Genomic DNA, 46,080 nt, shown 5'->3' with positions numbered 1-46,080 from the left:
GTCGGTTCAAATCCGGCTCCCGCAACCACTGAAATAACATGTTTTATTAAATCGACACGCCTAAAGCGTGTTTTTTTATGCCTAAAATTCAGTGAAATGGATAGCTCGTCGGTCTCAGCTCTCCATTAGCCAGCAAAGGTTGTCGGTTCAAATCCGGCTCCCGCAACCACTGAAATAACATGTTTTATTAAATCGACACGCCTAAAGCGTGTTTTTTTATGCTTAAAATTCAGTGAAATGGGTAGCTCGTCGGTCTCAGCTCTTCATTAGCCAGCAAAGGTCGTCGGTTCAAATCCGGCTCCCGCAACCACTGAAATAACATGTTTTATTAAATCGACACGCCTAAAGCGTGTTTTTTTATGCTTAAAATTCAGTGAAATGGGTAGCTCGTCGGTCTCAGCTCTTCATTAGCCAGCAAAGGTCGTTGGTTCAAATCCGGCTCCCGCAACCACTGAAATAACATGTTTTATTAAATCGACACGCCTAAAGCGTGTTTTTTTATGTCTAAAATTCATATTCCCTCATGCTATTTTTAACACGTATACCTACTGTTCTTTTCTAATTCTACTTTTTGAAAGTGTTATTGCTGAATATTTAGTATGCTATGCGTTAAACTCTTTAAAACTTTTTGTAAAAAAAATTATGACTGAACTCTATCATTGGTTTGATTTAATTGGCGTAGCGGTATTTGCTATATCGGGCACCTTGGTTGCCTATGAAAAGAAAATGGATGGCTTTGGTGTGGTTGTGCTTGCAACCGTTACGGCTATTGGTGGCGGTACTGTTCGCGATGTGATACTCGATCAACCCGTATTTTGGTTACACGATCAAAGCTACTTCTATGCTATTTTAGCCGCAGTGCTTGTTACAACACGACTGATCAATAAACAAAAATCGATTCCTTATTATGTTTTACAAACAGCCGATGCATTTGGTTTAGCCTTTTTTGCGGTAATGGGAGCACAAAAAGCGCAATTGGCCGGTATGCCTGATATGACGGTTATTATTATGGCGGTGATCACCCCCTGTTTTGGTGGATTGATTCGCGATGTGCTTGCCCGCGATATTCCTATGCTGCTCAAAGGTGAGCTCTATGCTATTACCTGTATTGCTGGTGGTATCGTGTATACGTTAGCTATAAACCTATCTTTAACGGTGGAAGTGGCGATGATCTTGAGTATGTTAATGACCTTATTGCTGCGCTTTTCGGCCATTAAATGGAAGATTATATTACATGTTTTTAAATATCCTGACTAAACTGGTTTAATATAGCAGTTAACTAGGATAAGGAATGTCATTAGCCCGTATATTTTCTCGCGCACAAGTAGGAATTAATGCCCCCGAGGTTATGGTTGAAGTGCATTTAGGGAATGGTTTACCTGCATTTCATATTGTCGGCTTACCCGAAGCATCGGTTAAAGAGGCCAAGGATAGAGTACGCAGCGCCCTTGAAAACTCTCAATTTGGATTTCCCGATCAACGTATCACCGTTAATTTAGCTCCTGCCGATTTACCAAAAGACGGCGGGCGGTTTGACCTTGCGATTGCGGTAGGCATTTTGGTCGCATCGGGGCAAATAGTCTGCCCTGATATTCATAAGTATGAGTTTTATGGTGAGCTTGCACTTAATGGTGAAATACGTGCAGTGAATGCTATTTTACCCTCAGTGCTTGGAGCTAAAGAGCAAAACCGTTGCTGTTTTCTTCCTCTTGAAAACGATAGTTTGGCCAGCCTTGTCAGCGGTGTAAAACGAAAAGCGGTAAGCTCTATACAAGAGGTGTGGGGAGACTTACTCAACCAACAACCTTTACCATTGAATATTACCTACCCTGACTGTACCCAAGCGCCAGACTTTTTACTCGATTTAAGTGATGTAAAAGGCCAACCCGGTGCTAAACGAGTACTAGAAATTGCTGCCGCAGGTGGACATAACCTACTATTTTTAGGACCACCAGGAACCGGTAAATCAATGCTTGCGCAACGAATGTCTACAATAATGCCAACCATGTCAGATGATGAAGCCATTGATACTGCTGCTTTGTATTCCATTATTGGCCACTCAATCGATTTAACCAATTGGCGTCAGCGACCATTTCGAAATCCTCATCACACTTGCTCTGCCGTTGCGCTGGTAGGCGGTTCGTCTAACCCTAAACCCGGTGAAATATCGTTAGCGCACAATGGTGTATTATTTTTAGATGAGCTGCCTGAATTTGAGCGCAAAGTACTGGACTCGTTACGAGAACCAATGGAAACCGGAACCGTGACGATTTCGCGCGCGGCAAGACAAATGGAATTTCCGGCACAGTTTCAGCTTATTGCAGCACTTAATCCCAGCCCGACTGGGTGCCATCATGATAAACGGGCGACCCCTGATCAAGTGATGCGTTATTTATCGCGGGTATCGGGACCGTTTATCGATAGAATTGATTTGCAAATTGAGCTCCCTAGACTAAGCAGCGTGGAGCTACAAAGTACGACTGCAGAAGAAACCAGTGCTGAAGTGAGAGCGCGAGTAGAAGCGGCTTATGCAATACAATTAAAACGCCAAGGTAAAGTGAATGCGCGGCTAAATAACAAAGAAATGAGCTTATACTGCGAGTTACCCGCTGCGGAGCTACAGTTTTTAGCTAGAGCAAGTGAAAAGCTGGCGTTATCGCCGCGCTCTTATCATAGAGTGATAAAAGTAGCGCGTACCATTAGTGATTTAAAAGGCGCGCCACAAATTAGTTTAAATGAGCTTAAAGAAGCACTTAATTATCGAGCATTTGAGCGTTTATTATCGCAGTTAACCCAATACTAAATAGATAGCATATAGCCTTTACCACGCACGGTGACGATGCGTTTTTGATCTTTCTCATCGTTAAGCTTTTTACGTAAACGACCCACTAACACGTCTACAGTACGATCGTTGGGGCTCCAATCAGGCTGGCCAATTTCTTCTGATATTTTTTCACGTGAAGTGGCTTTACCGGCATTGCCGATTAAACAAATAAGCACTTTATGCTCTGCCTCGGTGAGCCGTGATTCAATCCCACTGGCTGTAATGAGTGTGCGGTTATCTGGATGGAGTTTAAAATCTGCGTATTCGATAAACTCTTCACTGTCATCGTCGTGTTGATTGTTTGCAATACGTTTGTATAAAGCGCGCATTCTCAACTCAAGCTCGAGTAAATCGACAGGCTTGCAAATATAGTCATCGGCACCTTGAGCAAGACCAGCAATACGATCAGCTTGTGAGTCACGACTCGATAACAAAATAACACCAATATCGGTGAGCGTATTTAACTCTTTGGCAAGTTGTAAACCATTGCGCTTTGGCAGCACAATATCAATAATTGCCAAGGAAATAGCACTGCGCTGATTTACACGGCTTTTAACCATGCTTAAAGCATCGGCACCCGTTGCGTCAACGTCAATAGAGAACTCGGTATTTATAAAATGATTTTGGATGCGCTTTACTAGCAGCTCGTCATCTTCAACCAATAAAACATTTATTGCCATAGTCTGTTATTTTTTTAATAGTAGCCTTGCATGTTAGCATTATTCGTTACATGCATAACACAGAGTTTAATTTTTTCGGTAACTTTATATTACAAAAAAGAATAATCAAATTACTTTTATATAGCGCACTTTTTATAAATTATTTTAAGTGCGCATTTAAATGATTATTGGCCGTACATTAAATCCCACCATTGTGGTTCATTTTTTAACTCTTTATCAAAGTAAGCCAACATGGTGTTCCACCAATTAAAACGCTTATCGCGTGCAAATATTTGATGATCGGCTCCTTTGTACTCAATCATTTCAACATCTTTATTTAGCAGTTTTAGCGCGGTGTACATAGTTAAGCTTTCACCTACTGGCACATTCGTATCGCTGTCACCATGAATAAGCAGTAATGGCGTGGTCACTTTATCGGCATGAAACACTGGACTATGTTGGCTATAAAGTTCAGAGTTATTCCACGGGAAACTATTTTTAGAGGCTTCGCCTGAGTATAAATACCCCCACCATCCTTCACCCCAGTAAGAAGTTAAGTTTGAAATTCCCGCATGAGCAATAGACGCGCTGAACATATCGGTTTTAGTAGCAAGCAGCATCGTCATAAATCCACCGTAAGATGCTCCTAAATTACCGACTTTATTTCTGTCTACAAAATCATATTTAGCTAAAAATGCCTCTGTGCCTTGCATAATGTCATCGGCGGTATAATCGCCCCATGCATTGACATGTTGCGCTGAAAACGCTTGTCCAAAGCCCGTTGCACCAGTTGGCTGTACAACATAAACCACATAGCCGTTCGCTGCCCATAAATTAAAAGGGTAACGCCCTGTAAATCCACGAGTCACAGGTGAGGTGCCACCATAGTAATAGACCAGAGCAGGGTGCTTTTTAGTTTTATCAATATTACTTGGCAAGTAAACACGACCAGATATTTCTACGCCACGCTTATTGGTAAAGTTAAATTCTTCAAGCTTAGGAATCGTGGTATTGGCATATGCAATCGGGTTTGAATCCCAGATTAACTCCACCTTATTTTTGCTTACGTCAAAGCGCTTGAGTTGTTGGGCGCTTGAAGCATTACTGCCAGAGAGCAGTAGCTGGGTATTGCGAGTATTTGAAAAACTAAACTGTTCTACAATATCAAACCCTGTATCTAACTTTTTAAAGCGTTGTTTACTAAGATCATATAAATACAGTGGTTGGGTGTCTTTTTCTGTCACTTTGATTAATGCATCGCCATTGCTTAGTACTTCCAATGTGCCAATCGCAGGGTCAAATTGTTTACTTAACGCTGTTACTTTTTTAGCGCTATCGGTTAGTAAATACAGCTGGCCATCATAATTATTCGCCAGCATGGTTTGCGGTAGTACTCTGCCTGCGCCATTTTTAAAATCAGGGCCTGCAACAACATAAATATTGTTTTCGGTATATTTCGCTTGATTAAAGGTTTTAAACTTACCTAACGATTTTATGCTGTTGGATTTTAATGTAAGTTCAACCAGCTCAGTCTCTGGATGGGTTGAGGCTTGCATGGCCATTACTGGACGACTCATTAATAGTTTTCCACGGTTGCTATTAGCATCTTCAAGTTGATGGCTTAATACGCCTTCGGTCAGGGCTTTGGTTAAACCACTTTGGGTATCGAGTAAATATAATTGGCTAACCGTACGGGCGTAAGACCAACGGTCTTGCAAGCCTTTATGATGTTTAGTGAGGCGATTGGTTTCTTCAGGTGATTTGGACCAGCTAAAAAGAATACTATTATCGTTGTAATAGCTAAAGTTGCTTGCCCCCTCAAGGCCTGAGGCTAAGGTTTTTATAGCGAAAGTTTTACGGTTTAACTGCTTTAACTCGCCGTTGAGTAAATAGACTAAAAATTGATTATCAGGACTCCAAGTGAATTGGCTAGGCTGCGCTTCTTCAAATCGGTATACCGTTTGGTTATTAGTATTTTTAAGCTCGGTTGTGGTAATGGCGTCGTTGCCTGTTTTATCGCTGTAACGCTTTGTTGTACTTAAGTAATGCTTAGCATCAGGTGACAAAGACAAGCCGCTAATAGTTGGGGCGTCAAACAATTGCTTAGCCGATAAGCGCTTGGTTTTATTGGTGGTTAGGGTGACAACATCAGTGTCTGCTTTTGGTACAAACTCTAAGGTGACATCATTCCAATTAGCAACCTGTTGAGCAATGACAATAACGGTGTGTGAGCCGTTATTTAAAGCAAGCTGATAGCGTTGGTTTTCACCACTTTGTTTCTCACCGTTTATAAAAACCTGGCCTTGCTCTATTCCTTTAATGTTTAAGGAGCCTTGAGTAAATCGGTTAGTTTCAATATTAAATTTAAGTGCTTGTAAACCGCCTAAAGTAAGCGCGTTAATTTTATCAAGTGGTTGCCACTTGTGCTTTTTACCAAACACAACAAAGCTTTCTTTGTTTGATTCAAGTTGTGCAAGCAGATTACTAATAATCACGTCGCTATACGTTGTTTGAAATGGCTTTGCTTGCATGTCTTCTGCAAGAGGCCCGATAAACTGGATTTTTGATTGATCGAGTGGGGCGGCTAAGGTCGTTATACTCAAACTACTTAATGTGAGTAGGGCTGCCAAGTGAGTAAAACGTTTTGCGTAACGATGCCAAGGTGCGCTTAAATTCATTGCTATGCCTATTATTATTGGAGATTTGGCCAAATATAGCATGTATTGTTATGATGCTCATATATCCAATTTAGAGGAAAAAAAGTGACACTATTAATCGTTTACATGGTTACAGCGATTGTGATTTCGTTTTTGTGTTCTGTCATGGAAGCGGTGCTATTGAGCATTTCACCTAGTTATGTTGCGCTGCTTCGTAAAGAGCGGCCAGTACTGGCTAAGCAACTAGAGAAGCTAAAAAGTAATATCGATCAGCCATTAGCGGCTATTTTAACACTTAATACTGTTGCACATACTGCCGGTGCTGCGGGCGTGGGCGCACAGGCTGCCGTGGTGTTTTCAGATGCGGCTGTGGGGATTGCGTCTGCGATTATGACTTTATTGGTACTGGTGTTATCTGAAATTATTCCTAAAACGCTGGGGGCTAATTATTGGCGTGCTTTAACGCCTAGTGTGACTTATGGTTTACGTATTTTGGTACTAGTCCTTAAGCCTTTTGTTTGGGCAGCACAAAAGCTAACTAATTTGATGGGCCAAAAGCATAATGAGGCCTATTATATTCGCCAAGAAATAGAAGCAATGGCCGACATTGGCAGTGAGTCTGGGGCGCTTCATGCTGATGAATCAGAAATCATTCGTAATTTGCTGCACTTTAGGCATGCAAAACTAACCGATTTAATGACACCGCGTACGGTCATTTTTAAAATTCATAAAGACCTTACCGTTAATCAATACTTGAGTGAACACGGTTCGTCGTCATTCTCTCGAGTGCTAATTTATGACAAAGACGCTGACGATATCATAGGCTTTGTACATAAAAACGATATTATGTTGGCATATCATCGGTTAGGCACAGATTACAAAATTAGTAAGTTAGTTAAACCTATCTATACGGTACCGAGCACCCAAAACGTATCGTCGTTATTACAAACATTGCTCACCCAACGTACCCACATTTGCTTAGTGATTGACGAATACGGTGATGTGCAAGGAATTGTAACGCTCGAGGATATGATAGAAGCGTTAATGGGCTTAGAAATAGTGGATGAGCGAGATCAATCAACCAATATGCGCGCCGTAGCAAAGCAGCGTTGGCACCAGCGTTTAGCTGATAGTGAGCATATAGTCAGCGCCGACGATAATGAATCTCGTTAGCTGTTTTTTGTTTTAGCAGCTGTTTTTATCCAGTGTTGTGCCCACGAGATAAATTCAGTTTTTGCCTTTGGGCAACTAAATAAAAAGCCCTGTATAGCTAAATTTGTTTGATAATGCTTAAGGTAGGCCAGCTCTTCGGGGCGTTCAACGCCTTCGGCCACTAGCTCAAGCTGCTCTTGGGTTGTCATATTAATTAGTGAACTGACTACCACTTGAGAAAACTTATCGGTTTCTATGTGGCTAATAAAAGAGCGATCTATTTTTACTTCTGTAAATGGCAGCTGTTTCAGTTGGTTAATATTAGTAAAACCAATGCCAAAGTCATCGAGTGAAATACCAAAGCCGAATATTCTTAATCTATTTAAGGTTTCGAGTTGAGTGTAGCTTGAAAGGGCATGCTGCTCGGTTATTTCAAGCACCACATCACTGGGTAAAACATCATGTTTTTGTAGAAGCTGTAATAACTTATTGGGGCTGTTTAAATCATCTAACTGACACGGCGATAAGTTAAATGACAATTTCAAATTTGTACCCAGCTGCTCTTTTAGTTGCTTGATGTCCCCACAGGCTTTTTCAAATAGGGTAAACGTAATGTCATTGATTAAATCGCATTGCTCAGCCAGGCTGATAAAACGGCTTGGTAAAATAACTCGCTCGTCTTTACTTGAAACAATGCGAGCCAGCACTTCAACACTTTGTATTTGATTGGTGTTTATATTTATTTTAGGTTGATAGTAAGGTGTTATTTCATTATTTTTTAATGCTTTAATTAGTTTTTCTTTAGTGATTGGGCGCTCTTTTACAAGTGTGTGGCTGTTTAACTGCGCTATTTTGGTAAGTAACGTATTTACCTGATTGAGTTGCACAGGCTTAGACAGGTTGCCAATTAAATGCACATTGTGCTGTTTAGCGAGGTCAGCGGCTAGGCTGATTATTTTAGGGTCCATTTCAGAAATAATAACAATTGCACCGCAATAGCCAATTTCACCTAAGTTACGGATCAGCTCCATGCCATCCATTTCTGGCATATTAAGATCGGTAAATATGGCATCAAAATAGTTTATATCAGCTTTTACTTTTTCAAGTGCTGTAACTGCGCTTAAGCAAGTGGTGACTTCTGGCATTTCGAGCTCATTAAAAATCGCTTTCATAACAATTAAAATGGCTTTTGAGTCATCAACAACGAGTATGTTTGGCAATTGAGTTCGCATTGGTGTCCTTGGTAGTTGTAGCTTACTTCCTGTAATACTAAAAAGAGTCGCTTGAATAGTTTTTGTCAGTATTTCAGGCATTTTTACCTTAAATTATCGCTAATAAAATGATGCTAGCTCACTCGTGTTTTTTTGGTGGAAAGGTATACTAGCGCCATAATTTATAATGGGTATAACAATGATAAAAGTCGATCTTTCTTTGGCAGAGCAACCGTTTACGCTGATGATAGCCGATCAGCAAGTTGTAAAAATATTTCATGATCAGCAAGCGATAGCATTTGAAAACCCACGTGAAAATTATGTCGAGTTTATGCTTGATGAGCAGTTAATTGGTATTGATAGCAGCGAAGTAAGCCAGCAAAGCTTGGTGCTATATGTAAATAATCAGTTTGCAACTCAGTTAGCTTTACCTGCAGCAGCACAAGGCGAACCTAAAAAAGGGTTTTTAGGGCTCGCGGCGCTTGGCTTTAAATTATTTAAAAGCGCTAAGGTTGTTAAGGTGGCGCTTGCCAGTGCATCGGTAGCGGGTTATGCATGGCTGTTTACCATTGAGTTTGCGTTAATGCTGATTGCTTGCTTGGTGGTACACGAGTATGGCCATGTACGTGCAATGAAGTATTTTGGCATTAAAACCAAAGGTATTTATTTAATTCCCTTTGTTGGTGGTCTTGCTGTGAGCGACGATAAAATAACTACGCGCTGGCAAGATGTGGTTATATCACTTATGGGGCCTGCCTTTGGCTTGTTTACCTCAGTGCTAGGCGTGGTGCTTTATTACGCCACAGAAATGGAAATATTTGCAGGTGTTGCGGTACTTAGTGCGCTGCTTAATTTATTTAACTTACTGCCTATTTTACCGCTAGATGGTGGGCATGTACTAAAAAGTATTAGCTTTTCAATGCGCTCATGGGTTGGTTTAAGTGTGTGCTTACTAGGTGTGCTATTTGGTTTATGGCTTAGCTATACGTTTGGCTTGATGTTGCTGGTGTTCTTTTTGTTTGTTGGCGCACTGGAAATTGTATTTGAATGGCGGGGCCGACATTATTCCCATTTAATACCACTAGATAAATACGGCCAAGGCTTTTCAGCGGTCATGTATGCGCTGGTGGTTGCTGGCCATGTAGCAGTGATGATGCACTTTGCTGACTCTGAAAACGCGATATTAAGCTTGCCCATGAAGATTTTATCGAGCTAAATAAGTGCGGGCTGTAATATGAGTTACAGCCCGATTATATTAGTAAAAGATTAATACCAACGAAATAAACACCCCAGTAATAATCAGCTGTACCACGCAAAAGCCCATAATGTCTTTAGCTTTTAACCCTGCAATGGCTAATACCGGTAATGCCCAAAAGGGTTGAATTAAATTAGTCCACGCATCTCCCCACGCCACAGCCATAGCAACCCGCGATATATCGGCACCAAGCTCTTGTGCTGCAGGGATAACAATAGGCGCTTGTACTGCCCATTGGCCGCCACCTGAGGGGACAAACATATTAACGAGTCCTGCACTTATAAAGCTGTAAAATGGCAAGCTATCGGCATCTGCAATGGCGATAAAACCTTTTGATATTTGTTGTGCTAACCCTGTATCGACCATCACCGCCATAATGCCAGCATAAAAAGGGAACTGAATTACAATTCCTGCGCCACTCGGAATCGCTTGTTGCAAGCTATTAAGTACATTATGGGGTGTTTGATGCAGAGTGATTGCCATAAACAAAAACAGGGCAATTACGCTATTGAGGTTTAAGCCGCCACCTGCGATAAAAAAGTAATAGCCTAAGTAGGCAAGTCCGAGTAAACCAATACCCATACCTAACAGCTTACTTTGCTCTAAATGTTGCGCAGGGCGTGTTATTGTTACTTTATCGGCTAAAGTGTTCTTAAGCAGTAATGGGTCAATATAAACACTGTCTTTTTCATTCGGTAGCATATAGCGGTTAACCAGCGGCATAATGATAAATAAGCCAATCAGAATCGCAATGTTAAAGCCTGCGAATAAGGTTTGCTCGGTGCCAATAATACCCATAGTTGCCTGTGAAAAATGCCCGTCGCTGGCAATGGTTAGTGGTACGGAGCCTGCTAATCCGCCGTGCCATACTACAAAGCCTGAGTAAGCACTCGCTACTAATAGCCGGTAATCCACTCGAGTCTGTTTGGCAATCGCTTTAGCAAATAAAGCCCCAATCACTAAACCAAACCCCCAATTAAGCCAGCTTGCTAAAAGCGAAATAAAAGTCACTAAAATAATGGCTTTTGGGGCCGTATTAGCAAACGTTGCTAATTTTGTTAGTAAAATACTTATTAACGAGGTACTGGCAAGCATGTAGCCTGTTACTAATACCAACAGCATTTGCATGGCAAAGCTCAGTAAGTTCCAAAACCCGCTACCCCATGATGTTATTACCTCAAGTGTGGTTGCAGGAGTCGCTAAATTCGCAATGACTAAAGTAATAATGGTGAGCAAAATAACAAATATAAATGGGTCGGGTAAGTAGCGCTCGACGAGCTTGGTAAATGGACTGGCAACTTTATTAAGCATAATTAATAACGAGTTAGTGAAAACTTATTTGTTAATTAATCATGAAATCTTAGGATTAGCAAACACCGCTTTGAATAAACGCTCAGCAAGGCAGACTTTTTAAAGGTTGTTGATGAGGGAATGTCGCTAGCAAATACTTACCTTGGTCGGTATTTGCTAGTTATGCTCAATTAAGAATCACCAAGCACTTGCTTTAAGCGATTTTGTACTTCTTGAACGAGTAAGTCGGGCTGAAATTTTGATAAAAATGCATTACAGCCTACTTTTTCCACCATGGCTTGGTTAAAGCTACCACTCAGGGACGTGTTAAGCACCACATGTAAGTTTTTTAAGCGGTTGTCGTTACGTATTTCATAGGTTAAGCGATAGCCATCCATCGAAGGCATTTCGGCATCGGTAATCACCATTAGCAGCTCTTTTTCAACATCGCGTCCTTCATCAGCCCAGCTTTTGAGCATTTGTAGGGCTTCTAGACCGTTACTGGCAGGAATAATTTCGATGCCAAGCTGCGATAACGTATCGCTAACTTGTTTACGTGCTGTTGGCGAATCATCAGCGTGTAGTATTTTTCGCCCAGAGAATTCATTGACTATGGTTTGATCTAACACCCCTTCAGAAATATTGACCTCGTACTCAACTATTTCAGCGAGTACTTTTTCAACATCAATAATTTCTACTAAGTGCTCTATGCCGTCACGCTGCACTTTAGTCAGTGCGGTAATGTAATGATTTTTACCCACTGAGCTGGGTGGCGGCATAATGTCAGACCAGGTCATATTCATGATTTGATCAACCTTGCCAATTAAAAAACCTTGTGTGGTACGGTTATATTCAGTTATGACCAGGTTACAATCTTCACCATATTCTTTTTTAGCCATAGAAATGGCTTGGCGAAGGTCAATCACCGGAATAGATTCACCGCGTATATTGGCTACACCGGTTACCTTAGGGTGAGAGTGCGGTATTTTGCTTAAACGGGGAAGCTTTACCACTTCTTTTATTTTAAATACATTGAGTGCAAATAAATGGCGGCTATGCAAATAAAAAAGTAGCAACTCTAAGCGATTTTCGCCTACAAGCTGAGTACGCTGATCAACTGACGCTAAAACACCTGACATAATAGACCCATGTTTTTCCTCATAACTTTATAACTATAGTTTACTCTTATTTTTCTTCATAACGAACCGTGAATATTTCGATTACAGTAAAACGTTGCTTAAGTGTTATCATTTACAGTATCGTGTTACTAAATGATTTAAATAATCAATCGATTAACAAAAATTATGCATCATATTTTTAAACGTATTGTTGTGCTGTTGCGCAGCCATATTGATCAGGTAAGTTGGCAGTCAGTTGTAATAGCAACGTCTTTACATATGCTGCTTACTTGGTGCTTATTATTTATGGCAAATGAGCAGGCACTGCTTTCCCCGAGTACTTTTTTTTACTACTACACGGTAACCACTTCAACGGTAGGGTATGGGGATTTAAGTCCATCAACTGACTTAGGTCGATGGATTGTCGCATTAATACAAATACCCTTTGGTTTGGCTTTATTTGGTGTCTTGTTGGGTAAAACAGGACAAACAGTAACTTACTTAATTAGGCGCGCTATGACTGGTGATAAAAACTTTGCTCACAGTAGCAATCATATTATTATTTTTGGTTGGCATAATGCTCGTACCAAAAAAATGATCGACTACATTTTGGCTGATACTAAGCGGACAGATCGCCGTATTTTATTAGCGGTTACTGAACAAATAGAGCATCCGTTTTTAAGTAATGAGAATGTTGATTTTGCTCGCCTAACCAGTTTCACCGATTTGGATGAATTAGAACGCGTTGCCATTCGCCACGCCGATAAAGTGATTATTGATGGCCAAGATGACGACCAAACATTTACCACCGCACTGCGTATTAGTCGTTTAGTTAAAGAAGATTGTCACATAAGTGCACACTTTTTTGATGAAACGAAAGTGGAAATGTTATTAGAGCATTGCCACAACGTAGAGTGTAGCAGTACTAAATCGGCAGAGATTTTAGTGCGCTCAATGCAAGACCCAGGCTCAAGTCGTGTACAAGAGGAACTATTATCAACCTTGCATGGTGATACGCAGTTTAGTTTACAAATCCCTAGTAATGTAAAAACCATGGAGTTTGGTAAATTATTTCATCATTTTAAGTACGATCATGATGCAATATTATTAGGGGTGGCTCATAATTTAAGTGCAAAAAATATGGATTTAAATCCACCTTTAGATTACGCAGTGAATGCGGGTGATATACTGCATTATATCGCGCAAGAGCGAGTATTGAGTAATGAAGTTGACTGGCCTAGCTTGGAAAAATAATGACTGAAATTGCTTTTTTAATTATTGTTTTATGTGCTTACATTTTCCCTATTATGATAATTCTTAACAGTAAGCGTAGCCAAGGCCATGAAAAAAATGGCTGGCTAGTAGGCGCTATCTTCTTTTCGTGGATAGCGCTGATTCTTTACTTTTCAATTGTGCCCAAGCAAGGGCACGCCAAGAAAAAGTAAAGAATGAGTACCTTTTGTTACTTATTCTAATTGTCTCAGTTTATGCTCAACCAGCGGGTCGTCTGGCGCTAGCTGTTGAGCCACTTCTAATAGTTTAATGGCATCATTTGGATTTTCATCTTGATGCTTAATGGCTACGTCTATTAAAGGTTGAATATCAATTTTTTCTTGGTGCTCTTGCACGTGCGCTGCTTTTTCGTCGATTAAAATAGTGTGAGCGGTACTTAATAACGCTTGACGATGCGGCGAATTAGCATTGGCTTTATTAAGTTTTTTATAATAATCCTCTTTTAAACGCAGTGTTTTTGTTTGTAACCTAAATTGTGCAATGTCGATTTGTTGATTAGCAATAAAATCAACAGCCACTTGTTTATAAAACCCAAACTTATTTAAATAGGTGGTATGGGTGCCGTGCCCCATCCCAAACACGCGTAAGTGAGTGAGCTGCTTATAGCGTTTAGCATGTTGGCGGTCAATGCGGTTGGTTGGGTCGTAAATAATGTAGCCCTCTGCATCCCCTAAATCTAAATCATGGTAGTCACCTTGCCAGTCATATTGCTGGGCAATGTCGGTACTTGAGCGGTCATCCCAAGGGGCGATAAGTTTGTTTTTAGTGCTAACAGGATGGAAAAGCAGCACTTTGTCGAGTTTGAGTAATTTAGCAAATGCACCCACAGCAAAGCCGCCACGACTAAGTCCATAACCTAGCTTGGTTTCAAAAGGAGAGAGTAGGGTTGATAGTTGCTCAATAAAAAAGATTAAATTGCGGTTACGAAACCAATTACTTTTACCCAAATGCTGAAACGCAATAATATTAACGTTTTGCTTTTGTGCTAAATGATAGCCCCAAGGTGCAAAGTCTTCGTTCAAATCACGCTCTTGTACATCAGTACCGGCAGGTGAAAAAGTAAAAAGCAGGGGTTTGTTGAGATCAACAAAGTGATATTTTACATACACATCACCGAGTAAATCCCCACTAGAGGTAGGTAGTTTTGCTTGCTTCTCATTATCGCTGAGAGTTAACCATTCATCTAACCAGTATAGTAATTTCATTTTTCCTCCAGTGCGCACAAGCTGCAGATCATAGCAAATCTGAGGGCATAAGAGAAATTGAGCCAAGCTATGCTGCGCTGGTGGAGTGCCTTTTTAATGGTAAAATGTATGTTACCTTTGCGACTACTAAGCCATGTTCAAAATTTCATTCCAGTCATTTTCGGTCACTGGCATGACTGATAAACGCCCCCCTTTTTTAAGAGCAATGTCTGTCACTGACTCATTTGCCTTAATTGCTTGCAAGCTCACTATGCTACTGAGATGAGAATGGTAGGTTACTTCCACCACAAACCAACGGGGGGTCTCAACGGTTGCTTTGGCATCATAATAATCGCTACTTAAATCAAACTGAGTTGGATCAGGGTAAGCGGCTTTAGTGACAATTCCTATTCCCGCAACACCAACCTGTTTACAGCTAGAATGATAAATCATCACTAAATCACCTTGTTTAACATCATCGCGGATAAAGTTACGCGCTTGGTAGTTTCGCACGCCTTCCCATAACGTGGTTTGTTCAGGGGCATACTTTAAGTCATCAATTGAAAAGGCGTCGGGTTCGGTTTTAAATAGCCAAAAAGCCATATTAGTTTTCCTCACTCAGTGTGTTGGTATTTTTCCAGTATTGTATAGTATCATTTAGAAATTAGGGGATTGAGGAAGAAATAATGAGCCAAGTATTAGATGATTTATTGTCGTTGTTATCACTTGAAGAAATTGAACAAGGTTTATACCGCGGACAAAGCCAAGACTTAGGTTTTAGAGCGGTGTTTGGCGGTCAAGTTATGGGGCAAGCGCTTTCAGCAGCCAAAGAAACACTGCCAGCGGGGCGAATTGTTCACTCATTACATTCTTACTTTTTACGCCCTGGCGACGCTGCAAAACCGATTGTGTACGATGTAGAAGCTATACGTGATGGTAAAAGTTTTAGCACTCGACGTGTCAGTGCGATTCAGTACGGTAAACCAATTTTTTACATGACGGCGTCGTTTCAAGGTGAAGAGCAAGGGTTATCGCATCAAGCGACCATGCCAGATGTTCCAGCTCCTGAAGAGTTACGTTCTTCATTAGAGTTTTATCAAGAAAATGCACAGCATATTCCAGAAGCTATCCGTAATAAATTTATTCGTGAAATGCCGATTGAAATGCGCCCAGTGAATTTTCATAACCCCTTTAAACCAGAAGCCATTGAACCAGTAAAACATATTTGGTTTAAAGCCAATGGCGATATGCCTGACGATCAACGTATTCATAACTATTTATTAGCGTATGCGTCCGACTTTGAATTTTTACCAACCGCATTACAACCACATGGCGTGTCGTTTATGCAGCCGAATATGCAAGTGGCGACGATTGACCATGCTATGTGGTTTCATCGTCCGTTTAGAATGGATGATTGGATTTTATATACTATTGATAGCCCAAGCGCGAGCTCAGGAAGAGGGCTGGTACGTGGGCAGTTTTTTGACCGCCAAGGAAACTTGGTAGCCTCTACTATTCAAGAAGGGGTAATGCGCCAGCGCTAATCCTAATACCCACTATATTGAATACCTTCAATATAGTGGGTATGGTTTTTTTACTTGCATTGAGCGTGCACAATATCTGTTATTGACTGCCAAATACGTGCCGGTAATAGCGTTTGTAGTTGCTTGTAAGTCTCGCACAACGCTGGGCTGCCTTGTAAGCCACTGTCTGATTCACTAATCAGCTTTTGTTCGCGTAGGTTTGAAATAAAGCTACTGAGTACCTTCTTATCAAAAAACTCTGGCGTTTTAATGCCATGTAACGTACCCAAGCGCTGCGCCAGCACATAGCTTTCACGTTCAAGCTCTGCTTTTTCAATCCCTTGGCTGGTTTGAATAAAGCCAATCACAATCGCATAACGTTGCAAAGTAAAGCTCAATGCACGACCGAGCATTTCGAGTTTGGCAAAGCTATCGTTATTTTGAGTCACTTTAATGTTATCACCATCAAGCGCAATTAAGCCTTGATCACTAAAGTTAGTTAAAATACGAGTAACGTAGCTCTCATCTAACTCTTGCAAGTACCACTCTTTAGCAAACAATGGATAAAAAGATTTCACCAGCTGATGGCACTGAGTTACGGTGCTTTGATGTTGCTTAAATAAATGCAGCGCCACTAAACTAGGCACCGCAAAAATATGCAAAATGTTATTACGGTAATAGTTGAATAAGGTTTTTTCTTTATCGCTTATCGCAATTATTTCGCCAAACTCATCACTGATCACGTCAAACTTGTTAAGTTTTAAGGCATGTTCAAGTAGCTGCTCTGGTGTTTCATCTGGTGCGGTTATTTTACTGCTATAGCTTGCTTCACGTTGCAATCGTAAGTAAAACTCAAGCTGAGCTAACAGCTTTGGCTTACTCAATGCCTGCTTATCGTTTACCAGCAGTATCATCGCCAGTAGGTTAACAGAGTTAAGTGCGGCGGCATTGTTAATTTTAACCATAACCTGATCAGCAAGGTTAGCCACCTGCGGCCCTAACCATTGTGGTTTTTGCACATCGGTTGCATGAATTGATTCACGCCAGTCAGGCTGGTTATCATTTAAATACTGATTGATAGAAATAGGGTCGCCAAAGTTTAAATAACCACGACCATAGTTTTTTAAATTTTTAATTGCTTTAAAAATACCTAATATCGACTCGCCTTTTTTATCGTTCCCAGCCAGCTCTTTTAAATAGGTATTGATTTCCATGACGTGCTCGTAACCAATATATACCGGCACAATAGATATCGGTCTGTCTATACCGCGTAACATGGCTTGCATTGTCATTGCGAGCATGCCGGTTTTAGGGGGTAGTAAACGTCCCGTTCTGCTGCGCCCACCCTCGGTATAAAACTTTACCGAGTAACCTTTGATAAATAACTGGCTTAAGTATTCTTTAAATACCGCTGAGTAAAGTTTGTTACCAGCAAACGAGCGGCGAATAAAAAACGCGCCACTGCGGCGGAATATGCCACCGGCTGGGAAAAAGTTTAAGTTAATACCCGCTGCAATATGCGGTGGAACAAGCCCTTGATGGTAAATAGAGTAGGTCAGTAGCAAGTAATCCATGTGACTACGATGACACGGCATGTAGATTATTTCATGGCCTTTGTTGGTTAGGTCATGGATTTGCTCGGTGTACTTTATATCAATCCCATTATACAGCTTGTTCCAAAGCCAGGTTAATATGCGATCGGCAACGCGAATGGTGGCGTCGCTGTAATTAGCAGCAATTTCATCAAGAAGCTTTAATGCGTTTTGTCGCGCTTGGGCTTGGCTAATATTTTTTTCAGACGCTTCAGTTTGAATCGCTTTTTTTATCGTTGGGGATGCCAGTAGTGAGCTAAATAATTGATCTCGTGATGGGATTTTAGGCCCTGTGGCAGCCAGCTTCTGGCGCTTAAAGTGTACTCTAGCTACGCGAAGTAGTTTATGCGGAAGCTCATTTACATCGGCTTTTTCGTTCACCAATAGTGATAAATCGAGTGGTTGGCTAAAACGAATAAAGTTGTCTCTCCCTGAAAAAAGTACAACAAATATTTTTCTAAACCAGCTGGGCGTAAGTGAGTGCGAAAGTAAAGTACTCAGTCCTGGCTTCTCTTTACCCGGCGCTCTGCCCCATAAAATAGTCACAGGCACAACCTGCACATTTTTTTGGCCACTATATAATAAATGTTCAATGATTTGCTTGCCCTGATCTAATGCGTTGGTAGGCTTTTCTTTATTACCAAATAACGGTGGTGGGTTTTTAATGCCAATAAAACGATCTAACGCTTGGTCACCTAACACTTGCTGCTCGGTAGGGTCGGGCAAGCCATTTCGTTTACATACGCGTGCGAGTGCCGCTAAATCAAAGCGTGAATTTAAACGCACTATATAAAAGGTCGGGTTTTTAGGGTTTAACTCAAATTGCTCTAACGGCTTCTCCGGCAGTACTTTGCTTTTAACAAACAAGCGGCTAATACCACCAGAGATAAGATTTAAACCATAATTTAAAATACGCATTGACTCACCATAAGAGAGTAGTTACCCAAATCAATATGGGTATATAACAGCAAAATTAGCGCATAGGATAACATATTATCTAAAAAATCCTCTGCAGATTAATCGACAAGCTATGACATTATAGTGACATCATCACTTCCATTACGTTCACTATTGATAAACTTGACTGTTATTTAAACGACAATTACAAGGCAATTATGTCTAAATAGTTGTTGCATTTATCACCAGCATCATTATAATACGCAGGCTTTCAAAATTCCCTCGGGAACAAGAAAGAATAAATTAAGCTTGGATTTCAAGCTAATAAACAGGAGTTCCGATTTGGAACTCAACGTAGATATAATCTAACAACCGGCATCTTAATTATTAAGATTGTTTCGGTCGTTTTTTTATGCTCTTTAAATGCTCTTTATATTGAGGTTTAAGAATGTCAAATCAACGCATTCGTATTCGCCTAAAAGCTTTTGACCACCGTTTGATTGACCAATCAACGGCGGAAATCGTGGAAACTGCGAAACGCACTGGCGCACAAGTACGTGGTCCAATTCCACTACCTACACGCTTTGAACGTTTTACTGTACTTACATCACCGCACGTTAATAAAGACGCGCGTGATCAGTACGAGATCCGCACCCATAAACGTCTGATCGACATCGTAGAACCAACTGACAAGACTGTAGACGCACTTATGCGTTTAGACCTTGCTGCTGGTGTTGATGTTCAAATCAGCCTGGGTTAATCGGAAGATTAGAGAGGTTTTAGGAAAATGGCATTAGGTCTAGTCGGTCGTAAAGTGGGTATGACACGTATCTTCACTGAAGATGGTGTATCTATCCCTGTGACAGTTATTGAAGCGACTCCTAACCGCATTGCTCAGATCAAATCTGACGCAACAGACGGTTATAACGCGCTTCAAGTAACCGCAGGCACTAAAAAAGCAAGCCGTGTAAACAAAGCAACAGCGGGTCACTTCGCTAAAGCTGGTGTTGAAGCGGGTCGCGGTCTGTGGGAATTCCGCCTAAATGGTGGTGAAGGCGATTTTGAAGTAGGCGCAGAGCTTACGGTTGAATTATTCAACGAAATCAACAAAGTTGACGTAACCGGTACTTCTAAAGGTAAAGGTTTCCAAGGTGGTGTTAAGCGCTGGAATTTCAGCATGCAAGACGCTACACATGGTAACTCTCTATCTCACCGTGCTCCTGGTTCAATCGGTCAAAACCAATCACCTGGTAAGGTGTTTAAAGGTAAGAAAATGGCCGGTCAAATGGGTAATGAGCAAGTAACAACTCAGAACCTTGAACTAGTTCGCGTTGACGCTGAGCGTAACCTGCTTTTAGTTAAAGGTGCAGTACCTGGCGCTATCGGCGGTGACGTTATCGTTAAACCAGCTGTTAAAGCATAAGTCCTGGAGATTTAGTGATGGAATTAGCAATTAAAGACGCTTCTGGCGCTCTTGAAGTTTCTGAAGCTACTTTTGGACGTGAGTTTAACGAAGCATTAGTACACCAAGTAGTTGTTGCATACGCAGCAGGTGCTCGTCAAGGTACTCGTGCTCAGAAGACACGTTCTGAAGTAAGCGGTGGTGGTAAAAAACCATGGGCTCAAAAAGGTACTGGCCGTGCACGTGCTGGTACAATCCGTAGTCCAATTTGGCGTTCAGGTGGCGTTAGCTTCGCAGCTAAACCACAAGACCACAGCCAAAAAGTAAACCGTAAAATGTACCGCGGTGCGATCAAAAGCATCTTATCTGAATTAGTTCGTCAAGAGCGTTTAATCGTTGTTGAAAGTTTTGGTCTTGAAGCACCAAAAACTAAAGAACTAGTTGCTAAGCTTAAAGAACTTGAGCTTAAAGATGTTCTTATCGTGACTGAAGAAGTAGATGAAAATCTTTTCTTATCGGCACGTAACCTGTACAAGGTTGACACACGTGATGTAGCTGGTATCGATCCTGTAAGCTTAATTGCTTTCGATAAGGTACTAATTACAGCTGCTGCTGTTAAGCAACTTGAGGAGGCGCTAGCATGATCCGTGAAGAACGTCTTTTAAAAGTGATCCTTGCTCCACATATCTCTGAAAAAAGCACAATTGCTGCTGAAGAAAACAACACAATTGTTTTCAAAGTAGTAAATGATGCAACTAAAGCTGAAATTAAAGCGGCAGTTGAGAAGCTTTTTGAAGTAGAAGTAACTGGTGTTCGCACACTTAACGTTAAGGGTAAAACAAAACGTACTGGCATGCGTTTCGGTCGTCGTAGCGACTGGAAGAAAGCTTACGTTACTCTTAAAGAAGGTAGCGAGCTGGACTTTGTCGGCGGCGCCGAGTAATAAGGGGAGTTAGAATTATGGCACTTCAAAAGTGTAAGCCAACTTCTGCGGGTCGTCGTCACCTAGTTAAAGTGGTTAACCCAGATTTACATAAGGGTAAACCTTACGCACCACTATTAGAGAAAAACTCTAAATCAGGTGGTCGTAATAACAATGGTCGTATTACGGTTCGTCATATCGGTGGTGGTCATAAGCAGCATTACCGTTTAATCGATTTTAAACGTACTAAAGATGGCATTCCAGCCACTGTTGAGCGTTTAGAATATGATCCAAATCGTAGCGCAAACATCGCTCTTGTATTATATGCAGACGGTGAGCGTCGTTACATTATCGCACCAAAAGGCTTAAAAGCTGGCGATGCAATCCAGTCTGGTGTTGATGCACCAATCAAACCTGGTAATGCATTACCAATGCGTAATATGCCTGTAGGTTCGACTGTTCACAACGTAGAACTTAAACCAGGTAAAGGTGCTCAAATTGCACGTTCTGCTGGTGCATACGTTCAAATCCTTGCACGTGATGGTCAATATGTAACATTACGTCTTCGTTCAGGCGAAGTTCGTAAAGTTGAATCTGATTGTCGTGCGACACTAGGTGAAGTAGGCAATGCTGAGCATATGCTTCGTTCACTTGGTAAAGCAGGTGCAAATCGCTGGCGTGGTATTCGTCCGACAGTTCGTGGTGTTGCCATGAACCCGGTTGATCACCCACACGGTGGTGGTGAAGGTCGTACATCTGGTGGTCGTCATCCTGTGTCTCCATGGGGTAAGCCGACTAAAGGTGCTAAGACGCGTAAGAACAAGCGTACGGATAAATTTATAGTACGTCGTCGTACTAAGTAATATTGAGGAATAGCCATGCCACGCTCTCTCAAGAAGGGTCCTTTTATAGACCTACACTTGCTGAAGAAGGTAGAGAAAGCTTTGGAAAGCGGTGAAAAGAAGCCAATTAAAACTTGGAGCCGTCGTTCAATGATCATACCTAACATGATCGGATTGACCATTGCTGTCCATAATGGTCGCCAGCATGTACCAGTTTTCGTTTCTGACGAAATGATCGGTCACAAACTAGGTGAATTTGCACCAACTCGCACTTACCGTGGCCATGCTGCGGATAAGAAAGCGAAGAAACGTTAAGAGGGGAAGATAAATGCAAGCATTAGCTAAACATAAATTCGCCTCTGGTTCGGCGCAAAAAGCACGTCTAGTTGCAGATCAGATCCGCGGGTTACCTGTCGATCGCGCACTAGAAATCCTGGCGTACAGCCCGAAAAAAGCGGCTGTATTAGTTAAGAAAGTACTTGAGTCTGCTATTGCTAACGCAGAGCATAACGAAGGTGCTGACATTGATGAGCTACGTGTAACAACGATTTTTGTGGACGATGGTCCAACAATGAAACGTATTATGCCACGTGCTAAAGGACGCGCAGACCGCATCCTTAAGCGTACAAGCCACATCACTGTTGTGGTTTCAGATAGCTAGGAGATATAAGTAATGGGACAAAAAGTTCATCCTACTGGTATTCGCCTAGGTATATCTAAACCTTGGGTTTCTACCTGGTACGCGAATTCAAAAGATTTCTCTGCACAGCTTTTTGGCGATCACAAAGTACGTACATTCCTTACTAAGGAATTAAAAGCGGCTTCTGTGTCTAAAATCGTTATTGAGCGTCCAGCAAAATCTATCCGAGTAACTATTCACACGGCTCGTCCGGGTGTTGTTATCGGTAAAAAAGGCGAAGACGTAGAAAAATTACGTCAAGCGGTAACTAAAATCGCTGGTGTACCTGCTCAGATTAATATTTCTGAAGTACGTAAACCAGAACTAGATGCACAACTAGTAGCAGACGGTATTGCCTCTCAGCTAGAGCGTCGTGTTATGTTCCGCCGCGCTATGAAGCGTTCGGTACAAAATGCAATGCGCATCGGTTCTAAAGGGATTAAAGTTGAAGTTAGCGGTCGTCTTGGCGGCGCAGAAATCGCACGTTCAGAATGGTATCGTGAAGGTCGTGTACCTCTACATACTCTTCGTGCTGATATCGACTACGCAACTTCTGAAGCCTTAACCACTTACGGTATCATTGGTGTTAAAGTTTGGATCTTCAAAGGCGAAGTTATTGGTGGTTTACCACTAGTACAAGAGCAAGAGAAGCCAGCTAAACGCGCGCCAAAGAAAGCCAAAAAAAGTGCTAAGTAGAGGTAGCGAGTAATGTTACAGCCAAAACGTACAAAATTCCGTAAAATGCACAAAGGCCGCAACCGCGGTTTAGCGCAAAACGGTAACAAAGTAAGCTTCGGTACTTTCGGTTTGAAAGCTACTGGTCGTGGCCGCATGACTGCTCGTCAAATCGAAGCAGCTCGTCGTGCTATGACGCGTCACGTGAAACGTCAAGGTAAAATCTGGATCCGTGTCTTCCCTGACAAGCCGATCACAGAAAAGCCTCTTGAAGTTCGTATGGGTAAAGGTAAAGGTTCTGTTGAATATTGGGTTGCTGAAATTCAGCCTGGTAAAGTACTTTACGAAATGGAAGGTGTTTCAGAAGAGCTTGCTCGTGAAGCGTTTAACCTTGCTGCTCGTAAACTGCCATTCAAAACAACTTTCGTAACTCGGACGGTAATGTGATGAAAGCAAGCGAACTAAAAGATAAAAGCGTAGAAGAGCTAAATGCTGAACTTCTAGGTCTTCTTCGTGAGCAGTTTAACCTGCGCATGCAAGCAAGCACTGGTCAGTTAGCTCAGACACACACGCTAAGAACAGTACGTCGCGATATCGCGCGTGTAAAAACAATTATTAACCAGAAGGCAGGTCAATAATGAGCGATAAAATTCGTACTCTTCAAGGCCGTGTAATCAGCGACAAGATGGAAAAATCTTTCACTGTTGCTATCGCACGTTACGTGAAGCACCCAATTTATGGGAAATTCATCAAACGTACGACTAAGTTACACGTACATGACGAAAATAACACTGCAAAAGCGGGTGACACTGTCACTATCCGTGAATGCGCTCCAATCTCTAAGAACAAATCTTGGACTTTGGTAGATGTTGTTGAACGTCCAAAACAAGCTTAATTTTTAATTAAGTCTGTTTTATGAAAAGCCCCGGCATTAGCTGGGGCTTTTTACGTTTAGAGCAGTTTTTAGCGGTAAACTTTCAGCCTTTAGCTGGCAGAAGTAAATTATAGCGCCGTAGTTTGGGCTGAGTGTTACGAACCTAAGTGCAAAAATAATATTATAAAATGGGCGTAAGAAAAGTCTTTGCAAGTGCAAAGGCATATGCTTATCTGCGAAGCCAGAAGCCAGAAGCCAGAAGCCAGAAGCCAGAAGCCAGAAGCCAGAAGCCAGAAGCCAGAAGCCAGAAGCCAGAAGCCTTTTACCAAATCATCTCTACAAATTCAGGGTGATCGATATACGGGTTTCGGTTACCTTGAAACTCAAACGCTGCTTGATTGCGGTCTAATTCTATTTGGCTAACGGGGTCGTTGTTATGCCATTTTAACAACATAGCCACGACCCAATTTTCAAATACTTGGTTACTAGAGTCGTTAAGTACGGCATTACTAGCCGTAGTGTTATTTTGCCAAGAGCGATTACGTTTTGATAGCGTGTAGCCAGTTAAGCCTTGAGTTGTAACATAGTAGCCGGTTGGCGTCGGTGTTGGCTGAGTAGCACCTAACGAGAATGCGGTAGACTCACTTGCTTGAAAGCTTGATCCACTGGCAAGCAAATTGGCTTCATTATTCAAGGCGTAGCTGCCATTGCCATATGAACAGCAAATACCATCGCCATAGCTGTCATTAATAGTAAATGTATAGTCGCCATTGGTTAAACATAATTGTTCGGTATATTGGGTGTTGGCAGCATATCCACTGCCGCTTGCAACCATACCAGCTTGGTTGTGTGTTATTTGCCAACTGGTTTCTTCGCCATAGTTATCTGTGGTTAGGTTAAAAGTAAGGCTGTTATCTGCGCAGCTTGGAGAACCGCCGCCGCTGTCATTATTAGGTAGAAGTTATCAACATAAACTAACTCACTACCATCAAAGCCGCTTGTATCGTAAAAGCGTAAACCGACATCAATCGTTTTACTACTATCAGCGGTATAGCTGTAAGTTATGGTTTGCCACTGGTTTGTTAAAGCAGGGTTTGAGTAGCCTTGATAACCATCTATAAATAAACGCGCCTTAAGATGACCTTCGGTATGATACACATCCACTGAGAACTCATAAGTTTTGCCCATTTCAACTGCGACTTGCTGTAAAAAGTCAGTGTTACTTTGTGTGCCAGTATTAACGCTAATCGCTGCTGCTTGTAAGCCTGTACTCACGACTGCGCTGTTGGCAGATACGTTAATACCACTATCAATGACTGTCCATGCTTGTGGAGTGTTGCCTGTCCATTGTTCAAAGTTGCCATTAACCACATTAGCCATCGCAGGCAAAGAGCTCAATAACAACGCGCTCAAAAGTAATTTGTTTTTATATATACCGTGTAACATAGGTGTTTCTATTTTATAGTTTGCGTAATATACCTTAGATTATAAAGGTTACAAAATTGTTAAATTAAAATTTCATAAAAGGCAATAAAAACCCTTTAGGTTAATTTCACTGGTTTTTAACTAGGTTAATAACTAAATGGAATATCAAAGCAGATTCTATTCTTTTTTTATCTATGCTTAGACGGCTATCCTGCATACTCAATTAACCTCAACAGAACCTTCTGAATGAGGTGGCACTCATTTTAAACAATGTGAACAAGCATTGTGTTTAACGTTCAGGGTTATGAGGAAAAATTCATGTTGTTAGGTCAACTCAATGCGCTAGCAAGTCCGCTTTCGCAAGAGCAAGTTCAAAAGCTACAAGGTTTAGTGGCTGAGCTTAATCCAATTCAGCAAGCGTGGGTTAGCGGCTATTTGGCTGCTAATGCTAATTCAGCAGCGCTAGGTGCGCCAATTGCAGGTACACCGGCAAGCTCTGAGGCAGCCGTACTTACTATTTTGTATGGTTCACAAACAGGTAACGCTAAAGCGGTGGCGACTAAGCTTAAAGAGCAAGCTGAATCTCGTGGGCTAGCTGCAAAGCTGGTTAGCATGTCAGATTACAAACCGACCGCATTGAAAAAAGAAAAGTTTTTAACCGTTGTTGTATCAACTTATGGTGAAGGTGAGCCACCAGAAGACGCCGAAACACTGTATGAATTTTTAATTACCAAAAAAGCGCCAAAGCTTGATGGTGTTAAAGTCGCGGTATTAGGTTTAGGTGATTCTAGCTATGAATTTTTCTGTCAAACCGCTAAAGACTTTGAAGAGCGTTTAACTAATCTCGGTGCAGACGTTATTTATCAACGTGCCGACCTAGACGTTGATTACGATGACGAAGCCGCCACTTGGATTGAGGGCGCATTAAATGCGTTTGAGCCAGATTTAAAAGCTCAGCAAGATGCCACAGGCGGCCAAGTTGTATCAATGTCATTTGGCACGCCCACAACAGCGGCTAGCCAATACACTAAGCAAAACCCGTTTGCGGCAGAGCTAAGCTTAGTGCAAAAAATTACCAGTCGTGACTCAACCAAAGATGTACGCCATATTGAAATTTCACTTGAAGGGTCTGACATTACCTATACGCCGGGTGACTCGTTAGGCATTTACTTTTTAAATGATGAAGCCTGTGTAGATGAGCTACTAGCGCAAACGCAAATTAATCCAACTAGCCGCGTCAAACTTGGCGATGAAGAACTTAGCGTGCGTGATGCCTTAATTGAAAAACTAGAGCTGACACAATCGTACCCTGGTTTTGTAGAAAAATATGCCACGGCTACAGGCACGCCTGGACTTCTTAAGCTTGTGGAAGATAAAGCCGCAATGCGTGAATACATTGAGCCTCGCCAAATTTTTGATGTGGTTGCACAAAACCCAGCTAAATTAGAGGCGCAAACACTGGTTGATTGCCTACGTAAATTACAAGCGCGTTTATATTCAATTGCTTCTAGCCAAAGCGAGGTAGAGGACGAAGTACATTTAACTATTGCACTGGTTGAGTTTGAAGCGTTTGGCACAGAGCATTTAGGTGGCTGTTCAGGCTATTTAGCACGCCGAGCGCAAGAAGGCTGTAAAGTAAAAGTATTTAGTGAACATAATGACAACTTCCGCTTACCAGTAAATGATGACACACCGATCATCATGGTAGGGCCAGGTACAGGTATTGCACCGTTCCGTGCCTTTTTACAAGAGCGTGATGCGCGAGAGGCTACGGGTAAAAATTGGCTGTTTTTTGGTAACCCACACTTCACCCAAGACTTTTTATACCAAGTAGAAATTCAAGGTTACTTAAAATCAGGCTTGTTAAGTAAAGTCGATGTGGCGTTTAGCCGTGATCAAGCAGAAAAAGTTTACGTGCAAGATAAGTTACGTAAAAACTCAAAAGAAGTGTTTGACTGGTTAGAAGCGGGTGCTCATTTTTATGTGTGTGGCGATGCAAACCGCATGGCTAAAGATGTACACAATGCCTTAATTGATATCATTAGCGAAAATACCGGCAAAAGTAATGAAGAGGCCGACCAATATTTAAAAGATTTGCGTAGCGCAAATCGCTATCAGAAAGACGTGTACTAAGTACACGTTGTTTATTTTATTAAAAGCTAACAGCCGTCACTGTAACAAATTTAGGATTTAAAATGAGCGAACAAGATAAAACCGTAAAGCTTTCTGATAACGAACGTTTAAAAAGAGAAAGTAACTTTTTACGCGGCACTATAGCGCAAGATTTAAAAGATGAAATTACCGGTGGTTTTACTGCCGATAATTTCCAGTTAATTCGTTTTCATGGCATGTACCAGCAAGATGACCGCGATATTCGTCCCGAGCGTGCTAAACAAAAGCTAGAACCACTACATAATGTCATGCTGCGTGCGCGTATGCCTGGCGGCATTATTAAGCCCGAGCAATGGTTAGCAATTGATAAGTTTGCTGGGGAGAAAACCAGCTATGGCAGTATTCGTTTAACTACGCGCCAAACATTTCAGTTTCATGGTGTATTAAAACCTGAAATTAAAGGTATGCACCAATTACTTAATAGCGTGGGTATTGATTCTATTGCAACCGCCGGTGACGTGAACCGCAATGTACTTTGTACCACTAACCCTGTTGAGTCTGAGTTACACCAAGAGGCGTATGAGTGGGCGGCAAAGATTTCTGAGCACTTATTACCTAAAACCAAAGCGTATGCAGAGATTTGGCTCAATGGCGAAAAAAGTGAAACCACAGAAGAGCCAATTTTAGGCTCAACTTATTTACCGCGTAAGTTTAAAACCACAGTAACAATTCCACCAAATAATGAAGTGGATGTTCATGCAAACGACTTAAACTTTGTGGCAATTGCTGATAACGGTAAATTAGTTGGTTTTAACGTGCTAGTAGGGGGGGGGCTTGCCATGACCCACGGTGATACTGCAACGTATCCACGTAAAGCCGATGATTTTGGTTTTATTGCCCTTGAAGATACCTTAAAAATTGCGGAGCACGTAGTGTCTGTGCAACGTGATTGGGGTAATCGTTCTAACCGTAAAAACGCAAAAACTAAATACACACTTGACCGTGTTGGGTCTGATGTATTTAAAGCAGAAGTTGAAAAACGTGCAGGCGTGAGTTTTGCACCAAGCCGCCCTTATGAGTTTACTCATCGAGGGGATCGCATTGGTTGGGTTGAAGGCATTGACGGTAAACATCACTTAACGCTCTTTATTCAAAGTGGTCGTATTTTAGATTACCCCAATAAGCCACTAAAAACAGGGTGTCGTAAGATTGCAGAAATTCATCAAGGTGATTTTCGCATGACCGCCAATCAAAACTTAATTATTGCCGGTGTGCCTGCGGATCAAAAAGCAATCATTGAAAAAATAGCGCGTGAACACGGTTTGATTGATGACAAAGACACTGAGCAACGTAAAAACTCAATGGCGTGTGTGTCACTGCCCACTTGCCCTTTAGCGATGGCTGAAGCCGAGCGTTACTTACCGAGTTTAATTGAAAAAATAGAAGGCTTATTGGCCAAGCATGGAGTACCAAATGACAGCATTATTATGCGTGTGGTTGGTTGCCCTAACGGCTGTGGTCGTGCCATGCTAGCTGAAGCTGGATTAGTAGGTAAAGGCCCAGGTAAGTACAACGTTTACCTTGGCGGGAATACGGAGGGTACGCGTATCCCTAAGCTTTATCTTGAAAATGTGGGCGAAGAAGTTTACCTAGAGGCATTTGATAAGCTTATTGGGCAATGGGTTAGTGAGCGCAATGAAGGCGAATGCTTTGGTGATTTTGTTATTCGCAAGGGTATTGTTGCAGAAGTAAAAGTATCTGTTACCGATTTTTACGCATAATTTAAAAGCAGCGCACCGCGCTGGTGAGGTTTAAAATTGACCATGAGTGAATTTAAAAACATATTACAGCTAGATAAGCAAAGCCAACAGGCTATGTTAGCTGATGCGAATGGTTTGCTGTCTAACATGAATGCTGAGCAGCGCGTTGCATGGGCGCTAGAGCACTTGCCTGACACCGCGTTTTTATCATCGAGTTTTGGTATTCAAGCAGCGGTAATGTTGCATTTAATGACATCACAGCGCCCCGATATACCTGTTGTACTAACAGACACGGGTTATCTATTTCCAGAGACCTATCAGTTTATCGATCAGATGAGCGAGCGTTTATCACTTAACTTAAAAGTGTATAAAGCGCAGTTGAGCCCTGCATGGCAAGAGGCTAAATTTGGAAAACTATGGGAGCTAGGTGAAGAAGGTATTAAGCAATACAACCAGCTCAATAAAGTTGAGCCAATGACGCGTGCTTTAAAAGAGCTTAACGCTAGCACCTGGTTTAGTGGCTTGCGTCGAGATCAATCGTCGAGCCGTGCTGAAAAGCAAGTTTTAGAAATCAGCCGAGGTACAGTAAAAGTGTACCCTATTATTGAGTGGAATAATCGTGATGTGTACCAATACCTTACTAAACATGATCTGCCATACCACCCATTATGGGAGCAGGGTTATGTGTCTATGGGTGATGTACACACTACGCGTAAATTAGAGCCAGGAATGAGCGAAGAAGAAACCCGCTTTTTTGGGCTGAGCCGTGAGTGTGGCTTGCATATCGATGGTGATGGAATTTAATTACCTTGTTATTCAAAGCTATAAATTTAAAAACGCAGCTAAAGCTGCGTTTTTATTTTGTGGAAAATAATTGCCTGACTGCTGTTTTTTTATTATATTAATGATAATAAAGGATTAAATTTACAGCAGGAACGCTATGAAATACTTTACCTACTTAGCAATATCAGTAATGGTCATTGCTCTTATCTCTTTGTTTTATCTTAAAAAGCCAAATGGGCAACCTTGGCTCACCAGCTCATTGATTAAAAATGAATCTTTTTCTATTAAAGATAAAGTGGTAGCGCTTTCATCTAATACATTCGAACAGCTCACACTTGAGCTTAAAAAAGTAGGAGATAAAATCACATCGTCACCGTTAGCATCTGACTCTCAAAGTAAAATTTATAAGTGGCAAGATGAGCAAGGGCAGTGGCATTTCTCCGATGTGCCAAATAAAAATGGCAAGAGTATTGAAGTGCATCTTGATCCCGCAGATATTAATGTTGTGGTAGCCGAAGATACGGCTATATTAAGTGGTAGTGCTAAATCTGCGGCAAAACCTTTTCCTCAGCGAGCGCCTGAAATATACAACAGTGAGTCAATCAATAAGTTGTTTGAAGATGCTGAAAAAGCCAAAAAGAGAATTGAGCAACGCAGTAAAGAAGTCGAAAGTTTCAGCGGCTTTTAGCCCTTGGGAGTTACTGCGATTTCAAGTAGCGCTTTTCTGCTTCCATTAATAATATGGTTAAATAAATTTTAGTTGGCAGTGATAAAAACACACCAATTGCAATGCACGCTGCTGCAGTAATAATGCCTTTAATACCGTACTGGCTGGTAAAGTAGCTCGATACAATTAATACATGGCCTGTCACAATCAGGCATAACCCAAGCAAAATAGATGTTTTAAGCAGTCTTATCATTACTATTGAAGACATGGCGACCTCTGCGCAGCGTGTCTTCTTAGTGTATGGTATCTTGATAGAGCAACATTGATTTAGCGCAAGGGTGTATCAATATTTACTTCTATAGCGAATGTAAAAAAGCCCAGCTCATTGCTGAGCTGGGCTTTTAAGCTACTACTGTTTAATGGCTAGTTAGTCGAGCATATTGCGTAATACGTACTGTAAAATCCCGCCATGTTTGTAGTAATCCCACTCTTTAGGGGTATCAATACGCACATCGGCACTAAAACTAACTTGTTTACCTTCACTGTTAGTGGCAATGACACTGACTTCGTCGGTTTTGTCGTATAAACCTTGAATATCAAATTGTTCTTGCCCCGTTAAGCCCAATGATTCATGGCTTTCACCCTCTTTAAATTGTAAAGGTAATACGCCCATACCAATCAGGTTCGAGCGGTGAATACGCTCATAGCTTTGTGCTATCACAGCTTTAATACCGAGTAGTAATGAGCCTTTTGCAGCCCAATCTCGTGAGGAGCCGGTACCATATTCTTTACCTGCTAGAACCACTAATGGTGTTCCACTCTCTTGATATGCCATTGCCGCATCATAAATACTCTCTAGCTTATCGTCAGGTTGAGTGCGAGTGACACCGCCCTCAGTACCGGGGGCGAGTAAGTTTTTAAGGCGCACATTAGCAAATGTACCACGCATCATCACTTCGTGATTACCACGGCGAGAACCATAAGAATTAAACTGTGCTTTTTCTACCCCATTTTCTTGCAGGTAAAGTCCTGCGGGTGCCTCCGCTTTAATCGCACCTGCTGGTGAAATATGATCGGTAGTCACTGAATCGCCTAGTTTAGCTAGACAGCGCGCACCTTCTATTTTTGGGATCCCCGGTGGTTCAACACTCATACCATCAAAGAATGGCGCTTTTTTGATATAAGTCGAGGCAGCATCCCAATCGTAAAGCTTACCATCAGGTATTTGAATTTTTTGCCAGCGACTGTCACCATCGTAAACATTGGCGTAGCTTTTTTCGAACATTTCTTTAGTTACCGTATTTTTTACAAGCTCACTCACTTCTTTAACGCTTGGCCAAATATTTTTAAGGTATATATCGTTACCATGCTTATCTTGCGCAAGTGGTTCGTTGTATACATCAATATCGGTTCTACCTGCTATAGCATAAGCTACTACAAGTGGTGGCGACGCGAGGAAGTTCATTTTAACGTCTTGGTGAATACGCCCTTCAAAGTTACGGTTACCCGACAAAATAGAGCTTACAATTAGTTTATGTTTTTGAATAGCTTCTGAAATTTCATCCGCTAATGGGCCTGAGTTACCGATACAGGTGGTACAGCCATAACCAACTAAGTTAAAACCAAGCGCATCAAGATCATCCATTAACCCTGCTTTTTCAAGGTAATCGGTAACCACCTGCGAACCTGGTGCTAAAGACGTTTTAACCCAAGGTTTTACATTAATACCTAATTGACGTGCTTTTTGAGCCACTAATCCTGCCGCTAAAATTACGCTTGGATTAGAGGTATTAGTACAGCTTGTGATTGCAGCAATGACGCAGGCGCCATCATTTAACTCAAATTCTTCTCCATTAAAGTTTACTTTTGCTGCGCCCATAAACTGCGCTTCATCAGTGGGTTCGTCAGGATTGGTAGTAGGGCCTTCACTTTCAATACGCGCTTGCTCTTCATCGCTTTTATCTCGACGTGCCATACGTTCGTCTTGGAAGTCTTTTAAGTGTTGACCAATAACATCACCGGCTTTATCCAGTGTGATTCTGTCTTGTGGACGTTTCGGGCCAGCAAGACTTGGTACTACATCATCTAAAGTTAGTTCTAGCTTATCGGTATAATGTGCTTCATCGCCATCATTACGCCATAAACCTTGATGTTTTGCGTAATCTTCAATCAGTTTAAGCTGCTTTTCATCGCGATTAGTTAAGCGTAAGTAATTAATCGTTTCATCATCAATAGGGAAAATACCACAGGTTGCGCCATATTCCGGTGCCATGTTGGCAATAGTCGCTCTGTCGGCCAGTGGTAAGTCGGCAAGCCCGTCACCATAAAACTCAACAAACTTACCTACCACACCATGGTTACGCAGCATTTCAGTAACAGTAAGTACTAAATCTGTTGCTGTAGTGCCCTCAGGTAAGCGGCCATTTAATTTAACGCCAACGACCTGAGGAATAAGTAGGCTAATAGGTTGGCCAAGCATGGCGGCTTCGGCTTCAATACCGCCTACACCCCAACCGAGTACGCCTAGGCCGTTGATCATGGTTGTGTGAGAATCAGTACCAACCAGTGTATCTGGATAGGCTAACGATTTACCGTTTTTTGTATCATTGAACACTACACGTGCTAAGTATTCTAAATTTACTTGATGGACAATACCTGTGGCTGGTGGCACCACTTTTAAATTATCAAATGCGGTTTGACCCCAACGTAAAAACTCGTAGCGCTCTTTATTACGTTCATATTCTAGTTTTGAATTTAAGTCGAATGAGCCATCTTTACCGTAACCATCCACTTGTACTGAGTGATCGATCACCAGCTCAGCCGGAGAAAGCGGATTTATTTTTGCAGGATCGCCACCAAGCTTTTCCATCGCATCACGCATGGCGGCTAAGTCAACAATAGCAGGGACACCGGTAAAATCTTGCATTACTACGCGGGCAGGGGTGAAGGCTACTTCGGCCGAGGGCTTAGCCTTTGGATCCCAATCTAGTAGTGCCTGAATATCTTGCTCTTTAATATTCACACCATCTTCATTACGCAATAAATTTTCTAGTAATATTTTTAACGAAAAAGGCAGGCGTTTGGCTTTATCGCCAAGTCCCATGAGCGAGTTAATATGATATTGCTCGCCATTGATAGTAAGCTGTTGTTGGGTGTCGAAACTATTTTTCATTATTTGTCCCTTCAATAAATTAGATTGATATTCTTGAAAAAGTGACCTCTGTAGTAGTTTGCAAACTGTGTACCATGATAAAAAAATACCATGCAGTGTAATTTTTTTGACTGTTATATAAATAGAGATGAAGGCCAAAAGTTAAAATTCAAGGGATGCTCTGAGTAATAATTGGCCACAAAACTAAAGTCAAAAAAGTGTTATTTAAAGTAGTCCTGTTGTTTTAAGTGGAAACTTAAATACACCAATGCAATCGCAATTAAGGTCACTGCAATAGGCATAAAAATAGCGCTAACGCCAAACAAGCTGATGCTATTAATAATTATAAAATTATAGTATTGCTGGGCTAAAACCGCTGCCAAAGAGATTATTAATGTTAATGCGGCTAGTGACTTTTTGAATAATAAAAGTACGCACCCTAATGCGCCGCCAAATACTGCAATAGCAAACGCTAAAGTAGCCCATAGAGGTTGGCTGTTATAAGCAAGTTGTTGTTCTTGTGGGAGTTTACTTACCATTTCGGGTGTTAATAATAGCTGCATGATAAATGCAAAAACACCTAATATATTCCATAACAGGGCGGTGATGAGTACGGGTTTTATCCAGCGGTTTGCAGTGTTTTCTGACATGTAAGCATCGATTTTTTATTATTGATATTCTATTAAAGAATAAAAAAGCCAGTGATGCAAACTGGCTTTTAATAACACATATGACGTAAGCGAATGTTAGCCAAACGAAATAGGACGACGACCCGTTTTTTCATCCACTTTAGGTTTTTTAGTACGTTTGCGCTTATTTTTAGCTGGCTCTGTTGTTGCTACGGGCGCGGCTTTTTCTGCTGTAACTGTTTCATCAATAACAGGATGCTCTGCAGGAGTGGCATCTTCACTTAGCGTCAGTTGGAACAACTCGCCATCAAATGTAAGAACATCGCCACTGTATAATTTTTTCCGTTTAATTGTACAAATTTCATGGTTAACACCTACATAGCCACCGCTAATTAGATTTTTTGCTTGGCCACCACCTTCAACTAGATCTAATACTTTTAATAATTTACAAAGCTCTATAGGCTCTTCTTCTAATTCAATTTCTATATATTCTTCGTTCATCATGTTTCTCTGTGGGGGTGGCATTAGCTGTAGTATAAAGGCTAGCTGGTTATTTTGCACCAAAGTGCGTTTGTTAGATGCGATGATTGTGCATTTTTTATGAAACTTTTTACCTCTTTCATTTGTCTTTAAAAAAACTGAAGTAATTCAAGACTACACTTCGCGTGAAAAAAATTACACATTGGCGCGCTTGTTGCCAATATCTGTCGTAAAAAGAGATTGAATATAAACAGTGGAGTAAAACATGGGCATAAGATTAGCGATGAAAAAAGAGCTAATGGGCTTAGATAATTCAGATATGTTAACTGCTGATGATGTTAGAAGGCATTTGGCTCAGCAGGTACAAGAAGACACTGAACGTGGTTTTTCAGTTATCTCCAAGTTTAATGACACCCATAGTCAGTTAGTCAGCGGGCTTAAAACTAAACAAAGCGAGCTGGTATTTGAACGACATCGTTTATTTAATGAAGTACTTTATAATCGCCAGAGTGTTGATGCATGGTTAAATAACCAAATAAATTAAATTGCCATTTTAAATCACCCTTATAGACTACACTTGTAATTTATTGGGGTGATAATGAAAAATGGAATTTTAATATGTGTATTGGTGTTTTTATTAGCTGCGTGCCAGCGACCTACTGTTTATGTTTTTATTGAAAACTTGCAAGGTGAACAGCGCAACCAGCTAGATGCTGCACTAAATGCACAAACTCTCCCCTATGAATATGTAGAACCAGCAATCCCATCAGATTTTGGTGAGGCCACATTACTACTCTCAAGCGATAAAATTTACCCCAAAGAGACGGAGCAACTTGCAGCTATAATGCAAGAGCTAGGGTACGCGCCACAAGTTAATTATACAAGTCGTTCAAATCATTTTTATGGTGATGGCAATATAGGCTTTTATTTAAAAAATGCTGATGCCAATAGAAATTTTGTTATGCCTAAACAGCTGAGAACAACTCATTGCAGCGAAGATAAATACAATGATTTAGCAGTCAAATTTGCAAATGAAGCTGTTGAGTTTACATTACCAAGTGGCGCAATCGTGAGGCTAAACTGGGAATATTTATATGGTTATGTTGTTGTTTATTTTAAAGACCATTCGCAAACATACAGTCATTCGCAGCCGCTTGTAAATACCCCCTTTGGCGCCAAGCCGTCAGATACCTACACATATACCGCAAGCGTTAACACCCCAGGTTGGCTTGATTGCTCACTACAAATTGTTTATATGGACTGATTTAACCGTGGGTTTCTATATGTTCGCTTAGTTTAGCTATGCGCAGGCTCATTCCTTCAATAATACGGTCTTTAATTTTTTCGCGTATAACATTAGGTAGGCGGGTAAGGGCATCGGCAGTAATAGCCAGTACGATGGCATTTTCTTTGGCGCGTGCATTAATGCTGCGCTCTCGGTTATTAATAAACGCGCCTTCACCAATAAATTCACCAGGCTCTATACTACCCAGTTCCAGTAGGTGACTATGCTTAAACACCATCAAAGAGCCACTGAGGACAATAAAAAGTCGCTTGTCATTATCAAACTCTTTAAATAAAAACTGATTTTTACTTACTAAGTATAATAATCCAAACGACTCTAAAAGAATTTGACGTTCATTAAGCGTGAACTCTTTAAAGAATTCTAAGCGATTTATAATTTCCATTTGCTTAAACAAAGGGATGTTTTCAATTAACTTCATCAATAACCTAGGGCGCTAGCCTTATAAAATATCAGCTAATATTGCGCTCTTTTAATTTACGGGTCAACGTATTGCGACCCCAACCAATTTTTACCGCGGCTTCTTGCTTATGGCCTGAACAATTAGCGAGTGCTGTTTTTATTAAGCGGGTTTCCAGCTGGGCTTGAATATCCGGCCAAATATTTTCTTTACCTTGTTTAAACTCTTGATTAAGCCATTGCTGAAATGAATCTAGCCAATCGCCTTCTTGAGTTGCGGCGGCATTATCAATAATTTCAGGGGGTAAATCTTGCTCACCAATCAGCTCCCCAGGTGCCATTACGGTTAACCATCGACAGGTGTTTTCAAGCTGGCGAACATTTCCTGGCCAATTAAATAAACACAGTTGTTTAATTGCTTTAGGGCTTAATACTTTACTATCTACTTGCAGGTCTTTTGCACTTTTATGTAAAAAGTGTAGCGCTAAGCGCTCTATATCTTCAGGGCGCTCGCGTAAGGCAGGTAAACGTAGGCGAACCACGTTTAAACGATGAAATAAATCATCTCTAAACTTACCTTGTTTTACCAGTTCTTCTAAATTTTGATGGGTGGCAGCAATAATGCGTACATCTACTTTTATACTTTGATGACCCCCCACGCGATAAAATTCGCCATCGGCTAATACGCGCAATAAGCGGGTTTGTACATCCAGTGGCATATCACCGATTTCATCCAAAAATAAGGTACCGCCATTCGCTTGTTCAAAGCGACCTTTACGCACGCTATCTGCCCCTGTAAAAGCGCCTTTTTCGTGGCCAAACAGTTCAGATTCAACTAATTCTTTAGGGATAGCGGCCATATTAAGGGCAATAAATTGGTTTTCTTTCCGCGGGCTGTGGTTATGTAAGGCGCTGGCAACGAGCTCTTTACCAGTACCTGACTCTCCATTGATCAGTACGCTCATACTCGATGCTGACAGCTTACCTATAGCACGAAACACTTCCTGCATAGCAGGGGCTTCGCCAATAATATGGGCGCTTTTGGGGGGCGCGCTTTTACGTTTGGTTTTTTTAGTTGAATTAGCTCGATAAGCACTTTCCACCAGTGCAACCGCTTCATTTAAATCAAATGGCTTGGCCAAATACTCAAATGCGCCTTTTTGGAATGCATTAACGGCTGAATCAAGGTCTGAGTGGGCGGTCATAATGATCACAGGTAGCCCTGGCGTTTGCTCTGCTATTAGCTCAAGTAACGCCATACCGTCCATCCCCGGCATTCGCACATCGGAAATCAACACGCTAGGTTGACTAAATTTTAGTGCATTAAGTACGTTTTGTGCATCTGCAAAGCTCTCTACTTCAAACCCTGCGCGAGTCAGTGCTTTTTCTAGTACAAAGCGAATTGAGGCATCATCATCTACAAGCCAAGCTGTTTTCATGAAAACTCCAAAGTATTAATCTGTAAATGGCAGATAAATATTAAATTCAGTATGTCCTGGCCAACTATCGCATTCGATATAGCCATCATGTTGATCAATCAAGGTTTGCGCTATAGATAATCCAAGTCCCGAGCCACCTTCTTTATTAGTGGTCATAGGGTAAAATAAGGTGTCGCGTAAATTAGCATCAATACCTGGGCCGTTATCCATTACTTGAATAAGCAATGCCTTTTTAGGGGCTTTTCCCGGACGACGATGCTGATAATTAATCCGTGTTTTTATTTTTATTTCGCCACCATCTACCAATGCCTGTTGTGCATTACGCACAATGTTTAGCACCACTTGTTGAACCTTGCTCTGATCAATATAAACATCAGGAATACTCGGGTCGTAGTCTTTAACTAACCGAATATTGCGGTTGTTATCTAACGTACTGAGTTTAACAACCGACTCTAATGTTTGATGTATATTGCCATACGATTTTTGCGGTAGTTGGTTAGGCCCAAGGAGTTTATCAACTAATTCACGCAACCGATCGGCTTGTTCAATTATCAGTTCTGCACATTGATCTCTTTCTTGTTGATCACCCTCATACTGCAATAATTGCGCCGCCCCGCGAATTCCACCCAGCGGGTTTTTAATTTCATGGGCTAAACCGCGAATTAAGTTACGTGCAGCTTGGTATTGATGCATTTGATTTGAGACTTGGTCGTGCTTTATTTCGTCATCGGTTTGTCGACATTCAAATAAAATATAATAGGTGTCGTTATGTTTTATTCGCCGAGTACTTACCGCTAATTTTGCATGGCGAGAATCGATAAACACCACGTCAGCTCTGTGCTGGTGGCAGTCTACACCATCAACTAACGAGTACTGTGCAATGCGTTTTAAGTCGATAGAATGGTAGTTAAATAAATCGTCGAATGCTTGTCCTAGCAAACGTTTTTCGCCTAAGCCAAGTAATTCACTGGCACTGGTGTTAGCGTAAATAAGCTTAAAGCTTTCATTGAGTAACATCAGGGCGGTGGTTTGGTTTTGCCAAATTATATTCAGTAGCTCTGGGCTAAAATGTGTTTTATTAATCATCATTGCACCATTTTAGTGCGCCTGGGAAGGTAGGCAAGGTTTTTAGAAAATATACGCTAAACACGCGTACTTAATTGTAATTATCGACCTATGTTAAGGCCTTTACGGTGCATAAAAAATACACTTTCAGGACTGGTTGCAATTACCTGATTTTGTTTATTATAAAGTTTAACTTGCAGTGTGTGTTGGCCTCGCTCCACATCTCTTAACGCCAGTGTTGTCGTATCGCTCGGTGCACCAATGGCAACGCCATCTAAAAATAAACCAATGGTAAATCCAGCTTCAAATCGAGGGGCAATACGGGTAGAGACATACACAGAGCCCGTGTTTTCTCTTATAGTTTGGTGTGGTTCAGGCGATGAAATACTAATACTAAACTTTACTGCTGTTTTAGTAGGAGCAGTATCAAGAATATCGGTGTTTGTAGCGGGCATGCTGAGATGTTGGCTCGTGAGTTTAACCTCTTTAGCGCCAGGCTGAGGAGTATCTGAAAAAACCAGCACCCCATTTTTGTCTTTCCATGCGTAAATTTTTTTATCGCTCGCATGGCTATTAAGGCTTAACATTAAAGCTATTAATAGCAACAAAATCTTACCTACCATCCAGCTATCCTGCATTGTTTAAACTAACTTCACTTTAGTGTAGAACCGTTAAATTTACCATAAAAAAAGCCCGCAAAGCGGGCTTAAAACACACATTATTTTATCGGTTAATAAATTAACAGCTGTAGTACATTTCGAACTCAACTGGGTGAGTTGTCATGTTAAGTTTTTCAACTTCTTTTGACTTAAGTGCGATGTAAGCATCGATTAGGTCATTGGTGAATACACCACCTTGGTTTAAGAATTCACGGTCTGAATCAAGCGCAGCTAATGCTTCATCTAATGATGAGGCTACTGTTGGAATTTCTTCCGCTTCTTCAGCTGGTAAGTCGTATAAGTCCTTGTCCATAGCATCGCCAGGGTGGATCTTGTTTTTAATTCCGTCAAGGCCAGCCATAAGCATTGCAGAGAAAGCAAGGTATGGGTTAGCAGTTGGATCTGGGAAGCGTACTTCGATACGACGACCTTTTTCAGATGGTACCACTGGAATACGGATTGATGCAGAACGGTTACGTGCAGAGTATGCAAGCATTACCGGTGCTTCAAAACCTGGTACTAAACGTTTGTACGAGTTAGTTGAGGCATTTGCAAACGCATTGATTGCTTTAGCGTGCTTAATAATACCGCCAATGTAGTAAAGTGCATCTTCAGAAAGACCACCGTACTTATCACCAGCAAAAAGGTTAACACCGTCTTTTGCTAAAGATTGGTGACAATGCATACCAGAACCGTTATCGCCTACAACAGGCTTAGGCATAAATGTGGCCGTTTTTCCGTAAAGGTGAGCCATGTTATGAATAACATATTTCATCTCTTGGATTTCATCCGCTTTTAACACCATAGTGTTAAAACGCGTTGCAATTTCGTTTTGACCGGCAGTCGCCACTTCGTGGTGATGCGCTTCAACAACTTGCCCCATTTCTTCTAAAACTAGGCACGTTGCAGAACGCCAATCTTGGAAATCATCAACAGGTGCAACTGGGAAGTAACCGCCTTTAACACCTGGGCGATGGCCTGTGTTTCCATCTGCATATTCTTTATCTGAGTTCCAAGCTGCTTGCTTAGAATCAATTTTATACATTGAACCTGACATGTCAGATTTGTATTTAACATCGTCAAATACGAAAAACTCTGGCTCAGGACCAAATAAAACAGTGTCAGCAATACCCGTAGAGCGCATGTACTCTTCAGCGCGCTTAGCAACTGAGCGAGGGTCGCGTTCGTAACCTTGTAATGTAGAAGGTTCAACCACGTCACAACGAACTATTAGCGTTGTTTCTTCTGTGAAAGGGTCAAGTTTAATTGAATCTGCATCTGGTAATAACACCATGTCTGATTCGTTGATGCCTTTCCAGCCAGCAATTGAAGAACCGTCAAACATCTTTCCATCTTCAAAAAAGTCTTCATCAACTTGATGGTGAGGAATAGAAATATGTTGCTCTTTACCTTTTGTGTCAGTAAAGCGTAAATCAATGAACTTAACGTCATTTTCTTTAATAAAATCTAAAACCGATTGTGACATGTGTCCTCCAACTATTGGGTTTTATTATTGCTGCTTAGATACGTTAAATACTAACAAGCTGATTTTATGCCACTATTATAATATATTGTTTTTTATGTAAAAATATATAAACAATATAAAGGTGATATAGATTAAGCACTATTTTGGTGCGTAATAATTCCAAAAAGGTGCAACATTTACAGAGTCATAATTGCTTGCAAATTAATCACCTTAGACTAACACAAAGAAAATGCAAAATACGCAGTAAAGTCGCTTTAAATTAACTCAAAACCACCTTTTGAGATAAATTTATAAAAATTAATCATCAAAATTAATTATTTTAAAACAAAGGGTTAATTATTTTATTGCGAAAGTTTGAAATTTTATTTTGGATAAACTTTCATCCATTCCATTTATAGGGGATAATATGCGCCCTTTTAAATCCTATGCTGGGACATCTCGTGAAAGCGCAGGTGAGAACGTATAGCCCCTGCAGGATCAATGAGATCAATTTCTCTGAGTGAACATATGAGTATCGAAAAGTTAAGAAATATAGCAATTATCGCCCACGTTGACCACGGTAAAACAACACTGGTTGATAAACTACTTGAGCAATCAGGTACATTAGAAACACGCGGCGGTAATGAAGAGCGCGTGATGGATTCAAACGACATTGAAAAAGAACGTGGTATTACCATTTTAGCGAAAAACACCGCTATATCTTGGAATGATTACCATATCAATATCGTAGATACTCCTGGACACGCCGACTTCGGTGGTGAAGTTGAACGCGTACTTTCGATGGCTGACTCAGTACTACTACTTGTTGACGCTCAAGAAGGCCCAATGCCACAAACACGTTTCGTAACGCAAAAGGCATTCGCGCAAGGCTTAAAGCCAATCGTTGTTATCAATAAAATTGATAAGCCAAGTGCTCGCCCTGATTGGGTTATGGATCAAATCTTTGATTTATTCGACAACCTAGGCGCAACTGATGAGCAGTTAGATTTTAAAGTAATCTACGCATCAGCAATCAATGGTTGGGCTACATTAGATTTAGACGAAGCATCAGATAACATGGAACCTATGTTCAAGATGATCGTTGACGAAGTATCACCACCGGATGCAGATCCTGAAGGTGACTTCCAAATGCAGATTTCACAGCTTGATTACAACTCTTATAAGGGTGTAATTGGTATTGGTCGTATTAAACGTGGTTCTGTTGCACCTAACCAACAAGTTACGGTTATCAGTGCAGACGGCACAACTCGTAACGGTAAGATTGGTTCAGTACAAAGCTACTTAGGCCTTGAACGTATTGAAACTGATAAAGCTTACGCTGGTAACATCGTAACAGTAACAGGTTTAGGCGAGCTTAAGATTTCAGATACGCTTTGTTGTCCTAATAACGTTGAAGCATTACCACCACTAAGTGTTGATGAGCCAACAGTAACAATGACGTTCTCTGTAAACAACTCTCCTTTCTGTGGTAAAGAAGGTAAGTTTGTAACATCACGTAATATTCGTGAGCGTTTAGACAAAGAATTAGTACACAACGTAGCACTTCGTGTTGCAGATACAGATAACCCAGATAGCTTCCGTGTATCGGGTCGTGGTGAATTACACCTAGGTATCTTAATCGAGAACATGCGTCGTGAAGGTTACGAGCTTGCTGTATCTCGTCCAGAAGTAATCTTACGTACTGTTGATGGTGTGTTAGAAGAACCGTATGAAACACTAACAATTGACTGTGAAGAAGAGCATCAAGGTTCTATCATGGAGCAAATTGGTCTTCGTAAAGGTGAGCTAACTGACATGGCACCAGATGGTAAAGGCCGTATGCGTATGGACTTTATGATCCCAAGCCGTGGCTTAATCGGTTTCCAAACTGAGTTCATGACATTAACGTCGGGTTCTGGTTTACTTTACCATACATTCGATCACTACGGTCCGCACAAAGGTGGCGAGCTAGGTGTTCGTAAGAACGGTGTAATGATTGCAAACGCAACAGGTAAAGCACTTACTAACGCATTATTTAACTTACAAGAGCGCGGCCGTTTATTCATTGGTCACGGTGTTGAAGTTTATGAAGGTATGGTTATTGGTATTCATAGCCGTGATAACGACCTTACAGTTAACGCACTTAAAGGTAAGCAACTTACAAACGTTCGTGCATCTGGTACAGATGAAGCACAATCTCTAGTTCCACCTCTAGATTATACACTTGAGCAAGCGCTTGAGTTTATCGATGATGATGAGCTAGTTGAAGTTACACCTGAGAACATTCGTATCCGTAAGCGTCACTTAACTGAAAGTGAGCGTAAACGTGCGGGTCGTGCTCCTAAGTCATAATCTATTAATTTAGAATCATGATTTTAAAAGCCGCTGTATTGCAAAATACAGCGGCTTTTTTGTGGGTGAAAACAAGCGCTATTAGCTTTAATTCGTCAGCTGTCAGATTAGAACAGTGTCATTGAATCGCTTGGTATTAATATGGCTATTAAGTGAAAGCCGCTAGATTTTATAAACCATGCAACATAGTGTTTTTCCACTAAAAGCGCTGCACCTCTTATCCTCTTTGTGAGTAATTCACTTAAAAATGTTTGCACAAAGAGAAGGGAATGAAAAGTAAAAGAGGAAGGGCTTAAAGCAGACGATAATGAAAAGCAGCTGTTTTTGTTGGTAGGGTATGTTTTCGTTGGGTTACGCTTCGCTCAACCCAACCTAAACGCTAACTTACATCACTTCTTTGGTAGTAGAGTGATTTTACCAAATACATCTGCATCTATATAGCCAAGGTTGCGACTGCCGTTAACAGGCTGTACTTCATGTGAGCCCATAAAGTGTTCACGTACTTCGCTACCATCGTTATCGCAGTAGGCGAGCATAAAACCAATAACGTGTTTTTCAGTTAATTTAAGCGGTGTATTTTTTGCGCCTTGTTGGAAATCGTTTGGGTAGAGTTTTATCGCCACTTCCCACGTGATGTTATAGGGCGCAGTGGTATTGCGTTTCCAGTTACTAACTAAGTGATCGGTATATAAATGCGCTTTTTTATCAGGTCCATAATCGGCAGCTTGGTTATCAAGGCCAATATGATAAGCAAATGCTGTATGGTTAAATTGGTGATTACCGCCAGATGCGTCACTATCAATAAAAACTTCGAGGGCATCATCATCCCAATATTTCACCGTTGGATCTGGGTGCGTATCAATTAGTACATCATCAGCAATATCGGCTTGCAAGTATAGATAATCTTCATCCCACAGTAATTTGTAGCGACCTTTAAAATCCTTGCCTGAGTCTGGTAGGGTGCCGTCCATTAAGTATGGCATATTATGCCAAGTGGCTTTGTCCCATGCACTTTCAGAAACCCCATCAATAGTAATAGCTGTTGGTGTATGACTAACGTCAATAGCCATGATTGGCTGGGTAAAAAGTAAGCTAAAAGCGAGTAGTGTTTTTTTCATTAATCATCTCATCAATTAAGGATGATTTAGCTTGGCTTAAATAGCAATCAAAAACAATCTCGTCGTCTATTTTTATACTAACTGATTGTGCCTGCTATGCTGTCTTTTAATGCGAGCATTAATAAATGCGCACTTTCTCCAGACATTTTAAAAGGATTAAAATCAATGGAGCCTGAAAACTTGAGATTCAGTGATTCGGTTAGCTTAGATTGCGGTACATAGCCCATTGACCATTTTTCAAACTCTCTTTCAGGAATTTGGGTATAGTTGAGCATAATTACATTGTGGTGACGTTTATCGTTTAATATTTGTTGGTAGGTATTATTTACAGCCGTTCTAGAGCCTTCCAGGCATTGTAAAAAGTAATCATTACTAAAACATAACATGCCGGTGACGTTTGTTTTTACATTATAGGTTCGAGCGCTTTGTAAAATATTTTCTATATCTTCAGGCCCAAAACCACTACTAATTTTGCTGGCGTAAATAAGTCACACAAGAAACATAAAACCTCCTCACTGTTTAGTTAATTAAACATAGTTCAGCAGAGAAGTTATTACTAATTTTGTAAATGACTGATTAAAGTTTAATACTCTCACCTTCATTTAAAATATGCAGGGGGATTTTCGAGTCCATCTTTTTGTGCATATACAATAAGCGCAGTAAAGCTGAATGACTCGTGCGATCGCCCATTTTCCATGATGAGTTACCGTATCCCCAAGGTATCATTATTTTACAGTTTAGCTCTTGTGCTGCTGTTAGAGCGTCTTCTGGGGTTGTATGAACGTAACGATACCATTTAGGGTTATCTTCGCTATAGTAAGACGCTATCGGCATTAAGCACACATCAATATCACCGTATTTTTGCTGTATATCGCTGAAATGTTTTGAGTAGCCAGTGTCGCCTGCAAAAAATAAGGTGCTGCCATTTTGTTCAAGTAGCCAGCCATTCCATAGGTCTTTATCGTTGTCTTCATAAATAAAGGGTACTAATACACGGCTGCTAAAGTGATGAGCAGGCAAGGCATGGATAGCTAAATCGCCAATATTTGTTTTTGCATACCACGCCATTTCACTAATATTAAACCCGCCTGTAGGGAAGTTGTCGGCCATGCCTAGTGGTGTTAAGTAGCGGGGTTTATTACCGATCTCTTCTATATCTGCTTTATTAAAGTGATCGTAATGAATATGCGAGTACATCACAGCGTCTAAGTTTTTCAGTTCACT

The 46,080-nt window shown here is 41.1% G+C and carries 45 protein-coding genes and 1 pseudogene (1 of these 46 cut by a window edge); 25 read left to right on the top strand and 21 right to left on the bottom strand.

Going from position 1 to position 46,080, the window contains the following annotated elements:
• The first annotated feature begins 642 nt into the window (after positions 1-642).
• Together MTN97_RS09845 and MTN97_RS09840 are read left to right on the top strand one after the other, a co-directional pair.
• A complete protein-coding gene (locus MTN97_RS09845; RefSeq protein ID WP_024601286.1) occupies positions 643-1,257 on the top strand; it encodes a trimeric intracellular cation channel family protein in 615 nt (204 codons plus the stop codon).
• Between the two features lie 34 nt (positions 1,258-1,291).
• The gene (locus MTN97_RS09840; protein WP_036980878.1) at positions 1,292-2,803 is read left to right on the top strand and encodes a YifB family Mg chelatase-like AAA ATPase; all 1,512 of its coding nucleotides are present in this window, start codon (positions 1,292-1,294) and stop codon (positions 2,801-2,803) included.
• Here MTN97_RS09840 and MTN97_RS09835 read toward each other — a convergent pair.
• Entirely contained in the window at positions 2,800-3,504 is a 705-nt protein-coding gene (locus MTN97_RS09835; protein WP_013463763.1) for a response regulator transcription factor, read from the bottom strand. The genes MTN97_RS09840 and MTN97_RS09835 overlap by 4 nt on opposite strands.
• 164 nt (positions 3,505-3,668) lie before the next feature.
• Positions 3,669-6,161, bottom strand: coding sequence for an alpha/beta hydrolase family protein (locus tag MTN97_RS09830; protein WP_248474289.1), 2,493 nt, complete (start codon positions 6,159-6,161; stop codon positions 3,669-3,671).
• An 84-nt stretch (positions 6,162-6,245) separates the two neighbouring features.
• Here MTN97_RS09830 and MTN97_RS09825 point away from each other — a divergent pair, with 84 nt between their 5' ends.
• Positions 6,246-7,313, top strand: coding sequence for a hemolysin family protein (locus MTN97_RS09825; protein WP_028835911.1), 1,068 nt, complete (start codon positions 6,246-6,248; stop codon positions 7,311-7,313).
• Here MTN97_RS09825 and MTN97_RS09820 read toward each other — a convergent pair.
• The gene (locus MTN97_RS09820) at positions 7,310-8,524 is read right to left on the bottom strand and encodes an EAL domain-containing protein (RefSeq protein WP_248474288.1); all 1,215 of its coding nucleotides are present in this window, start codon (positions 8,522-8,524) and stop codon (positions 7,310-7,312) included. The genes MTN97_RS09825 and MTN97_RS09820 overlap by 4 nt on opposite strands.
• 178 nt (positions 8,525-8,702) lie before the next feature.
• Between MTN97_RS09820 and MTN97_RS09815 the strand changes: the two genes are divergently transcribed.
• Positions 8,703-9,719, top strand: coding sequence for a metalloprotease (locus MTN97_RS09815; protein ID WP_248474287.1), 1,017 nt, complete (start codon positions 8,703-8,705; stop codon positions 9,717-9,719).
• 39 nt (positions 9,720-9,758) lie between these two features.
• Here MTN97_RS09815 and MTN97_RS09810 read toward each other — a convergent pair whose 3' ends face one another.
• Positions 9,759-11,069, bottom strand: a complete 1,311-nt coding sequence (locus MTN97_RS09810) for a short-chain fatty acid transporter (RefSeq protein WP_248474286.1) — start codon at positions 11,067-11,069, stop codon at positions 9,759-9,761.
• A 170-nt stretch (positions 11,070-11,239) separates the two neighbouring features.
• The gene (locus MTN97_RS09805; RefSeq protein ID WP_248474285.1) at positions 11,240-12,187 is read right to left on the bottom strand and encodes a chemotaxis protein CheV; all 948 of its coding nucleotides are present in this window, start codon (positions 12,185-12,187) and stop codon (positions 11,240-11,242) included.
• Between the two features lie 165 nt (positions 12,188-12,352).
• Here MTN97_RS09805 and MTN97_RS09800 point away from each other — a divergent pair, with 165 nt between their 5' ends.
• Positions 12,353-13,420, top strand: coding sequence for a potassium channel family protein (locus tag MTN97_RS09800; RefSeq protein ID WP_248474284.1), 1,068 nt, complete (start codon positions 12,353-12,355; stop codon positions 13,418-13,420).
• Positions 13,420-13,611 carry a hypothetical protein gene (locus MTN97_RS09795; RefSeq protein WP_013463775.1) on the top strand — a complete coding sequence of 64 codons (192 nt, stop codon included), beginning with the start codon at positions 13,420-13,422 and terminating at the stop codon, positions 13,609-13,611. The genes MTN97_RS09800 and MTN97_RS09795 overlap by 1 nt, the downstream gene beginning before the upstream one ends.
• Before the next feature lie 21 nt (positions 13,612-13,632).
• Here MTN97_RS09795 and MTN97_RS09790 read toward each other — a convergent pair whose 3' ends face one another.
• Positions 13,633-14,664, bottom strand: a complete 1,032-nt coding sequence (locus tag MTN97_RS09790) for a hypothetical protein (RefSeq protein ID WP_036980898.1) — start codon at positions 14,662-14,664, stop codon at positions 13,633-13,635.
• Positions 14,665-14,790: 126 nt separating this feature from the next.
• A complete protein-coding gene (locus tag MTN97_RS09785) occupies positions 14,791-15,246 on the bottom strand; it encodes an EVE domain-containing protein (protein WP_013463777.1) in 456 nt (151 codons plus the stop codon).
• 83 nt (positions 15,247-15,329) lie between these two features.
• On the opposite strand from MTN97_RS09785, the gene tesB reads away from it, so the two are divergent.
• A complete protein-coding gene (tesB, locus tag MTN97_RS09780) occupies positions 15,330-16,187 on the top strand; it encodes an acyl-CoA thioesterase II (protein WP_069440208.1) in 858 nt (285 codons plus the stop codon).
• A gap of 50 nt (positions 16,188-16,237) precedes the next feature.
• On the opposite strand, the gene plsB is transcribed toward tesB, so the two are convergent.
• Positions 16,238-18,676 carry a glycerol-3-phosphate 1-O-acyltransferase PlsB gene (gene plsB, locus MTN97_RS09775; protein WP_036980905.1) on the bottom strand — a complete coding sequence of 813 codons (2,439 nt, stop codon included), beginning with the start codon at positions 18,674-18,676 and terminating at the stop codon, positions 16,238-16,240.
• Between the two features lie 427 nt (positions 18,677-19,103).
• Between plsB and rpsJ the strand changes: the two genes are divergently transcribed.
• From rpsJ to rpsQ, 11 genes are read left to right on the top strand one after another with little or no spacing between them, the layout of a single operon-like run.
• Positions 19,104-19,415, top strand: a complete 312-nt coding sequence (rpsJ, locus tag MTN97_RS09770; protein WP_002957900.1) for a 30S ribosomal protein S10 — start codon at positions 19,104-19,106, stop codon at positions 19,413-19,415.
• A 27-nt stretch (positions 19,416-19,442) separates the two neighbouring features.
• Entirely contained in the window at positions 19,443-20,078 is a 636-nt protein-coding gene (gene rplC / locus MTN97_RS09765; RefSeq protein WP_008108338.1) for a 50S ribosomal protein L3, read from the top strand.
• A gap of 17 nt (positions 20,079-20,095) precedes the next feature.
• Entirely contained in the window at positions 20,096-20,701 is a 606-nt protein-coding gene (gene rplD, locus MTN97_RS09760) for a 50S ribosomal protein L4 (protein ID WP_008108340.1), read from the top strand.
• Positions 20,698-21,000, top strand: a complete 303-nt coding sequence (rplW, locus tag MTN97_RS09755) for a 50S ribosomal protein L23 (protein ID WP_006791359.1) — start codon at positions 20,698-20,700, stop codon at positions 20,998-21,000. The genes rplD and rplW overlap by 4 nt, the downstream gene beginning before the upstream one ends.
• A 17-nt stretch (positions 21,001-21,017) precedes the next feature.
• Positions 21,018-21,842 (top strand): 50S ribosomal protein L2, encoded by an 825-nt coding sequence (gene rplB, locus MTN97_RS09750; protein WP_007376192.1) that lies wholly within the window; start codon positions 21,018-21,020, stop codon positions 21,840-21,842.
• Positions 21,843-21,857: 15 nt separating this feature from the next.
• Positions 21,858-22,136 carry a 30S ribosomal protein S19 gene (rpsS, locus tag MTN97_RS09745; protein WP_004588689.1) on the top strand — a complete coding sequence of 93 codons (279 nt, stop codon included), beginning with the start codon at positions 21,858-21,860 and terminating at the stop codon, positions 22,134-22,136.
• A 13-nt stretch (positions 22,137-22,149) separates the two neighbouring features.
• Positions 22,150-22,482 (top strand): 50S ribosomal protein L22, encoded by a 333-nt coding sequence (gene rplV / locus MTN97_RS09740; RefSeq protein WP_004588690.1) that lies wholly within the window; start codon positions 22,150-22,152, stop codon positions 22,480-22,482.
• A gap of 12 nt (positions 22,483-22,494) precedes the next feature.
• The gene (rpsC, locus tag MTN97_RS09735) at positions 22,495-23,196 is read left to right on the top strand and encodes a 30S ribosomal protein S3 (RefSeq protein WP_008108350.1); all 702 of its coding nucleotides are present in this window, start codon (positions 22,495-22,497) and stop codon (positions 23,194-23,196) included.
• Positions 23,197-23,208: 12 nt separating this feature from the next.
• Positions 23,209-23,622: a 50S ribosomal protein L16 gene (gene rplP, locus MTN97_RS09730; RefSeq protein ID WP_008108352.1), complete on the top strand. Its 414-nt coding sequence runs from the start codon at positions 23,209-23,211 to the stop codon at positions 23,620-23,622.
• Positions 23,622-23,813 (top strand): 50S ribosomal protein L29, encoded by a 192-nt coding sequence (gene rpmC / locus MTN97_RS09725; RefSeq protein ID WP_004588692.1) that lies wholly within the window; start codon positions 23,622-23,624, stop codon positions 23,811-23,813. The genes rplP and rpmC overlap by 1 nt, the downstream gene beginning before the upstream one ends.
• Positions 23,813-24,070: a 30S ribosomal protein S17 gene (rpsQ, locus tag MTN97_RS09720; protein ID WP_008108356.1), complete on the top strand. Its 258-nt coding sequence runs from the start codon at positions 23,813-23,815 to the stop codon at positions 24,068-24,070. Before rpmC ends, rpsQ begins: the two co-directional genes overlap by 1 nt.
• A gap of 301 nt (positions 24,071-24,371) precedes the next feature.
• Here the strand turns inward: rpsQ and MTN97_RS09715 are convergent.
• Positions 24,372-25,495 (bottom strand): annotated as a pseudogene (locus MTN97_RS09715) (endonuclease).
• Between the two features lie 297 nt (positions 25,496-25,792).
• Between MTN97_RS09715 and MTN97_RS09710 the strand changes: the two are divergent.
• From MTN97_RS09710 to MTN97_RS09695, 4 genes are all read left to right on the top strand, one after another.
• Positions 25,793-27,607 carry an assimilatory sulfite reductase (NADPH) flavoprotein subunit gene (locus tag MTN97_RS09710; protein WP_248474283.1) on the top strand — a complete coding sequence of 605 codons (1,815 nt, stop codon included), beginning with the start codon at positions 25,793-25,795 and terminating at the stop codon, positions 27,605-27,607.
• Between the two features lie 62 nt (positions 27,608-27,669).
• On the top strand, positions 27,670-29,367 hold the full coding sequence (cysI, locus tag MTN97_RS09705) for an assimilatory sulfite reductase (NADPH) hemoprotein subunit (protein WP_028835920.1): 1,698 nt from the start codon (positions 27,670-27,672) through the stop codon (positions 29,365-29,367).
• A 42-nt stretch (positions 29,368-29,409) separates the two neighbouring features.
• Positions 29,410-30,150, top strand: coding sequence for a phosphoadenylyl-sulfate reductase (locus MTN97_RS09700; RefSeq protein WP_248474282.1), 741 nt, complete (start codon positions 29,410-29,412; stop codon positions 30,148-30,150).
• Positions 30,151-30,286: 136 nt separating this feature from the next.
• Positions 30,287-30,817 (top strand): DUF4124 domain-containing protein, encoded by a 531-nt coding sequence (locus tag MTN97_RS09695; RefSeq protein ID WP_013463785.1) that lies wholly within the window; start codon positions 30,287-30,289, stop codon positions 30,815-30,817.
• 10 nt (positions 30,818-30,827) lie between these two features.
• Here the strand turns inward: MTN97_RS09695 and MTN97_RS09690 are convergent, their stop codons facing one another.
• The 4 genes from MTN97_RS09690 to MTN97_RS09675 all read right to left on the bottom strand — a co-directional run bounded on the left by MTN97_RS09690 (position 30,828) and on the right by MTN97_RS09675 (position 35,077).
• Complete coding sequence (locus MTN97_RS09690) at positions 30,828-31,064, bottom strand: hypothetical protein (RefSeq protein ID WP_024601183.1); 237 nt, start codon at positions 31,062-31,064, stop codon at positions 30,828-30,830.
• Positions 31,065-31,223: 159 nt separating this feature from the next.
• Positions 31,224-33,968, bottom strand: a complete 2,745-nt coding sequence (gene acnA / locus MTN97_RS09685; protein ID WP_248474281.1) for an aconitate hydratase AcnA — start codon at positions 33,966-33,968, stop codon at positions 31,224-31,226.
• 200 nt (positions 33,969-34,168) lie between these two features.
• Complete coding sequence (locus MTN97_RS09680) at positions 34,169-34,597, bottom strand: hypothetical protein (RefSeq protein WP_069440214.1); 429 nt, start codon at positions 34,595-34,597, stop codon at positions 34,169-34,171.
• 96 nt (positions 34,598-34,693) lie between these two features.
• On the bottom strand, positions 34,694-35,077 hold the full coding sequence (locus tag MTN97_RS09675) for an RNA-binding S4 domain-containing protein (protein WP_248474294.1): 384 nt from the start codon (positions 35,075-35,077) through the stop codon (positions 34,694-34,696).
• A gap of 244 nt (positions 35,078-35,321) precedes the next feature.
• Here MTN97_RS09675 and MTN97_RS09670 point away from each other — a divergent pair, with 244 nt between their 5' ends.
• Both MTN97_RS09670 and MTN97_RS09665 read left to right on the top strand, forming a co-directional pair.
• A complete protein-coding gene (locus MTN97_RS09670) occupies positions 35,322-35,600 on the top strand; it encodes a hypothetical protein (protein WP_069440216.1) in 279 nt (92 codons plus the stop codon).
• 54 nt (positions 35,601-35,654) lie between these two features.
• Complete coding sequence (locus MTN97_RS09665) at positions 35,655-36,320, top strand: hypothetical protein (RefSeq protein WP_248474280.1); 666 nt, start codon at positions 35,655-35,657, stop codon at positions 36,318-36,320.
• A gap of 1 nt (position 36,321) precedes the next feature.
• On the opposite strand, the gene MTN97_RS09660 is transcribed toward MTN97_RS09665, so the two are convergent.
• The 5 genes from MTN97_RS09660 to glnA all read right to left on the bottom strand — a co-directional run bounded on the left by MTN97_RS09660 (position 36,322) and on the right by glnA (position 41,407).
• Positions 36,322-36,780, bottom strand: a complete 459-nt coding sequence (locus MTN97_RS09660) for a Crp/Fnr family transcriptional regulator (protein ID WP_013463792.1) — start codon at positions 36,778-36,780, stop codon at positions 36,322-36,324.
• A gap of 31 nt (positions 36,781-36,811) precedes the next feature.
• A complete protein-coding gene (ntrC, locus tag MTN97_RS09655) occupies positions 36,812-38,197 on the bottom strand; it encodes a nitrogen regulation protein NR(I) (RefSeq protein ID WP_010391999.1) in 1,386 nt (461 codons plus the stop codon).
• Positions 38,198-38,212: 15 nt separating this feature from the next.
• Positions 38,213-39,283, bottom strand: coding sequence for a nitrogen regulation protein NR(II) (glnL, locus tag MTN97_RS09650; protein ID WP_076922866.1), 1,071 nt, complete (start codon positions 39,281-39,283; stop codon positions 38,213-38,215).
• A gap of 80 nt (positions 39,284-39,363) precedes the next feature.
• Positions 39,364-39,885 (bottom strand): DUF4124 domain-containing protein, encoded by a 522-nt coding sequence (locus MTN97_RS09645; RefSeq protein WP_058154005.1) that lies wholly within the window; start codon positions 39,883-39,885, stop codon positions 39,364-39,366.
• A 115-nt stretch (positions 39,886-40,000) separates the two neighbouring features.
• Positions 40,001-41,407, bottom strand: a complete 1,407-nt coding sequence (gene glnA / locus MTN97_RS09640; RefSeq protein WP_248474279.1) for a glutamate--ammonia ligase — start codon at positions 41,405-41,407, stop codon at positions 40,001-40,003.
• Positions 41,408-41,914: 507 nt separating this feature from the next.
• On the opposite strand from glnA, the gene typA reads away from it, so the two are divergent.
• Positions 41,915-43,738 (top strand): translational GTPase TypA, encoded by a 1,824-nt coding sequence (typA, locus tag MTN97_RS09635; protein WP_248474293.1) that lies wholly within the window; start codon positions 41,915-41,917, stop codon positions 43,736-43,738.
• A gap of 389 nt (positions 43,739-44,127) precedes the next feature.
• On the opposite strand, the gene MTN97_RS09630 is transcribed toward typA, so the two are convergent.
• From MTN97_RS09630 to MTN97_RS09620, 3 genes are all read right to left on the bottom strand, one after another.
• Positions 44,128-44,856 (bottom strand): CBM9 family sugar-binding protein, encoded by a 729-nt coding sequence (locus MTN97_RS09630; protein WP_248474278.1) that lies wholly within the window; start codon positions 44,854-44,856, stop codon positions 44,128-44,130.
• Positions 44,857-44,933: 77 nt separating this feature from the next.
• Positions 44,934-45,341, bottom strand: coding sequence for a BLUF domain-containing protein (locus MTN97_RS09625; protein ID WP_312842960.1), 408 nt, complete (start codon positions 45,339-45,341; stop codon positions 44,934-44,936).
• Positions 45,342-45,432: 91 nt separating this feature from the next.
• Positions 45,433-46,080 carry the 3' portion of an MBL fold metallo-hydrolase gene (locus MTN97_RS09620; protein ID WP_248474277.1) on the bottom strand. It continues 444 nt past the right edge of the window, so 648 of the gene's 1,092 nt are visible here — the last part of the coding sequence; its start codon lies beyond the right edge, outside the window; the stop codon is at positions 45,433-45,435.

The sequence above is a fragment of the Pseudoalteromonas sp. 2CM36K genome (assembly GCF_023161865.1).
Classification (GTDB): domain Bacteria; phylum Pseudomonadota; class Gammaproteobacteria; order Enterobacterales; family Alteromonadaceae; genus Pseudoalteromonas; species Pseudoalteromonas tetraodonis.
This window is presented reverse-complemented; position numbering and strand designations above follow the sequence as displayed.

Excerpts from the sequence above, each read along its gene's own strand:
- MTN97_RS09845 (WP_024601286.1), top strand. The coding sequence starts at position 643 with ATGACTGAACTCTATCATTGGTTTGATTTAATTGGCGTAGCGGTATTT.
- MTN97_RS09840 (WP_036980878.1), top strand. The coding sequence starts at position 1,292 with ATGTCATTAGCCCGTATATTTTCTCGCGCACAAGTAGGAATTAATGCC.
- MTN97_RS09835 (WP_013463763.1), bottom strand. The coding sequence starts at position 3,504 with ATGGCAATAAATGTTTTATTGGTTGAAGATGACGAGCTGCTAGTAAAG.
- MTN97_RS09830 (WP_248474289.1), bottom strand. The coding sequence starts at position 6,161 with ATGAATTTAAGCGCACCTTGGCATCGTTACGCAAAACGTTTTACTCAC.
- MTN97_RS09820 (WP_248474288.1), bottom strand. The coding sequence starts at position 8,524 with ATGCGAACTCAATTGCCAAACATACTCGTTGTTGATGACTCAAAAGCC.
- MTN97_RS09815 (WP_248474287.1), top strand. The coding sequence starts at position 8,703 with ATGATAAAAGTCGATCTTTCTTTGGCAGAGCAACCGTTTACGCTGATG.
- MTN97_RS09810 (WP_248474286.1), bottom strand. The coding sequence starts at position 11,069 with ATGCTTAATAAAGTTGCCAGTCCATTTACCAAGCTCGTCGAGCGCTAC.
- MTN97_RS09805 (WP_248474285.1), bottom strand. The coding sequence starts at position 12,187 with ATGTCAGGTGTTTTAGCGTCAGTTGATCAGCGTACTCAGCTTGTAGGC.
- MTN97_RS09800 (WP_248474284.1), top strand. The coding sequence starts at position 12,353 with ATGCATCATATTTTTAAACGTATTGTTGTGCTGTTGCGCAGCCATATT.
- MTN97_RS09795 (WP_013463775.1), top strand. The coding sequence starts at position 13,420 with ATGACTGAAATTGCTTTTTTAATTATTGTTTTATGTGCTTACATTTTC.
- MTN97_RS09790 (WP_036980898.1), bottom strand. The coding sequence starts at position 14,664 with ATGAAATTACTATACTGGTTAGATGAATGGTTAACTCTCAGCGATAAT.
- MTN97_RS09785 (WP_013463777.1), bottom strand. The coding sequence starts at position 15,246 with ATGGCTTTTTGGCTATTTAAAACCGAACCCGACGCCTTTTCAATTGAT.
- tesB (WP_069440208.1), top strand. The coding sequence starts at position 15,330 with ATGAGCCAAGTATTAGATGATTTATTGTCGTTGTTATCACTTGAAGAA.
- plsB (WP_036980905.1), bottom strand. The coding sequence starts at position 18,676 with ATGCGTATTTTAAATTATGGTTTAAATCTTATCTCTGGTGGTATTAGC.
- rpsJ (WP_002957900.1), top strand. The coding sequence starts at position 19,104 with ATGTCAAATCAACGCATTCGTATTCGCCTAAAAGCTTTTGACCACCGT.
- rplC (WP_008108338.1), top strand. The coding sequence starts at position 19,443 with ATGGCATTAGGTCTAGTCGGTCGTAAAGTGGGTATGACACGTATCTTC.
- rplD (WP_008108340.1), top strand. The coding sequence starts at position 20,096 with ATGGAATTAGCAATTAAAGACGCTTCTGGCGCTCTTGAAGTTTCTGAA.
- rplW (WP_006791359.1), top strand. The coding sequence starts at position 20,698 with ATGATCCGTGAAGAACGTCTTTTAAAAGTGATCCTTGCTCCACATATC.
- rplB (WP_007376192.1), top strand. The coding sequence starts at position 21,018 with ATGGCACTTCAAAAGTGTAAGCCAACTTCTGCGGGTCGTCGTCACCTA.
- rpsS (WP_004588689.1), top strand. The coding sequence starts at position 21,858 with ATGCCACGCTCTCTCAAGAAGGGTCCTTTTATAGACCTACACTTGCTG.
- rplV (WP_004588690.1), top strand. The coding sequence starts at position 22,150 with ATGCAAGCATTAGCTAAACATAAATTCGCCTCTGGTTCGGCGCAAAAA.
- rpsC (WP_008108350.1), top strand. The coding sequence starts at position 22,495 with ATGGGACAAAAAGTTCATCCTACTGGTATTCGCCTAGGTATATCTAAA.
- rplP (WP_008108352.1), top strand. The coding sequence starts at position 23,209 with ATGTTACAGCCAAAACGTACAAAATTCCGTAAAATGCACAAAGGCCGC.
- rpmC (WP_004588692.1), top strand. The coding sequence starts at position 23,622 with ATGAAAGCAAGCGAACTAAAAGATAAAAGCGTAGAAGAGCTAAATGCT.
- rpsQ (WP_008108356.1), top strand. The coding sequence starts at position 23,813 with ATGAGCGATAAAATTCGTACTCTTCAAGGCCGTGTAATCAGCGACAAG.
- MTN97_RS09710 (WP_248474283.1), top strand. The coding sequence starts at position 25,793 with ATGTTGTTAGGTCAACTCAATGCGCTAGCAAGTCCGCTTTCGCAAGAG.
- cysI (WP_028835920.1), top strand. The coding sequence starts at position 27,670 with ATGAGCGAACAAGATAAAACCGTAAAGCTTTCTGATAACGAACGTTTA.
- MTN97_RS09700 (WP_248474282.1), top strand. The coding sequence starts at position 29,410 with ATGAGTGAATTTAAAAACATATTACAGCTAGATAAGCAAAGCCAACAG.
- MTN97_RS09695 (WP_013463785.1), top strand. The coding sequence starts at position 30,287 with ATGAAATACTTTACCTACTTAGCAATATCAGTAATGGTCATTGCTCTT.
- MTN97_RS09690 (WP_024601183.1), bottom strand. The coding sequence starts at position 31,064 with ATGTCTTCAATAGTAATGATAAGACTGCTTAAAACATCTATTTTGCTT.
- acnA (WP_248474281.1), bottom strand. The coding sequence starts at position 33,968 with ATGAAAAATAGTTTCGACACCCAACAACAGCTTACTATCAATGGCGAG.
- MTN97_RS09680 (WP_069440214.1), bottom strand. The coding sequence starts at position 34,597 with ATGTCAGAAAACACTGCAAACCGCTGGATAAAACCCGTACTCATCACC.
- MTN97_RS09675 (WP_248474294.1), bottom strand. The coding sequence starts at position 35,077 with ATGAACGAAGAATATATAGAAATTGAATTAGAAGAAGAGCCTATAGAG.
- MTN97_RS09670 (WP_069440216.1), top strand. The coding sequence starts at position 35,322 with ATGGGCATAAGATTAGCGATGAAAAAAGAGCTAATGGGCTTAGATAAT.
- MTN97_RS09665 (WP_248474280.1), top strand. The coding sequence starts at position 35,655 with ATGAAAAATGGAATTTTAATATGTGTATTGGTGTTTTTATTAGCTGCG.
- MTN97_RS09660 (WP_013463792.1), bottom strand. The coding sequence starts at position 36,780 with ATGAAGTTAATTGAAAACATCCCTTTGTTTAAGCAAATGGAAATTATA.
- ntrC (WP_010391999.1), bottom strand. The coding sequence starts at position 38,197 with ATGAAAACAGCTTGGCTTGTAGATGATGATGCCTCAATTCGCTTTGTA.
- glnL (WP_076922866.1), bottom strand. The coding sequence starts at position 39,283 with ATGATTAATAAAACACATTTTAGCCCAGAGCTACTGAATATAATTTGG.
- MTN97_RS09645 (WP_058154005.1), bottom strand. The coding sequence starts at position 39,885 with ATGGTAGGTAAGATTTTGTTGCTATTAATAGCTTTAATGTTAAGCCTT.
- glnA (WP_248474279.1), bottom strand. The coding sequence starts at position 41,407 with ATGTCACAATCGGTTTTAGATTTTATTAAAGAAAATGACGTTAAGTTC.
- typA (WP_248474293.1), top strand. The coding sequence starts at position 41,915 with ATGAGTATCGAAAAGTTAAGAAATATAGCAATTATCGCCCACGTTGAC.
- MTN97_RS09630 (WP_248474278.1), bottom strand. The coding sequence starts at position 44,856 with ATGAAAAAAACACTACTCGCTTTTAGCTTACTTTTTACCCAGCCAATC.